The 57,671-nt window shown below is 32.9% G+C and carries 47 protein-coding genes, 1 tRNA gene and 1 rRNA gene (1 of these 49 running past the window's edge); 35 read left to right on the forward strand and 14 right to left on the reverse strand.

The features are described 5' to 3' along the window. Positions 1-91: ribosomal RNA gene (rrf, locus tag C8P67_RS15600) — 5S ribosomal RNA — on the forward strand; the annotation flags it as partial. A gap of 236 nt (positions 92-327) precedes the next feature. Continuing rightward, on the forward strand, positions 328-729 hold the full coding sequence (locus C8P67_RS15605; RefSeq protein ID WP_115814110.1) for a DUF3244 domain-containing protein: 402 nt from the start codon (positions 328-330) through the stop codon (positions 727-729). 283 nt (positions 730-1,012) lie between these two features. On the opposite strand, the gene C8P67_RS15615 is transcribed toward C8P67_RS15605, so the two are convergent. The 4 genes from C8P67_RS15615 to C8P67_RS15630 all read right to left on the reverse strand — a co-directional run bounded on the left by C8P67_RS15615 (position 1,013) and on the right by C8P67_RS15630 (position 9,927). After that, positions 1,013-3,913 carry an alpha-amylase family glycosyl hydrolase gene (locus C8P67_RS15615; protein WP_115814112.1) on the reverse strand — a complete coding sequence of 967 codons (2,901 nt, stop codon included), beginning with the start codon at positions 3,911-3,913 and terminating at the stop codon, positions 1,013-1,015. A 165-nt stretch (positions 3,914-4,078) separates the two neighbouring features. After that, positions 4,079-5,245 carry a SusE domain-containing protein gene (locus tag C8P67_RS15620; RefSeq protein WP_115814113.1) on the reverse strand — a complete coding sequence of 389 codons (1,167 nt, stop codon included), beginning with the start codon at positions 5,243-5,245 and terminating at the stop codon, positions 4,079-4,081. 54 nt (positions 5,246-5,299) lie between these two features. Next, positions 5,300-6,853, reverse strand: coding sequence for a RagB/SusD family nutrient uptake outer membrane protein (locus C8P67_RS15625; protein WP_115814114.1), 1,554 nt, complete (start codon positions 6,851-6,853; stop codon positions 5,300-5,302). Between the two features lie 11 nt (positions 6,854-6,864). Beyond that, the gene (locus tag C8P67_RS15630) at positions 6,865-9,927 is read right to left on the reverse strand and encodes a SusC/RagA family TonB-linked outer membrane protein (protein ID WP_115814115.1); all 3,063 of its coding nucleotides are present in this window, start codon (positions 9,925-9,927) and stop codon (positions 6,865-6,867) included. A gap of 245 nt (positions 9,928-10,172) precedes the next feature. On the opposite strand from C8P67_RS15630, the gene C8P67_RS15635 reads away from it, so the two are divergent. The 7 genes from C8P67_RS15635 to C8P67_RS15670 all read left to right on the forward strand — a co-directional run bounded on the left by C8P67_RS15635 (position 10,173) and on the right by C8P67_RS15670 (position 20,486). Next, the gene (locus tag C8P67_RS15635; RefSeq protein ID WP_115814116.1) at positions 10,173-11,195 is read left to right on the forward strand and encodes a LacI family DNA-binding transcriptional regulator; all 1,023 of its coding nucleotides are present in this window, start codon (positions 10,173-10,175) and stop codon (positions 11,193-11,195) included. Positions 11,196-11,884: 689 nt separating this feature from the next. Beyond that, a complete protein-coding gene (locus tag C8P67_RS15645) occupies positions 11,885-13,240 on the forward strand; it encodes an MFS transporter (protein WP_115814118.1) in 1,356 nt (451 codons plus the stop codon). Between the two features lie 17 nt (positions 13,241-13,257). Further along, positions 13,258-13,914: a beta-phosphoglucomutase gene (gene pgmB, locus C8P67_RS15650; protein ID WP_115814119.1), complete on the forward strand. Its 657-nt coding sequence runs from the start codon at positions 13,258-13,260 to the stop codon at positions 13,912-13,914. A 111-nt stretch (positions 13,915-14,025) separates the two neighbouring features. Next, positions 14,026-16,320, forward strand: coding sequence for a glycoside hydrolase family 65 protein (locus C8P67_RS15655; protein ID WP_115814120.1), 2,295 nt, complete (start codon positions 14,026-14,028; stop codon positions 16,318-16,320). Positions 16,321-16,384: 64 nt separating this feature from the next. Continuing rightward, the gene (locus C8P67_RS15660) at positions 16,385-18,223 is read left to right on the forward strand and encodes a glycoside hydrolase family 13 protein (RefSeq protein ID WP_115814121.1); all 1,839 of its coding nucleotides are present in this window, start codon (positions 16,385-16,387) and stop codon (positions 18,221-18,223) included. 96 nt (positions 18,224-18,319) lie between these two features. Next, positions 18,320-19,006: a glycerophosphodiester phosphodiesterase gene (locus C8P67_RS15665; RefSeq protein WP_115814268.1), complete on the forward strand. Its 687-nt coding sequence runs from the start codon at positions 18,320-18,322 to the stop codon at positions 19,004-19,006. 271 nt (positions 19,007-19,277) lie between these two features. Then, the gene (locus tag C8P67_RS15670; RefSeq protein WP_115814122.1) at positions 19,278-20,486 is read left to right on the forward strand and encodes a BaiN/RdsA family NAD(P)/FAD-dependent oxidoreductase; all 1,209 of its coding nucleotides are present in this window, start codon (positions 19,278-19,280) and stop codon (positions 20,484-20,486) included. 24 nt (positions 20,487-20,510) lie between these two features. Here C8P67_RS15670 and C8P67_RS15675 read toward each other — a convergent pair whose 3' ends face one another. Next, a complete protein-coding gene (locus tag C8P67_RS15675) occupies positions 20,511-21,353 on the reverse strand; it encodes a hypothetical protein (protein ID WP_115814123.1) in 843 nt (280 codons plus the stop codon). Positions 21,354-21,372: 19 nt separating this feature from the next. Further along, the gene (locus C8P67_RS15680) at positions 21,373-22,671 is read right to left on the reverse strand and encodes a TlpA family protein disulfide reductase (protein WP_115814124.1); all 1,299 of its coding nucleotides are present in this window, start codon (positions 22,669-22,671) and stop codon (positions 21,373-21,375) included. A 142-nt stretch (positions 22,672-22,813) separates the two neighbouring features. Here C8P67_RS15680 and C8P67_RS15685 point away from each other — a divergent pair, with 142 nt between their 5' ends. From C8P67_RS15685 to C8P67_RS15695, 3 genes are all read left to right on the forward strand, one after another. Next, positions 22,814-23,554 (forward strand): hypothetical protein, encoded by a 741-nt coding sequence (locus C8P67_RS15685; protein WP_115814125.1) that lies wholly within the window; start codon positions 22,814-22,816, stop codon positions 23,552-23,554. 14 nt (positions 23,555-23,568) lie between these two features. Continuing rightward, entirely contained in the window at positions 23,569-24,333 is a 765-nt protein-coding gene (locus C8P67_RS15690; RefSeq protein ID WP_115814126.1) for a hypothetical protein, read from the forward strand. A gap of 66 nt (positions 24,334-24,399) precedes the next feature. Then, on the forward strand, positions 24,400-25,110 hold the full coding sequence (locus tag C8P67_RS15695; RefSeq protein WP_115814127.1) for a hypothetical protein: 711 nt from the start codon (positions 24,400-24,402) through the stop codon (positions 25,108-25,110). 4 nt (positions 25,111-25,114) lie between these two features. On the opposite strand, the gene C8P67_RS15700 is transcribed toward C8P67_RS15695, so the two are convergent. After that, entirely contained in the window at positions 25,115-25,591 is a 477-nt protein-coding gene (locus tag C8P67_RS15700) for a TspO/MBR family protein (RefSeq protein ID WP_115814128.1), read from the reverse strand. A 110-nt stretch (positions 25,592-25,701) separates the two neighbouring features. Here C8P67_RS15700 and C8P67_RS15705 point away from each other — a divergent pair, with 110 nt between their 5' ends. The 9 genes from C8P67_RS15705 (at position 25,702) to C8P67_RS15745 (ending at position 33,021) form a co-directional block, all read left to right on the forward strand. Beyond that, complete coding sequence (locus tag C8P67_RS15705) at positions 25,702-26,784, forward strand: diphosphomevalonate/mevalonate 3,5-bisphosphate decarboxylase family protein (protein WP_115814129.1); 1,083 nt, start codon at positions 25,702-25,704, stop codon at positions 26,782-26,784. Positions 26,785-26,825: 41 nt separating this feature from the next. Beyond that, positions 26,826-27,020: a hypothetical protein gene (locus C8P67_RS15710; RefSeq protein ID WP_115814130.1), complete on the forward strand. Its 195-nt coding sequence runs from the start codon at positions 26,826-26,828 to the stop codon at positions 27,018-27,020. A 34-nt stretch (positions 27,021-27,054) separates the two neighbouring features. Next, positions 27,055-27,273, forward strand: coding sequence for a hypothetical protein (locus C8P67_RS15715; RefSeq protein ID WP_115814131.1), 219 nt, complete (start codon positions 27,055-27,057; stop codon positions 27,271-27,273). Beyond that, positions 27,274-27,576: a type II toxin-antitoxin system RelE/ParE family toxin gene (locus C8P67_RS15720; RefSeq protein WP_115814132.1), complete on the forward strand. Its 303-nt coding sequence runs from the start codon at positions 27,274-27,276 to the stop codon at positions 27,574-27,576. Positions 27,577-27,584: 8 nt separating this feature from the next. Continuing rightward, positions 27,585-28,523 carry a mevalonate kinase family protein gene (locus tag C8P67_RS15725; protein WP_115814133.1) on the forward strand — a complete coding sequence of 313 codons (939 nt, stop codon included), beginning with the start codon at positions 27,585-27,587 and terminating at the stop codon, positions 28,521-28,523. A gap of 53 nt (positions 28,524-28,576) precedes the next feature. Beyond that, positions 28,577-29,533: a geranylgeranylglycerol-phosphate geranylgeranyltransferase gene (locus tag C8P67_RS15730; RefSeq protein ID WP_115814134.1), complete on the forward strand. Its 957-nt coding sequence runs from the start codon at positions 28,577-28,579 to the stop codon at positions 29,531-29,533. 310 nt (positions 29,534-29,843) lie between these two features. Beyond that, on the forward strand, positions 29,844-30,752 hold the full coding sequence (locus C8P67_RS15735; protein ID WP_115814135.1) for a pseudouridine synthase: 909 nt from the start codon (positions 29,844-29,846) through the stop codon (positions 30,750-30,752). Positions 30,753-30,827: 75 nt separating this feature from the next. Further along, positions 30,828-31,190, forward strand: a complete 363-nt coding sequence (locus tag C8P67_RS15740; RefSeq protein WP_115814136.1) for a nuclear transport factor 2 family protein — start codon at positions 30,828-30,830, stop codon at positions 31,188-31,190. A 70-nt stretch (positions 31,191-31,260) separates the two neighbouring features. Then, positions 31,261-33,021, forward strand: a complete 1,761-nt coding sequence (locus tag C8P67_RS15745) for a DUF885 domain-containing protein (protein WP_115814137.1) — start codon at positions 31,261-31,263, stop codon at positions 33,019-33,021. A gap of 71 nt (positions 33,022-33,092) precedes the next feature. Here C8P67_RS15745 and C8P67_RS15750 read toward each other — a convergent pair whose 3' ends face one another. The 4 genes from C8P67_RS15750 to C8P67_RS15765 all read right to left on the reverse strand — a co-directional run bounded on the left by C8P67_RS15750 (position 33,093) and on the right by C8P67_RS15765 (position 37,159). Further along, the gene (locus C8P67_RS15750; protein WP_147298245.1) at positions 33,093-33,701 is read right to left on the reverse strand and encodes a hypothetical protein; all 609 of its coding nucleotides are present in this window, start codon (positions 33,699-33,701) and stop codon (positions 33,093-33,095) included. A 240-nt stretch (positions 33,702-33,941) separates the two neighbouring features. Next, the gene (locus tag C8P67_RS15755) at positions 33,942-34,361 is read right to left on the reverse strand and encodes a response regulator (RefSeq protein WP_115814139.1); all 420 of its coding nucleotides are present in this window, start codon (positions 34,359-34,361) and stop codon (positions 33,942-33,944) included. 47 nt (positions 34,362-34,408) lie between these two features. After that, complete coding sequence (locus C8P67_RS15760) at positions 34,409-36,820, reverse strand: MASE1 domain-containing protein (RefSeq protein ID WP_115814140.1); 2,412 nt, start codon at positions 36,818-36,820, stop codon at positions 34,409-34,411. Positions 36,821-37,086: 266 nt separating this feature from the next. Beyond that, a tRNA-Phe gene (locus tag C8P67_RS15765) sits at positions 37,087-37,159 on the reverse strand. 97 nt (positions 37,160-37,256) lie between these two features. Here C8P67_RS15765 and C8P67_RS15770 point away from each other — a divergent pair. The 7 genes from C8P67_RS15770 (at position 37,257) to C8P67_RS15800 (ending at position 44,280) form a co-directional block, all read left to right on the forward strand. Further along, the gene (locus tag C8P67_RS15770; protein ID WP_115814141.1) at positions 37,257-37,991 is read left to right on the forward strand and encodes a type III pantothenate kinase; all 735 of its coding nucleotides are present in this window, start codon (positions 37,257-37,259) and stop codon (positions 37,989-37,991) included. Next, entirely contained in the window at positions 37,984-39,234 is a 1,251-nt protein-coding gene (locus tag C8P67_RS15775; RefSeq protein WP_115814142.1) for a hypothetical protein, read from the forward strand. Before C8P67_RS15770 ends, C8P67_RS15775 begins: the two co-directional genes overlap by 8 nt. Before the next feature lie 47 nt (positions 39,235-39,281). Then, entirely contained in the window at positions 39,282-39,836 is a 555-nt protein-coding gene (gene lptC, locus C8P67_RS15780) for an LPS export ABC transporter periplasmic protein LptC (protein WP_115814269.1), read from the forward strand. A gap of 15 nt (positions 39,837-39,851) precedes the next feature. Then, complete coding sequence (locus tag C8P67_RS15785; RefSeq protein WP_115814143.1) at positions 39,852-40,043, forward strand: hypothetical protein; 192 nt, start codon at positions 39,852-39,854, stop codon at positions 40,041-40,043. A 5-nt stretch (positions 40,044-40,048) separates the two neighbouring features. Continuing rightward, positions 40,049-41,308, forward strand: a complete 1,260-nt coding sequence (locus C8P67_RS15790; RefSeq protein ID WP_115814270.1) for a hemolysin family protein — start codon at positions 40,049-40,051, stop codon at positions 41,306-41,308. 109 nt (positions 41,309-41,417) lie between these two features. Beyond that, positions 41,418-43,517 carry a peptidylprolyl isomerase gene (locus C8P67_RS15795; protein WP_115814144.1) on the forward strand — a complete coding sequence of 700 codons (2,100 nt, stop codon included), beginning with the start codon at positions 41,418-41,420 and terminating at the stop codon, positions 43,515-43,517. Positions 43,518-43,845: 328 nt separating this feature from the next. Further along, positions 43,846-44,280, forward strand: a complete 435-nt coding sequence (locus tag C8P67_RS15800; protein ID WP_115814145.1) for a hypothetical protein — start codon at positions 43,846-43,848, stop codon at positions 44,278-44,280. A gap of 30 nt (positions 44,281-44,310) precedes the next feature. Here the strand turns inward: C8P67_RS15800 and C8P67_RS15805 are convergent, their stop codons facing one another. Together C8P67_RS15805 and C8P67_RS15810 are read right to left on the reverse strand one after the other, a co-directional pair. Continuing rightward, the gene (locus tag C8P67_RS15805; RefSeq protein ID WP_115814146.1) at positions 44,311-45,222 is read right to left on the reverse strand and encodes a GYDIA family GHMP kinase; all 912 of its coding nucleotides are present in this window, start codon (positions 45,220-45,222) and stop codon (positions 44,311-44,313) included. 70 nt (positions 45,223-45,292) lie between these two features. After that, a complete protein-coding gene (locus C8P67_RS15810; RefSeq protein WP_115814147.1) occupies positions 45,293-46,609 on the reverse strand; it encodes a hydroxymethylglutaryl-CoA reductase, degradative in 1,317 nt (438 codons plus the stop codon). Positions 46,610-46,988: 379 nt separating this feature from the next. Here C8P67_RS15810 and C8P67_RS15815 point away from each other — a divergent pair, with 379 nt between their 5' ends. The 4 genes from C8P67_RS15815 to C8P67_RS15830 all read left to right on the forward strand — a co-directional run bounded on the left by C8P67_RS15815 (position 46,989) and on the right by C8P67_RS15830 (position 53,106). Then, positions 46,989-49,166, forward strand: a complete 2,178-nt coding sequence (locus tag C8P67_RS15815) for a S9 family peptidase (RefSeq protein WP_115814148.1) — start codon at positions 46,989-46,991, stop codon at positions 49,164-49,166. A 37-nt stretch (positions 49,167-49,203) separates the two neighbouring features. After that, positions 49,204-50,880 (forward strand): peptide MFS transporter, encoded by a 1,677-nt coding sequence (locus C8P67_RS15820; protein ID WP_115814149.1) that lies wholly within the window; start codon positions 49,204-49,206, stop codon positions 50,878-50,880. 91 nt (positions 50,881-50,971) lie between these two features. After that, positions 50,972-52,456 (forward strand): peptide MFS transporter, encoded by a 1,485-nt coding sequence (locus tag C8P67_RS15825; protein ID WP_115814150.1) that lies wholly within the window; start codon positions 50,972-50,974, stop codon positions 52,454-52,456. Between the two features lie 116 nt (positions 52,457-52,572). After that, the gene (locus tag C8P67_RS15830) at positions 52,573-53,106 is read left to right on the forward strand and encodes a thioredoxin family protein (protein WP_115814151.1); all 534 of its coding nucleotides are present in this window, start codon (positions 52,573-52,575) and stop codon (positions 53,104-53,106) included. 6 nt (positions 53,107-53,112) lie between these two features. On the opposite strand, the gene C8P67_RS15835 is transcribed toward C8P67_RS15830, so the two are convergent. Next, positions 53,113-55,371 (reverse strand): ComEC/Rec2 family competence protein, encoded by a 2,259-nt coding sequence (locus C8P67_RS15835; protein ID WP_317125460.1) that lies wholly within the window; start codon positions 55,369-55,371, stop codon positions 53,113-53,115. Positions 55,372-55,512: 141 nt separating this feature from the next. Here C8P67_RS15835 and C8P67_RS15845 point away from each other — a divergent pair, with 141 nt between their 5' ends. The 3 genes from C8P67_RS15845 to C8P67_RS15855 all read left to right on the forward strand — a co-directional run. Continuing rightward, a complete protein-coding gene (locus C8P67_RS15845; protein WP_245980477.1) occupies positions 55,513-56,283 on the forward strand; it encodes a tetratricopeptide repeat protein in 771 nt (256 codons plus the stop codon). 177 nt (positions 56,284-56,460) lie between these two features. Then, entirely contained in the window at positions 56,461-56,997 is a 537-nt protein-coding gene (locus C8P67_RS15850; RefSeq protein WP_147298246.1) for a hypothetical protein, read from the forward strand. 215 nt (positions 56,998-57,212) lie between these two features. After that, positions 57,213-57,671: the 5' portion of a hypothetical protein gene (locus tag C8P67_RS15855; RefSeq protein ID WP_115814155.1), read on the forward strand. It continues 153 nt past the right edge of the window; the window shows 459 of its 612 coding nt (coding positions 1-459); its start codon is at positions 57,213-57,215; its stop codon lies beyond the right edge, outside the window.

Raw genomic sequence — 57,671 nt, forward strand, 5'->3', positions numbered from 1 at the left:
GGGCTCACCTCTTCCCATCCCGAACAGAGTAGTTAAGCCCGCCTGCGCAGATGGTACTGCAGTTATGTGGGAGAGTATGTCGCTGCCTTTCTTTATAAAACCCTGTTTCATAACGAAACAGGGTTTTTTGTTTTCTGTTGGTTCGTTTTATTAAAAAAAAACATATTACATATTGCCCTAAAACAGGTGCTTTTTTGCCTTTATTTATAATATATCGTTTTCGAAGAGTTAAAATAGCAGTTATATCAGAAAAAGCAGTTGTGTTTTGAAAGAAATAATGATATTATTTTAGCAGTATAAATAATTACTAATTTAAAAGACAGTATTATGAAAACGATTTTAAAATTAAGCCTGGCAGCAGCAGTGGCACTGACCACTATCAATACGTATGCATCAAATGATGATTTTCTGCTTAATGTGAAAAAAGCAGAAGGAAAAGAAATCAGTTTTTCGGTAAATGATATCCAGAAAGCCAATATAACGATTTATGATAAGTCGCATGAAGTGATATACAATGAAACAGTAACCGGAAAAGCAGGGATACTGAGAACTTACAGTCTTGAGGAATTTCCTGCTGGATTTTACTTTTTGGAAGTTGAGACTAATTTAAAGAAAGTAACTCATGAGATTGTGGTTGCTGATGATGCTGTGTTATCCAGAAAATCGATCGCCGAAGTCTACAAAGGTGATATGAAGATTAAAAACCATAATGTGGCAGAAGTTAATTAATCAGATTGTGGTTAAGAATAGTTAGGATTTTGAGAAAAACAGCTTTATTCGGGCTGTTTTTTTGTTTAAATCCTTGAAATAATTGGGAATACTGTTGTGAAAATGTATCTGCATGAGGGATGGAAATGGCATCCTTTTCTTTTCCTTCTTTAGGAAAAGAAAAGATATAATGGACAGCCCGGCCCTTGGGACATGCCATTATTATTTTTGTATATTTTTTATAAAAAAAGCCACCAAAACTTAATTTGATGGCTGATTACATATTAAACTAACTCAAAAATGTTTATTGTTTGATGAACTTCATCACTTTTACCTTATTGTCTTCGTTGTAAACTTTAATAAAATACAAACCATTACTCAATTCACTTATATTATATTGGTATTCTTTAGTATGAGGTTTAATGAATGTTTTGATTAACTGCCCGGTTATTGCATATATTTGGATTTTGGCAGTATCTGTAGTTAATGAAAAGTAATTTGATGCTGGGTTTGGTGAAATGAAAATATCATTCATGGTTTGAAAATCACTAAGTGCCAAGACAGACGATTTATTGCCGTAAATTCTGAATTCACCTGGCTGCAGACTGATGGTGGCATTTACATCTGTGACGTTATATGTGGAATTATCCATTAAATTGTACCATGAACCAGTGTATTGAAATCCTGTTGCCACATTTTTTGGCGTTACATCTAAGTTCGCAATGATAAGAACATCTTTAAGAGCAGAACCTGCCAATGAACTATTGGTTATTTTAATATTTGGAGTTAAAGTTGTAGTTGCTGGAATTGTAGCTGTACCTGAAAAAACAGGTTCGGTTGTTTTTAAGGCAATCATTCTAGCCCAATCACTGTAGATTTTATTTCGATTAGCATCACTCAGCCAATTACTGACCCATTGTGGCTGTGGTTTGGTTGCCAATTTACAATCACCAGTGATTGTTGATGAATTATCATTTACAATACCGTCAGTGCAAGTGAATATTGAAGATTCCCAGCCTAGTTCACCAAAATGCCAAATCATTTTTGGACCGGGTATTAATAAGGAAACTGCACCAATAGCTGACATTCTTGATAATGCTGTGTTTAATGTTTTTACATTGTATGATCCGCTAGAATTCCCGAACTGTAAATTTTTATACATTAGACGTTCTTCATCATGACTCTCTGCATACCCCATAACTCTATTTCCTAAAAAACCGGTATGGTTTGGGCTATACATTCTGGAGATATCATTGCTTGAATTGTATCCCATTGATAATTGGTTGTAATTATTGTTTAAATTACCCCACATCATTACACCTTTGCTAGGAGTTTCTGCAAATCTGTAATTTGCCCATTCTCTTTCTTCACTATCTCCGCCTAAATGTTCGAAAATTGTATAATGAGTTGGATCTAATGACCAAGAGTAATCAGCATATTGTTTTAAGATATCTACTCTGTCTTGCTGATAACTGCCGGTACAAGCTTCTTGTCCGCCAGCGACATTTGATGGGCATTTTTGTGTAAAGCCTTTAGTTAGGTCCCAACGGAAACCGTCAATCTTGTATTCTTCTATCCACTGTTTAATTACACGTTTTACATAATTTTGAGTTCTTGGCAGCTGGTGATTAAAATCTTCTCCGACATTATAACTATGCATTGCTACTGTATTGAAATACGGATTTTCGGCAGTAGGAGAACCAAATCCATCTCCATCTGGATCGTTCATCCACATTCTTATCATTGGATTTCTTCCGAAAGCATGATTTAAAGCAATATCAAGAATTACAGCAATTCCATTTTGGTGGCATAAATCAATAAGTTCTTTAAGTTTGGCCGATGATCCATAAAACTTATCTAATGCCATGTGAAACGAAGTGTTGTAACCCCAACTTTCGTTACCTTCGAATTCCATTACGGGCATTAATTCAATCGCATTTATTTTTAAATTTTTGAAATAATCAATGCGGTCAATTATATTTTGATAATTTCTGTTGGCATCAAAATCTCTTACTAACAATTCATATACTACCAATTTATCTTTTTCTGGTTTTACAAAATTAGTTGTTGCTGTACTCCAAGCATAGGGAGTCTGGCCAGTTTTTAAAACGGTTACTTCATAATTTTGTCCAGTAGGGTAAACAGGCATATTTGGATAAGTAGCAGCTGGAATTCCTGCATCATCATATGGCGATAGTACTAACGTTGAATATGGATCGGCAGTTTTTACAAGAGCGGGCGAATTAGCAATTGGAGTAGATTCTCCTACCCAATATTGGTAAGAGTAATTTGTTCCAGATACAAGTCCCGTCAGTTCCAGCCAAAATTTTGTTGAACCTGAGGTTGCATCTTTTTTCATCGCATAGGCATTGCTTGGCTGCCAGTTATTAAAACTTCCCGCAACATATACAAAATCTTTTAATGGAGCATCCAAAACTAAAGTAGCCTTTGTTGCATCAGTTGGATTGTAATTAATTCCATCAGCTAATCCAGCAGGAATGGTTTCAGTTACAGTATTTGGATTAACGACTGCTGTAAATTTTTTAACTATTGTCGTTACGCCTTGGGTTACTTCCAGTTCATAGTTTTGATTACTTGAAATGTTGATGTGATTGTATGAATAACTTGCTGTACTTGGATTTGTATTGATGCTGATGCCATTTGACTTTAAATTATAACTTGCCACTCCATTTGTATTTGTTGCGGTAATAGATAAATTTGAGCCAGAAGACAAAATAGTGGTACTATTTTGAGCTGGAGACGTAAGGTTAACTTGAAAAGAACCTACCTCTGCACGTATATCTTGTGATTTTTTATCACCATTTCCATTTTTGGCTTTTATTAAAAAACCAATTTTTCCAATATTAGTAGTGTTATAATAAGTAGTAGGTATTAATGTTTTTGTATATGTGTCGTTACTACCATTATATGTAAATTTACTAGCTTCATTTGAAGCGTCCCATGATCCATTGAGAGGAGTTCCTTTATCAGTAATATCATCTAAACCGAAAGCCCATGTCCATAAATAAAGCGCATTTCCGGTTACTCCCCAAATTGCTTCATTGATGCTGTTTCCATCAATGGTAATTGTGATAGAAGTTGTTTCTTCAAATGGATTCGGACTTATTGAATATGTGACAGTTTGCTGTTGAGCCACACTTCCCAACGACACAAAGAGCAATAATAAAAGTATGAGTTTTTTCATATCATTTGGAATTAGATTAGAAATATGTAACAGATTTGTTTAAGATAAAAATGTAAAATTCAGTTATATATTAATTTTAACATTGAAAATTTATTATTGAATTAAAAATATAAAAGAAAAGAGGCTATCCTTTTGAGACAGCCTCTTTGTGTATTTAAAATAAAATTAGTTTGGAATAAGTCTTATATTATAGTTTGCAGCATTTCTAAGATCAAGAACGATTTTATAATTTCCTGCGGAAGGAACAGCCATGTCACCTCCATTTAATCTAATTTTATTAGCCGAAGTGGCAGCTAATGTTTCTTTACTTCCTGATATTGTACCCATTTTTACAGACCAATCATCCGCTAAGCGTACTAAGAAAGCATCAGCTTTCAAAGTCAAATCGACAGTGTACATTCTGAAATACGGAGACTCAGTATTGGTTTCATAGTTCAAATAAGTTGGTGCATCCCAACCACTTGGAGTAGCTGCGCCAATTACAGCTACTTGTCTCGGAGCTATGGAGTATGTGTTTTTTGCCCAATCTACTGTAATAAAATAAGTGCCAGCACCACTAGTTGGTTTTATATCTTTCCCATTGCTATGAACTAATGTCGTATATGTATTAGGTGCCTCAGTAATATCTCCTTTATCATTAGTCCAAGTTTGATCATCCGTAAATTTAAACGCTGGGCTAGCAACATTCATCCAAACAAAACCTTCATATTTTCCGTCATTTGAAGGAGAATATATTTTTGGTGCATTGGCAGGATTCCAATCAGCATATGTACTAGATCCGCCAAAATTACCTGGTACATATAGCTTGTCAAATTCATCAAATGTATCATATGGAGTTGCTGTAAAAGCAACTTCGGCTGATTTAGAAACCAATTTATTTGTGGCTTTTGCTTCTTGTCCAGCTGGACTTGCTACTATTCTAAATTTAAAGTTTGTTTTCTCTCCAGGGGAACCACCTGCTGGCAAAAGAATTCCATTTAATTCACGTTGAGTAAGTGTTACTTCATGAATACTTCCTTCTTGGCTTTCATTGAAACTTCCTAGATCATAGCTTTTAGCATCTTTATCAAAGTCAGTTGATGTAGATTTCACTATTTGCAACTGATAAGCTACTGCCGCAATATATCCAAAATCTGCTGATGACCATTTTACGGTAAACACGTCATCGGATGCTGTTTTGGCTTCTAAGATATAATCTGTTCCAGCAGCAGGTGAATTGACAGCTGTATTTTGAACAACAGAAGCTACTGGGTCTAGCGCAGGGTCACTGCAAGCAACTAATGATGCCAGTGTTCCTGTTAATAAAATTAGACTTATAATTATTTTTTTCATAATTTAATTTTTTAAATTTTCCCAGATACTTCTTCTAGGAAAAAATTAATATTATTAATACCCTGGATTTTGTTTCAAGTTTGGATTAGCATTAAGCGCAGTTAATGGTAATGGAAATAGTTTATAGGTGTCAGGGATAGAAGTTCCATCTTTGGCACCACCTTTCCAAGGCCATAAATAAGTTCCCCCTGTGAATTTGCCAAAACGAATTAAATCTGTTCTACGGTGTCCTTCAAGATTTAGCTCTCTTCCTCTTTCATCAAGAATGAAATTAAGATTTAGTTCTGAAGCAGTTATTGCGGATGCATGGGATCTTCCTCTAACGTCATTTACGTATTGTAAAGCAGTAGTAGCATTTGTGCTTGCAGCTCCTCTCAAATTACATTCAGCATATATTAAATAAGCATCTGCTAAACGGAATAATGGAAAATCAGTATTTGAAAACTCTGTCAAAGTAGTTGATCCTGAATAATTGTTATTTGTGAATTTAATAGCAGGATAACCATTTACCCAAGTTTTATAATCATCCATTTCATAAGTATGTCCAGCAGTCCAAAATAACTTTGCTCTATCATCTGTAGAAGAAGCTAAATCACTTCCATATAAACCATACCATGCTTTAGTTGCTCTGTGTCCGCCCCAACCATTTCCTGTTATTCCATAAGCAGAAGGTGTCATGGTAGAGGCATCAACATTTCCTTGTACTAAATATGTAGTATTTCCATAACTTTGACTTACTTGAGCATCTGCAATTAATGGAAATATAATTTCAGTAGATGTGTTGTTATCTCCCGAAAAAAGACTTTTGAAATTAGGAGACAATGTGTAGCCTCCTTCATCGATTACTTTTTTAATATATATAGCGGCATCATCATAGCGAGGGGTACCAGTATATACTTCAGCATTAAGATATAGTTTTGCTAAAAGCATTCTAACTACTGACTGATTTGCTCTGCCATATGTATTTTTAGCAGGCATTCCTGGTTCAATGGCTTTCAATTCAGCTTCTACAAAATCGAATAATTCTTTTCTGGAGGCTTCAGGCTTAGCTTCAATCGTACCCAAATCAGCTTCAGTAACTAATACTCCTTTACCAAAACAATCTATCATATAGTAATATGCTAGAGATCTTAAGAAACGTAATTCACGAACGTATTGGTCTTTATTTTCTACGTTAGTAGTACCCAATGCATTAATAATGTTATTACAATTAGGTATTGTATAATACACTCTGTCAAACAGGTATCTGAAAAATTTATTGTTTTCATCCCATTTTGAAGTTGTAGTCAATTGGTCCAATCCATTATCTCCCCAACGGTTTTTAATGTCATCTGCAGTAAAATCTTCGAGATTAATCATGTTTCTCAAAAATCCTGTTTCTCCTGGATCTGTAGTTGTTATATCAGATTCAGTTGGTCCATTAGAGCTCGTTAAGGCAAAAGTGCCATACATTTTTGATACTAATCCCAAAGCTGCATTAGGATCTTGTGCGATTAATTTATCAAAGGTAAGTTCAACTTTTGGCTCCGTATCTAGATCATTTACACAAGAGCTAAATAGTAACAGGGATAACCCTAAACCTACTATATTATTTTTAAAATTTTTCATATTCTAGTTATTTAAAAATCAAGATTAACACCTAAACTATACATTGTAGGTCTTGGATAAAAATTATTGTCGATCCCATTAAAATTCTCAGGGTCTTGACCTGAATACTTGGTGATAATAAACAAATTATTTGCAGCAGTATAAACTCTCAAGTCTAGTCCTTTTACTAATTCTTTAAATTTGTAGCCGAGTGTAATGTTTTCACAACGTACAAAACTTGCGTTCTCTAGGAAATAATCAGAGGATTCAACACCGTTTAATGTATTTTGAAATGGTAAATCCATATCTAGTACGTTGTTTAAAGTATTGGATTGAGTATCAAAAGCTCTAGCTACATTTCCAGCAACTAAATTTCTGGAATTATATGTTTTTCCACCAGATTGACCTCTAAAGTTGGCTGAAAAATCAGCATTTTTATAAGTAAGTGTAGTTCCAAAACCAAAAGTGAATTTAGGCCTCAATGGCTCATAATATTTGTCGTCATTAGTTATAGCTCCGTCTTTATTTCTGTCTACATAGGCCCCTTGGATAGGTTTTCCTGAAGCATCATATACTTGTTCTAATACCCAAGCAGAAAAGGGAGCTTGTCCTACAGCATTATAAGCAAATGCAATACCTGTTCCTGTTGGTAGTTTTGAATCGGCAACTGGATTTGCAGTAACACCTTTTAAATCAGTAATTTCACTTTCGTTATAAGCAGCGTTACCATTTATAATCCAAGTAACATCATCTGTAGCAATAGGTTTTAAGTTTAAGCTAACCTCAACACCATTGTTTCTAAGGGAGCCAACATTTGCAACAAACTCATTTGTTAGAGACTGTCCTGGTTTCCCTGGTACTTTTGCTAATAAATCGTTAGTTTTTTTAGTATAAACATCTACAGTACCTGACAGTAAACCATTTTTAAACAATTCAAAATCAATTCCAGCATTTATTGTAGTTGTTTTTTCCCAAGTCAATGAGTCATCAAATGGATTTGCTGAATAGGTATTAATTCCTGGCAAATACTGACTAGTTACTTTACCTGGAGAAAATAACGGGGAAGTAGGATAGTAACCTGCGACACTAATAATATCTTGTTGTCCTGTAATACCATAACCTAATCTTAATTTTAAGTCTCCAATAGTTTCAGCATCTTTCAGGAAAGACTCTTCTTTAATTCTCCATGCAAAGCCTACTGCAGGAAAAATACCCCATCGGTTATCTGATTTAAACAAAGAAGAACCATCAGCTCTTACTGTAAAAGTAAAAAGATATTTATTTAACAAATCAACATTTGATCTTCCAAAGAATGACTGAATATTGTAAGAGTTATAATACCTGTTATTTGTATTGTTTAAGTTCTCTGTAAATGGCTCTCTAATATGAGTTGTTGGGTTGTATCTAAAAATAGATTTATTGCCGTCTACAACAAAATTTTGATAATCATATCCCGCTTGAGCATCAAATTTGGTAACAAAACCATTAGTTGAAGGCAAAGTGTATACAAAATAAGAATTAAGAGTCTTGTTTGTAATTGTTTGGTCTTCAATGTAGTTGACACCGGGATTCAAGATATTAGTATTTGTAGTTTGATTTAAACCATAAGTCTGAATTGCATAATCTCCATATACCTCTTCAATATGTGAATTAGAAGCTTCAAGACCTAAGTTAACAACTGCTCTTACAGATGGCAAGAAATGAAGTTTGTAGTCAAATTGTGCATTACCTAAAAACTTATTAATTTCTTCTGGTCTTTTTCTTTGCTCTAAAATATTTAAAGGATTTGTTTGTCCTGCAATATTTTGAGTTGTTGGATTTAAGTTTTGATAGTATCCTCCAAAAATATTGCTTGCACTATTATCGTACACAGGTTTTGTTGGATCCATATTTAAAGCACTGCCAATTGCTCCTCCTTCGTCAACAGCATTCTTTTCTGAGCGCAACAATTTTGCATTTACATCAATTTTTAAATGATCTTCAAGTAGTGAAGGAGATAATTTTAAAGCTCCTGAATATCTCTTATAATCATTTGTTTTAACTAAACCTTCATAATCTAGATAACCAACAGAAGCTCTAAAAGGTATTTTTTTAAATAAATTTGCTTTTGCACTAAAGTTATGATCTGATGAAACGGCATTTCTATAAATTACTTTTTGCCAATCAGTATTCGATAGAATTCTTCCCTCAATTTCAGGTGTGGTAAGATTATCAACTGCAGTAGTAGTTGGATCATCTATTCCTAATAAATTAGTCTGAGCAGGAAAATTAGTCTGGATAAATTTTGCAAAAGTTGAACCATCCATCATATCAATATTTTTATTAATATATCCTATTGATGTAATATTTGTATAAGAAAACTGTGGCGTACCCGAAGTTCCTTTTTTAGTAGTAATAAGAATTACACCATTGGAAGCTCTAGATCCATAAATAGCAGTTGCCGAAGCATCTTTCAAAACCGAAAAAGTTTCAATATCATTAGGATTTACAAGTGACATAGGATTCGCTGAACCTGCAGGAGTGATGTTATCAAGAGCAACACCATCAATTATGATTAAAGGATTGTTACTTGCGCTTAAAGAAGAACCTCCTCTAATTCGAATATTAGAAGTAGAATCAGGTGATCCTCCTGCACTTGTTACAACAACTCCAGAAACCTTTCCTGCAATCAACTGATCAGCCGAAATTACTGCACCTTTATTAAAATCTTTTGAGGACAGTACGGCTACAGCTCCAGTAGCATCTTTTTTCTTGATAGCTCCATATCCAACTTGAACTACAACTTCTTTCAATTGATTGGCATCTTCTTCAAGTTTGATAGTTAACGAATTTTGAGATCCAACTGTAACGGATTTAGTCTGGTAACCCATATAAGTAACGGTCAGGACATCAGTAGGCTTTACATTTGCCAATTGAAATTTACCATCAAAATCTGTTGAAGCATTGCTAGCACCCCCTTTTACTTTTATATTTACTCCTGGGATAGGCTGGCCTGATACAATATCAAGTACCGTTCCTTCAACTTTATTTTGAGCCATTGCACAAAACGGAAGCAGGAGTAATAAAAATAACAACTTTTTGTAAATTGTTTTCATACTTTTTGTTTAAATTAATTGTTTTTTTGGTTAAGTTTTGTTTATGTTTTTATTACTTCGAATTTCAAAATTATGAATTTATTAACATGTTCGACAAGATGAAATTTATATAGGCTTACGAAAACGTGATAGTGTTGAAAACTTTGCTTTTTATATTCATTTTTATGCGAATATTTACAATAAATAAAAAATTATGTTACCTTTATTACGAATTGAATATTGTGATCCAATAATGCCCCTTTATGATGAAGAAAAAAATAACGTTAAAACAAATTGCCAAAGAATTGGATGTTTCAATTTCAACTGTTTCAAAATCACTTAGGAACAGTCCGGAAATTGGTGAGGAAACACGATTAAAGGTTCAGGCATTTGCTAAGTTTTATCATTATAAACCGAATAATATTGCGCTTAGTCTGAAAAACCGTAAAACCAAAACTATTGGAATCATTATTCCAGAAATTGTACACCATTTTTTCTCTACTGTGATTAACGGTATTGAACAAATAGCCAATGAAAACGGATACAGTGTAGTTATCTGTCTGTCTGATGATTCTTTTGATAAAGAGGTGCTTAACATGGAACTTTTGGCTAATGGAAGTATTGATGGTTTCATCATGTCTCTCTCTAAAGAAACCCAGTTTAAAGGTGATTTTCATCATATTACTGAAGTCATAAACCAAGGAATGCCAGTGGTAATGTTCGACAGGGTGACCAATGAAATATTATGCGATAAAGTTATAATAGATGATAAACAGGCTGCTTATGAAGCTGTCCAGAGTTTAATTGATAAAGGACGAAAAAAAATAGCTTTGGTGACAACTGTCGATTATGTAAGCGTGGGAAAACTGAGAACTGATGGTTATGTGAAAGCCTTGCTGGATAATGGTCTGCCTTTTGATGAGCACTTGATTATAAAAATCGAAGACATTGATACCTGTGAAATTATTATTGGGAAACTGCTGGAAGACGAAGCTATTGATGCTGTTTTTGCCGTAAATGAAATATTTGCTGTCACCTGTATTAAAACAGCTAATAAAATAGGTTTAAATGTACCAAAAGATCTTGCAGTTATAGCATTTACAGATGGAATGATTTCCAAATATTCTACGCCAACAATTACAACTGTGAGTCAAAGCGGTGTTAAAATGGGGAACCGCGCTGCCAAAATAATTATTGACCGTTTAGAATCTGAAGATGAATCTGAAGAAGAAAATTACATAACCGAAGTTATTGAAACCTATCTGGTAGAAAGAGAATCTACCAACTAATTTTAGACTTCAAAAAAAAATGAAGCAAAAGTTTTTTTAGATAAAATATAGTTTAAAAAATTAAAATCGAATGAATTTTTTCCATTCGATTTTTTTATTCCCAAATGTTAATTCTAAAAAATTTGCAATGAAAATACGTAATTTATTAATTACTACAACCTTGTAGTAAAAAAAAACGATTGTTTTTGAATTTTATTGAAAATAATCCAAAAAGAATTTTATACATTTACTCCACGTTTATAACTTTTCTTTTACTTCGAAAATAAGATGAGTTTTTTTTATAACGATAAATTTCGTGTTATAATTTTTTTCAGACACGAAATCTTTTGAAAAAAGGATTCATAAATTATTATGATGATTTAATGAATTTTTACAACAGTATAGCTAATATTTTAAATGAGTTTCCTGCAAAGGTTATTTATTTAACTGTACCGTATCACTGCGATAACAATTTTTATTTAAAACATACTGAATTTAGAAATGAATTAAAGTTCAATCATTTTTCGAAATATCATATTAGTTATTTTGGAAAGGGTGATCTAAAAAAGTTTGGTTTTGAAAATTGATTTTGGAGTAATGTTTTAGTCTCAATTTCATTTTGTAATTTTTATATAAATTGGAGTTAGGCCTAAAATGAAAAATTCATTGTATTTGTCTGTTTAGTAAGTAAATAAGTAAAATTTTTAATAATGGAAAAACGTAAATTAAGTTTTTGGGAAATTTGGAACATGAGTTTCGGTTTCTTGGGAATACAAATGGGGTTTGCTCTTCAAAATGCAAACGCCAGCAGAATTCTTCAAATTTTTGGTGCCGATGTACATGAGCTGTCATGGTTCTGGATTATTGCTCCCTTAATGGGTTTGATAGTACAGCCTATTATTGGTCATTACAGTGATAAAACTTGGGGAAAATTTGGAAGACGAAAGCCGTTTTTTCTTGTTGGTGCAATATTAGCATCAGTAGGTTTAATTTTAATGCCACAAGCAAATATTTTTATTTCTGTATTACCTGCTTTATGGGTTGGGGCCGGAATGTTAATGATAATGGACGCTTCCTTCAATATTGCCATGGAGCCTTTTCGCGCTTTAGTGGGTGATAATTTAAGGACAGATCAGCGTACAGCAGGTTTTAGTATTCAAACTGCTTTGATTGGTTTTGGGGCTGTAATCGGTTCGGCGCTGCCTTATGTTTTGGCAAAATGGTTTCACGTTTCAAATAGTACCGTGCCGGGAAGTGTACCTTTAAACCTAACATTGTCATTTATTATCGGAGCGGCTGTTTTAATTGGTTCGATTGTAGTGACTTTGGTTACAACCAAAGAATACTCTCCAGAAGAATTAGCCCGATTTGAAGATCCTCAAGGTGAAGTCGAAATCAAAACAGAAGAGCAGTCAAAACTCACAGATATTTTTGCTGATTTTGCAAAAATGCCTACGACGATGCGTCAATTAAGCTGGGTACAGTTCTTTTCCTGGTTTGGGTTATTCGGTATGTGGGTGTTTACAACTCCAGCCATTGCACACCATATTTACGGTTTGCCATTAAGCGACAGTTCAAGCCAGCAATATCAGGACGCTGGAGACTGGGTTGGAATTCTATTTGGCGTTTACAACTTAGTTTCGGCTATCGTTGCGCTGTTTTTTTTACCATACATTGCTAAAAAAATCGGACGAAAATCTACCCATGCATTGTCATTAGTTATTGGCGGGATCGGTTTGATCTCAATTTACTTTATGCCAGATGAAAATTGGGTGGTACTTCCTATGGTTTTGGTAGGAGTGGCTTGGGCAAGTATTTTGGCAATGCCTTATGCAATTTTAGCAGGATCTATAGCGCCTAAAAAAATGGGAGTTTACATGGGAATCTTCAACTTTTTTGTTGTAATTCCACAAATCATAAATGCACTTATTGGAGGTCCAATTGTAAAATATCTTTATAATGGCGATGCCATTTATGCTTTAATCACCAGCGGAGTAAGTTTTTTAATCGCCGCTGTTTTGGTCTACAAAGTAAAAGATGTAGATGATATAACACCAAAAATATAAATAAGAATCTCAAAATAATGAACACAAAAGCATTCATATTCGACCTTGATGGCGTAATCGTGGACACTGCCAAATATCATTTCTTGGCGTGGAAAAAAATCGCAAATGGATTAGGAATTGATTTCACATTAGAACATAATGAATTATTGAAAGGAGTGAGCCGAGTTCGTTCCTTAGATATCATTTTAGAACTAGGAAACGTGCAGGCTTCTCAGGAGCAAAAAGACAAATGGTTAATCCAAAAAAATGAAGATTACCTTTCGTATTTAGTAGATATGAATGAGACTGAAATTTTGCCGGGGGTAATGAAAGTTTTAAAGTTTTTGAAAGCAAATAATCAGCCAATTGCCTTAGGTTCGGCCAGTAAAAATGCAAGACCAATTCTTGAAAAAACGGGAATTCTGTCTTTTTTTGATGCTATCGTAGACGGGAATGATGTCGTTAATGCAAAACCAGACCCGGAAGTTTTTCTTCATGCCGCACGATTATTGAATGTTTCAAATGAGAATTCAATTGTTTTTGAAGATTCGGTTGCAGGAATCCAGGCAGCAAACATTGCCAAAATGCTTAGTATTGGTATTGGTCATGAAGAAACGCTGTATGAAGCACAATACAATTTTAAAGATTTCACTGAAATTAATTCTACTTTTTTAGAATTATTAATAAACAATTAAAAGAAAATTAGTCAGTTAGAAAATAAGCCAATTAGATAATTCACAAAGGGTTTAATTTTCAAATTATCTAATTGACACATTATCTAATTTTCAAATTAACACATTAAAAAAATGAATCAAGATTATATAAAACCAGATAATTGGTCTATCATAGAGGAAGGATTTGATAGGGAACAAGTAAAATCTTCGGAAAGTTTATTTAGTATCGGTAACGGTGCGATGGGGCAGAGAGCCAATTTTGAAGAAAATTATACAGGAGAAACTTTTCAGGGAAGTTATATCGCCGGAATTTATTATCCAGATAAAACTAAAGTGGGCTGGTGGAAAAATGGATACCCAAAATATTTTGCGAAAGTACTGAACGCTCCAAACTGGATTGGAATTGATATCGAAATCAACGGTGAAAACTTTGATTTAAATACCTGTACCGAAGTTTCCAATTACCGTCGGGAACTGAATATGAAAGAAGGCTGGTATCACCGTTCATTTCACGCAACTCTTAAAAACGGTACCGAAGTAGCTGTTGATGTCCGTCGTTTTTTATCGTTAGATTTAGATGAAGTTGGAGTGATTAATTATGAAATTACGCCTTTAAATAAAGATGCCAAAATCATTTACAAACCGTATATCGATGCAGGGGTAACAAACGAAGATGCAAACTGGGACGAAAAATTCTGGGAGCCTTTGGACGTAAAAAAATCAGGAAATGAAGCTTTTGTTACGGCGCAGACTTTCAAAACGCATTTTAAAGTAACAACTTTTATGCAGAATACCATTTTTGCAAAAGGAGAAAAACAAAATTTGTCACCGATTTCGGTTGATACAAAATCGGATAAAATCTTATTTTATTATGATGTTATCGTAGCAAAAGGAGAAAAATCAGGAATCCAAAAAATTGGCGGCTATACCGTTTCATTAAACCATGAAGACACGATTTTGGCTGCCGAAAATGTTATCAAGACTGCTTTAGCAAAAGGTTACAATCAGTTATTACAAGACCAGATTGATGCTTGGGCAAAAATTTGGGAAATGTCAGACATTACTATTGACGGCGATGTAAAAGCACAGCAGGGAATCCGATTTAATATTTTTCAATTGAATCAGACGTATTTAGGAAAAGATTCCCGTTTGAATATTGGACCAAAAGGATTCACTGGTGAAAAATACGGAGGATCTACTTATTGGGATACTGAGGCATATTGCATACCATTTTATATGGCTACAAAAGATCAGCAGGTGGCTCGTAATTTATTGACGTACCGTTATAATCAATTGGATAAAGCAATTGAAAATGCTAAAGATAATTTAGGATTTACTAATGGTGCAGCATTGTATCCGATGGTTACGATGAATGGTGAGGAATGCCACAATGAATGGGAAATCACGCATGAAGAAATCCATAGAAACGGTGCGATTGCTTTTGCGATTTACAACTACTACCGTTTTACGGGAGATTACAGTTACATTCCAGAGAAAGGATTGGAAGTTTTAATTGGTATTGCCCGTTTTTGGCACCAAAGAGCTTCTTTCTCCAAAAACAAAAATCAGTATATGATTTTGGGAGTAACTGGGCCTAACGAATACGAAAACAACATCAACAATAATTTTTATACCAATTATATTGCTAAATGGTGTATTGATTATGCTGCGGAACAAATTCAAAAAGTATCTTTAGAATATCCATCAGATCATAAACGAATTATAGAAAAAGTAAAACTTTCTGATGCCGAATTGCAGGAATGGAACAAAGTTGCTGGCAATATGTATTTCCCAAGATCGGAAGAAATGGGTATTTACCTGCAGCAGGATGGGTTCTTGGACAAAGATTTAGTTCGTGTAAAAGATTTAGACCGTTCGCAACGTCCAATCAACCAGAAATGGTCTTGGGACAGAGTATTGCGTTCACCATACATCAAACAAGCTGATGTATTGCAGTGTTTCTATTTCTTTGAAGATCATTTCTCTAAAGAAGAATTGGAACGTAATTTTGATTTCTACGAATCATTTACAGTGCATGAAAGTTCGCTTTCTCCTTGCGTTCACTCGATTCAGGCTGCTTTATTAGACAAAATGGATATGGCGTATGCTTTCTATTTAAGAACTTCCCGTTTAGATCTTGACGATTATAATAAAGAGGTAGAAGAAGGCTGTCATATTACATCAATGGCGGGAACCTGGATGAGTATTGTTGAAGGCTTCGGCGGAATGAGAGTTAAAAATGATGCACTTCATTTCTCTCCTAAAATCCCTAAAGAATGGGGAGGATATTCCTTTAAAATTAATTTCAGAAACCAGATTGTAAAGATTTCTGTAAATCATCAGGAAACAAAATTATCTTTAGAAGGAACTCAAGAGTTAACCGTTTTTGTGAACGGAACAGCAGTTTTGGTTCAGCCTAATAATTAAAATCAAATCAATAACAAACCCTTTTGAAGTTCTGCTTCGAAAGGGTTTTAAAATTATAAGCACAATGAAGAAAGTAATCATCTTATTATTTTTCATCTCTACATCAGTTTTTGCACAAATTGATAGAGTAGAACCTCCTTTTTGGTATGCAGGAATGCATAATCCAGAATTGCAGATTATGTTTTATGGCAAAAATATTGCTCAAAATGAAGTGTCAGTATCCAATAGTATTGTAATTAAAGACGTAAAAAAAACAGAGAATTCCAACTATCTTTTTGTTACAATCGATACTAAAAGTGTAACAGCTCAAGATTTTGTTTTTTCTTTTTCTAAAGATAAAAAGGTCAATTTCACTAGAAAGTATAGTTTAAAACAAAGAAGAGAAAACTCAGCTTCCAGAAAAGGCTACGATGCTTCGGATTTGATTTATCTTATCATGTCCGATCGTTTTGCAAATGGTAATTCAAAAAATGACAGTGACAAATCAGTTACCGAAAAAGGAAACAGAGCACTTCCAGGCGGGAGACACGGAGGTGACATTGCAGGCATGATTCAGCATTTGGATTACATTAAAGAGTTAGGTGCTACAGCACTTTGGCCAACACCGCTTTGTGAAGACAACGACAAAGCTTACTCATATCACACTTACGGACAATCGGATGTTTATAAAATAGATCCGCGCTTTGGAACTAATGAAGAATATGTGCAGCTTTCATCAGAATTGCATAAACGCGACATGAAACTCATCATGGATTATGTAACAAATCACTGGGGAGCCGAACATTGGATGGTAAAAGATCTGCCTTCTCAAGATTGGCTGCATCAATTTCCAGAATTTACACAAACAAATTACCGAATGACCACACAGTTTGACACTAATGCTTCGCAAATTGATGCCAAAAAGTGTATGGATGGCTGGTTTGTAAAATCTATGCCTGATTTAAATCAGTCTAATTCTTTGGTAAACACTTATTTGAAACAAAACGCTATTTGGTGGATTGAGTATGCTAATCTTGATGGTTTTCGTGTAGATACTTATTCGTATTGTGATAAAAAAGGGATTGCCGAATGGACTAAAGCAGTAACAGATGAATATCCTAATTTCAATATCGTTGGTGAGGTGTGGATGCACTCGCAGGCTCAAATGGCCTATTGGCAGAAAGACAGTAAAATTGCGGCAATAGAAAATTATAATTCAAATCTGCCTTCTGTTATGGATTTTACTTTGAATGATGCTTTTGCCAAAGTTTTTAATGAAGATAAGGATTCATGGAACGGAGGAATGATAAATGTTTATGAAAATTTCACCAATGACTTTTTATATCCAAATATCAATAATATCCTGACTTTTGTCGAAAATCATGACACTAATCGTTTCAATGAAATTTATCAGAAAGATTTTTCGAAATATAAAATGGCGATGACTTTGCTGGCAACTGTTCGCGGAATTCCTCAGATTTATTACGGTTCTGAGATTGCAATGGCGGGAAATAAAGACAAAGAAGGAGATGCAGCCATTCGTCAGGATTTCCCTGGAGGCTGGGAAGGAGACAAAAATAATGCTTTTACAAAAGCAGGAAGAACGCCAGAACAGCAGCAGTTTTTTGACTTTTCGGCTCAATTATTCAATTGGAGAAAATCGAATGATGCCGTTCATTTTGGAAAAACCAAGCATTACATTCCAGAGAACAATGTATACGTTTATTTCAGATATACAGATTCCAAGTCGGTAATGGTTGTGATTAATAACAGTAAAGAAGCAAAAACTTTTTCAACCAATCGTTTTCAAGAAAGTATCTTAAATTATAAAATAGGAAACGAAGTACTTACGGGAAAATCAATCGATTTGAAAAACGATATTACTATAGAAGGAAAATCGGTTCTGATTTTAGAATTGAAATAATAAACCAAATTAATCCAAATCAAAAACGTCTTTAGAAATAAAGGCGTTTTTTTATGTTTACATTTGATGAAAATAGCACATAACAGCAATTATAATATGAACAAAATTCTCAAGATCGGACACCGCGGAGCCAAAGGTTATGAACTAGAAAACACTTTGATTTCTTTTGAAAAAGCAATAGAAATGGATGCCAACGGAATCGAATTGGACGTGCATCTCAGCCTCGATGGTCATTTGATTGTGATCCACGATGAAACGATAGACCGAACCACAAACGGCAAAGGAATAGTAAATCAAATGACATTACAGGAACTAAAATCCTTTACAATTGATGAAAAACACTTGATTCCAACATTGGACGAGGTTTTGGATTTGGTTAACAAAAGATGTTTTGTGAATATCGAATTAAAAAATCAGGACACGGCCGAAAAAGTTGTTCAATTGATAGAGCATTATGTTTTAGAAAAAAAATGGAACAACGATCATTTTATAGTTTCTAGTTTTGATTGGAATGCCCTGCAGCAAGTGCGATTTTTAAACGAAGATGTTCGAATCGGAGTCTTAACCGAAACCGATATGGATTTAGCCATTTCTTTCGCTCGATTCCTCAAAGCCGAAGCCTTGCACCCCGATTTTCAATTATTAACCAATGAATATACCACTAAAATTCAGGAGAAAGGAATTCTTGTCTTTCCTTGGACCGTCAATGAAATAGATGATATTCAAAAAATGAAAGACTTCGGTGTGGATGGAATTATTACTGATTTTTTGGATAGGATCTAAAGAAGCAAGCAGTAATTGTTTCAATCTCTTAATGTCTGAAGTGTCAGTATAAACTCAATATTGTCATTCCGAGGAACGAGGAATCTCCGTTAGAAGCTCGACAAAGATTGGTGATTTTGATTGCGGAATTACTTGCGGAGATTCCTCGTTCCTCGGAATGACAAGTTTGCGGGTTGTAAGTATGTTTAAAAATCAATTGTGTCGTAATTCGTGACAATTAGTGTTTATTTTTTTAATGCTTACATTTGCACTCTAATTCTTTTACAAAATAATGAATCAAAATTTCGACATACTAATTGTTGGCGGTGGTGCTGCAGGCTTTTTTACAGCTATAAATATTGTAGAGAAAAATCCAAAAATGAAAGTTGCGATTCTCGAAAGAGGAGCTGAGGTGTTAGGAAAAGTTCGTGTTTCTGGAGGCGGGCGCTGCAATGTGACACATGCATGCTTTGAACCCAATGAATTAGTCAAATTTTATCCGCGTGGTGAAAAAGAATTGCGAGGTCCTTTTCATCAATTTTGTTCAGGCGATACAATCGAATGGTTCGAAAAGCATGGGGTTGAACTCAAAATTGAAGAAGACGGGAGAATGTTTCCGGTTTCGAATTCTTCGCAAACCATAATTGATTGTTTTGTGAAAGCAACCCAAAAACTTGGAATCAAAGTTTTCACGGGACAAAGTGTTCAGTCCATTTTCAAAAAAGATAATTTTTGGAAAGTAGAAACACAGAACGAAAATTACATTGCCGAAAAATTGGTTCTTGCCACAGGAAGCAACCCAAAAATTTGGGAAATGCTTCAACAACAGGGACACGCGATTGTGAGTCCAGTTCCATCGTTATTTACTTTCAACATAAAAGACCCGAGAATAAAAGAACTGCCGGGTGTTTCTGCATTAGCTACCGTAAAAGTAAAAGATACGAAATTAACTTCGACTGGGCCATTGTTAATCACCCATTGGGGAATGAGCGGTCCGGCAATTTTGAAGTTATCAGCTTGGGGAGCTCGGATTTTATTCGATAAAAATTATCAGTTTACTATTTACGTGAATTGGCTAAATGATCTTGACGCCGAAGATGCCGAGAAGATTTTAAAAACCACAAAACAGGAACACGCCAAAAAAGCGGTTTCCAAAAAGTCAGTTTTTGGCTTGACCAATCGTCTTTGGGAAAGTTTGGTTTTGGCATCGAATATTAACACAGAGACCAAATGGGCTGATTTGTCCAAAGTTCAATTGCAGAATTTAGTAAATCAATTGACGAATGGTACTTTTCAGGTAAATGGCAAAAGCACGTTTAAAGAAGAATTCGTAACCGCTGGCGGAATCGATTTAAAGGAAATCAATTTCAAAACGATGGAAAGCAAACTTCACGAGAACCTTTATTTTGCTGGCGAAATTGTAAATATTGATGCGATTACGGGCGGATTTAATTTCCAAAATGCTTGGACTAGCGGGTTTATTGTGGCGAATGCCGTTTAGATTATCAGGCTGGGTTTTAAGGCGTCAATTTTCAAAGGCTTCAATATAATGAGCATAATTACTTCCTTTCATATACAAATGTTCCCATTTGTTAAAATTATACATGTAAGAATCAAATTGCTTGCCATCACCTTTATTCATAACTAAAGTTTGTCCTATTGAATAATATTTTTTTCCATCGGCTTCAAAAAACCATACATCTGATTTATCTTCAGATGGTAACCATTGCATAGCGATATAATAAGTACCTGAATCAAGCATCAAATTAGTATCTGAAATAGCAACTCGATTCCAGCCTTTTTTATAATCTTTAATGTATTGACTATATATTACTTGATCTGGTACCCCATGCTTGTCATTATAGATTTGAAAATTAAAAGGCGAATTATTAGATTCACTACTTATACAAAAATTATAAGATACAACATGAGGATTATTGCCTACTATTAGTTTTGTAGCACAAACAAGATAGTTGAATTTTGCATTACAGGTTTGACTGTTTGTAAACATGGAGCGATGTAAATTAAAATTTCCATATTTGACCGCTTTTCGCTTATTCCCAATAATAACCTCATGAAGTATTTCTGGTTTTTTGATTAATTTACAAATTAAATCTGTATTTTGTGTTGGCAAAATCTGAATTTGCTCGTAACCATTAGCAACGATATAAATAAAATTATTTCGATTAGCATCTATCAAAAATACTCCTGTTTCATTAGATTTAGAAATAAATTGTCCTTCACTATTAAGGGCTATTGCCTCTTGTATTGGGGACTGATTTAGAGAATCAACAACAGTTATTTTTATTTCTTGACTGTATAAAAAAGAGTTTAATGATAAATAGAACCAAATTAAAAAGCGTTGCATATAATTGTGAATTTTATTGTTACAAATGTTTCTGGATTAACGTTTCTATTTCAGTGCTCGATGGTCTTGGCGCATCTTTGTGTATCATTAAGCCGTTTTTTCCAAATAAGACATAACGAGGGATTGGACCTAAATTTATATCTTTCAATAGTTGGTCATTATCTGATTTTGAAAGCAAAAAACTGTTGTCTTTGTTCAGAATGTCAGGATATTGAGCCATCGATTTTTCCCATGCTGAGGTACTTTTATCAACCGAGAGAAAAAGAAAAATGACATCAGGATATTTCTCCATCAGCTTTTTTTCACTTGTAAATTCTTCACGGCAAGGTTTGCACCAAGAAGCCCAAAAATCGACTAAAACTAATTGACCTCGATATTTATCAATCATATTTTGTAAAATAAATGATATTTTTTTAGGCTGCAAATCTAGATTTATGGCATTTAGATATTCTTGATCTTTACAGTTTTTTCTAAATACGTCAATCGAAGCTTGATCTGCTTTTTCTTTGGATTCCCGACTATTTAGTGTGAAATTGATAAAGGTATACAGTAAATAATCCTTGATTTTTTGATTTTCGATAGCTGTGGATGCAAAGGTAACTTGATTATGAAGATTAATTGTTTTACCTTCTTTTTTTAAAGACTTAAGAACATAATTTTGCAGTAAATCACGGTATTCATCAACAATAATTAATTCATTCGCATCTTGAAAACTTTTTTCGATTGAAGAAAAAGTTAGCGGATTAATTTCTTTATTTTCAAGCTCATTATATCTAATTAATGACCAATACATCGTTTTAAAATAATTATAAAACTCTTTTGAAATCTTATCGTTTTTGTAATAATCTTCTAATGATTTTTGCTCTTTTAAGTAAACTGGGTCAAAATATTTTATCATTTTGTTCAATAAACGAATCTGCTTTAATTCATTATAATTCGAAATATTTTCTGCTTTTCCATAATTTTCAAAACACGTATTTACAAATTGAGACTCTAGTTGGCGGTATTGGTTAGTCTTACAGGAATAATCAATTAATCCTTTTTCGTTTATTGTAAATTCAATGATTTCATTCGGCAAAGCAAAAATTGGAGTTTCTTTTTTAAAGTCAATACATTTGATTGCTATTGGAGTTTCTGTCTTTAGGGTTAAAATTCTATTTTTTTCACTTATAACTGTGGGTTCATTTAAAAATTTTAACTGCCGGCAGACAATCGGAATGTTTTCTTGTTTTTCTCCTTTGTATTTTAGAACAATTTCTTGTGAGTAAGACACTGTAGCCACCCACAAAAAAAGAAATATAGTTTTAAATTGTAACATATCAGTAGTTTATTTTTCAAATGTATAAAATCAGACATAAAATTATCGATTGTTTTAGTGTTTAATTAACAAAAAATTACATCAATAATAAGTTTTTCTTATGACCTATTAGAATAAATTTACTTTCAATATAATCTTACATATGAAAGTAAAATTACTTGTTACATTATCTTTATTAGCCTCTCAATTTAGCTTTTCTCAAAATGTAGAATTACTTCATGGAAAAGTTCTTAATCAAGATCTTCGCATTAAGAATGTTGATGTAATTAATTTTAATTCTAAAGAACAAACAAAAACAGATCAGTTTGGTGTTTTTTTTATTGTTGCAAAAACTAATGATATACTTGTTTTTGTTTCTAAAAGCTATGAATTAAAAAGATTGCTCGTGAACCAAAAGCTTTTTGAAGAAAAAGCTTTATGTGTTTTTATGGACTTGAAACCTGAAGAATTGGAAGATGTTGTGATTACGAAAATGCCTTCTATTAAATTAAGTGGAGACAAAAAATATGAGCAAAGCAAGTTGGATGATTATGCTTTAGAAAAAACGCCTTTAAAAATACCTCATGTTAATGATGGAACTATTCAATATGGAATGGATTTTATGCGAATTGGCGGAATGCTTTTTGGATTATTTGCAAAAGAAAAAGAACCAAAAAAAGAAGCTCCACCCAAAATTGAATTTGCTACATTGGCCAAAAACACTTGTGAACAAAATTTCTTTACAGAAAATCTAAAATTGAAAGAGGAAGAAATTGAACTTTTTCTTCAATTTTGTGATGCAGATCCTAACTCGAAAAGACTGAAGGAGAATACAAACAAACTCAGTATGATGGATTTTTTAATTATCAAAAAAAGCGAATTTCAGAACTTAAAAAAGTTATAAAATTAAAGATAAATATGAGAGTAAAATTACTTTTGGCATTATGCTTATTTGTATGTCAGGTCAGTTTTTCACAAACGGAACAACTTCTCAAGGGAGTCGTATCATCTGAAAATTTTTTACTTTATAATGTAGATGTTATAAATAAAACTTCTCAAAAAAGTAGCGTGACAAATGAAAAAGGAGAATTTGTAATTGCTGTCAAAGCAAATGATAGTCTTCTTTTCTACTTAAAAGATTTTAATTTAAAAAGGCTGAAAGTATCTCAAGAACAGATTAAATTAAATAATTTACAAATTGTAATGTTTAAGAAGGCTGAAGAATTAGAAGAGGTGCTAATTACAAAAATAGAAGGTGCCAAAATAGAAGGTGCCAAATTTAATAAAAAGGTTTTTGATGCTTGGGAAAAAGGAAAAAGAGAAGAAATAAAAGTAAAAAAAGCAGATGATCTTGCAAATAATCGTACCGTGTATGATGGTACAATTGATAACGGAATGGATTTTTTTGCAATTGGTAAAAAGATTTTAGGACTATTTGTAAAAAATAAAGAACCCGAAAAAGAAACTTCCCCAGAAATTGATTTTACAATATTGGCAATTCAAACCTGTGATTTAAAATTCTTTACTGATAATCTAAAATTAAAACCTGAAGAAATTAGACTTTTTCTTCAATTTTGCGATTTAGATCCTAAATCAAAAAAAATAATGGAACATAATAACGTGCTAAGCATGATGGATTTTCTTTCGGCTAAAAACACTGAATTTCAGGAGTTAAAAAAATAAATAATTCACGTGTTTTAAATCATACTGGTAAGCTGCAAATATTTTAATTCCGATAAATTTTTTAATTTGAAAATAAAATTACCATTAGTATTCTTTTTTTTTACTTGTCACGGTGTTTTTTCACAAACAGCGGGAATTCTTAAAGGGAACATTTCTTCGGAGAATACCTTAATCCAAAATGTGTATGTTATTAATAAAACATCCAAAAAAAGCGTTTTAGCAAATGAAAAAGGAGATTTTACAATTGAAGCTAAAGCTAATGACAGTCTTGTGTTTTTTGCAAAAGATTATTATTTAAAAGAAATAAAACTGACTTCCTATCAGATTGAGCAGAATAATCTATTAATTTTCATCTACAAGAAACCGGAAGAGTTAGATGAAGTAGTGGTTAATCAGATGAAATCTATTAAACTAAGTGCAAATAAAAGTTATGAGCAAGCTAAATTGGATGAATTAGATGTTGATAAAAGAGGTGCGAAAATAAGAACCAATATGTATGATGGAACAATAGAAAATGGTATGACAAAGATTAAAAGATTATTTGGTCCTAAAAATAAAGCTCTACCAGAAATTGAGTTTGAAACATTGGCAAAAAATACCTGCGATCAAAAATTTTATCTAGAAACTTTAAAATTAAAACCAGAAGAGATTGATCTTTTTCTTCAATTTTGCGATTTAGATCCTAAATCAAAAAAAATAATGGAACATAATAACGTGCTAAGCATGATGGATTTTTTAATTGCCAAGAACATTGAATTTCAGAAGTTAAAAAACTAAATATTTATCTATTCAGCCACCAAATACTTCCATTCAAAACAGTTGCAAAACTCACCCAAAGTAAATATGGAATAAACAAATAACCTGATATTTTATTGATTTTGGCAAACTGAATATAAGTTTCGTAAATCATCAGCCATAAAATAACTATTTCAAGACCAGCAAGCATTGGGTTTTTTAGACCAAAAAATAAATACGACCACAATGCGTTTAATGCCAATTGAATGGCGAAGAACTGTAATGCTTTTTTAACAGCTTCTTTTTCGAAATCAATTCTGTCCCAAACTAACCCTGCCGCAATTCCCATCATAATGTAAAGCATACTCCACACAGGGGCAAACACCCAATTAGGAGGATTGAAACTCGGTTTGATTAAAGTTGGATACCAAGCCATTATTGCTGACTTAGTTACAATTCCAGAAAAATAGCCCACTACAAGACAGGTTACAACGACAGATAATATTCGGGTGAGTTTATTCATTTCTTGTGATTTTAGAGAAGTCAAAAATACTTAAAACTTTCCAGCATTACTCAAATAAAGCAATAAACGGTTTCTGCAAAAAAAAGTATCTTTGCCGAAAATTACTATTTATGTTTGAAGCTGACGATTTTATTCCATCAAAATATACAAATTCTATTGATAAGGGAAATTTTTCTTGGAGCGCTCCCAGCAATATTGCTCTGGTAAAATATTGGGGAAAGAAAGAGAATCAGATTCCTGCAAATCCATCCGTTAGTTTTACGCTGAATAACTGTAAAACAATTACGGCTTTGGCTTTCACCAAAAAACAGAACGACGGCAATTTCTCTTTCGATTTATTATTTGAAGGAAAACCAAAAGAAGACTTCAAACCGAAAATTCAAAAATTTTTGGAAAGAGTTGAGGTGTATTTACCGTTTCTGAAAGATTATCATTTCACAATTGACACCCAAAATACTTTTCCGCACAGTTCCGGAATTGCTTCATCGGCATCGGGAATGGCGGCTTTGGCGATCAATTTTATGAGTTTGGAGAAAGCTTTAAATCCAGAAATGACCGAAGATTATTTTATTAGTAAAGCTTCATTTTTGGCACGATTAGGATCAGGAAGCGCCTGCCGAAGCGTAAAAGGACAAGTAGTAGTTTGGGGAAATCAAGCAAGTATAAAGGGAAGCACCGATTTGTACGGAGTGGAATATCCGTATGAAATTCATCCGGTTTTCAAGAATTTTCAAGATACGATTCTGCTTGTTGATAAAGGCGAAAAACAAGTTTCGAGTACAGTGGGCCACGATTTGATGCACAATCACCCATTTGCCGAAAGGCGTTTTGCACAGGCACATGAAAATTTAGATAAACTGATCCCTGTTTTTAAAAATGGCGATTTAGATGAATTTATCAAAATTGTTGAAAGTGAAGCCTTGACTTTGCATGCTATGATGATGACTTCCCAGCCGTATTTTATTTTGATGAAACCAAATACACTGCAGATAATTAATGCAATCTGGAAATTTAGAAATGATACTAAAATCCCAGTTTGTTTTACTCTTGATGCCGGCGCCAATGTGCATGTTTTGTATCCAAATAGCGTTAAAGAAAAAGTACTGCAGTTTATTCAGGCAGAATTAGTTGGCTATTGCCAAAATGGTCAGTACCTTTGCGACGAAATTGGAAATGGTGCTTTGTTAGGCTAAAACCTTTTTTTTGTATCTTTAGTTCTTAATTAATTGTAATTATGGACTTGAATGCCGAAAAATTAGAATTGATCAGGAAAGTTTTAGAAACTGATGATAATGCTATTCTGAAAAAGATAAGAGCAGTTTTTGAAGACAAAGAAAAAAAAGTTTGGGAAGAGTTAACTCCCGAACAGCAGGAAGAAATAAACATCGGAATACAAAATGAAAATCGTGGAGATGTAGTCGATTTTTGAAAAAATGATTTCCAAATTATAAAATTTTAGAATCATGGACATACAATTTGAAAAATCAGAATTGATGAAAAAGTTGGAAGCTACCAATGATATTTCAATAATTGAAGCTATAAAGAAAATTTTCAAATCGGAAAAGAAAGACTTTTGGGACGAGTTGACTCAGGAACAAAAGGACGAAATCGAAGAAGGAGAAAGACAGATTGAAAGAGGTGAGTTTGTACTTTATGAAGATTTGATGAAAAAGTACAGGTAGATGAAAAGAGAAATTATCTTTTCAAAAAATGCCGAAAAAAGTTTAATTGATTTATTGGAATATTTAGAATTTAAATGGTCAGTAAAAGTTAAGGAGAAATTTATTTTAAAATTAGATAAGTTAATTTACTTAATTCAAAAAGATCCTGAAATTTTTCCAAAGTCTCAAATAAATAAATTCCAGCATAGATGTGTGATATCTAAGCAAACAACAATTTATTACAGATATAATGCTAAGGCAATAAGAGTTTTGTCGTTGTTTGACACCCGACAAAACCCAGCAAAAATTAAGAAAATACAATAAATATCCATATGAAAGGACCTTTATTTTACTCAAAAATATTACTCTTTGGAGAATACGGAATTATTCGTGACTCAAAGGGATTGTCAATCCCTTATAATTTTTACAACGGAGCCCTTAAGAAAGATGCTAATCCTTCTGCTGAAGCGATAGATTCAAATGGACATTTGAAACGTTACGTTGTCTATTTAGAGCAATTGCAAAAAGAACAGCCAGATTTGGTTACATTCGATTTAGAGACTTTAAATAATGACGTTCAAACCGGAATGTATTTTGATTCCAGTATTCCACAGGGATATGGAGTAGGCAGCAGCGGAGCATTGGTTGCGGCTATTTATGACAAATATGCACAAAATAAAATCACCGTTTTAGAGAATTTAACTCGTGAAAAGTTATTGACTCTAAAAACAATTTTTTCGCAAATGGAGAGTTTTTTCCACGGAAAAAGTTCAGGACTTGATCCGTTGAACAGTTATTTGAGTATTCCAATTTTGATTAATTCGAAAGATAATATCGAAGCAACAGGAATTCCAACTCAAAGCCTTGACGGAAAAAGAGCTGTATTTTTATTAGACTCAGGAATTGTGGGCGAAACCGCTCCGATGGTGAATATTTTCATGGAAAACCTCAAGGATCAAGGTTTCCGTACAATGCTGAAAAACCAATTTGTAAAATATACAGACGCTTGTGTAGAAAATTTTCTTGGTGGCGATATGAAGTCATTATTCGAAAATACCAAACAACTATCGAAGGTGGTTCTTAATAATTTTAAACCAATGATTCCAGAACAGTTTCATGGAATCTGGCAGGAAGGAATCGATTCAAATGATTATTACTTAAAATTATGCGGTTCTGGCGGAGGCGGTTATATTCTGGGATTTACCGAAGATTTAGAGAAAGCAAAAGCATCATTGAAAGATTTTAAATTGGAAGTTGTTTATCAGTTTTAATATTTTAGAGTAAGAAAAACCAATAAGCACCGTTATAATTTTAAACAAACTTCATGTTAAGCAGAAAGCATAAACTATTTATTTGGAAAATTATCAGTTTATTCTCTGTCGTAAGAGGTTATAATATTCCCATTATAGCCTTAGCCCAGTATCTATCAGCTATTTTTATATTGGCACCAGAGCAGAGAGCTTTGTCCATATTGTTGGATTTTCGGCTTTTTATTATTGTGCTTTGTTCCAGTTTAGCGATTGCTTCCGGCTATATAATCAATAGTTTTTATGACAGCAAAAAGGATTTAATTAACCGCCCGAATAAATCGCAATTAGATCGTCTGGTAAGCCAAAAAACAAAACTGCAGGTCTATTTCAGTCTTAATCTTTTTGTCGCTTTAATCGCTTTTTTCGTTTCTTTTAGAGCCGTTTTGTTTTACTCGGTTTATATTTTTTTGATATGGTTTTATTCTCATAAAATCAAGAGGTACGCCCTAATTGGCAATTTAATGGCCGCGTTTCTAGCCGTTCTGCCTTTTTTCGGAATCCTATTGTACTACTATTTACAAATGCCTTTGTATGAAATCGAAAGCAATACAAGCAAACTTGCTGTTATTCTTTCCCACGGCACATTCCTTTTTTTATTAATCTTGATCAGAGAAATGATAAAAGATTTAGAAAATTTACAAGGTGATTTTGCCAATAACTATAAAACTATTCCAATAATTTACGGAGAAGAAACTGCAAAAAAAGCCATTACCATATTGACATTATTAACAGTAGTTCCTGTTTATTTTTTAATCAATATCTACGATGTCGGTTACATGGATATCTACTTTTATTTCGGCTTTATCGTTTTAATTTTCTTCCTGTTATACCTGTGGAAATGGCGGACAAAAGCCCAATATATAATGCTTCACAACGTTTTGAAGTTCCTTATTGTAGCTGGAGTTTTTTGCATTGTACTCATAAATCCGAGCGTTCTTTGGCACGGAAAAAAAGTATTGATGACAATTTAGGCGATAATAATTTTTTGGAGCATAAAAAATAGGCATTTTCAGGAAACATGGGTTCCCGCTATCCGTTACAATTCCCGATTAAGTAAAACTACGGCAAAAAAGCCTTGTTTTTCTAAATCGGGAGATTTTCACTTCTATCGGGGCTAAAGACAGAGATAAGGCATTTTTGTTAGCATTAAATCGATGACGCATGAAGTACTAGTCGAAATTTTTTTAAAAATCATTAAATTAAGCAGTTAACGTTTTCTAATTATCAAAAATCGTTTCCCAATGATATAAATGCTATCTTTGCACCAAATTATAGAATATTATGAATAATAAGGGAGGCAATAGTAGAGGCGGTAGTGCAAGATCAAGCAGTTCCAGACCAAGTTCCAATAAGCCAAAACCTGCAATGCCAAAAAGGGCTCAGGGGCCAAAAAAAGTAAAAGTAAATACCAAAGTAGCCGAAGCTGAGGCTAAAAAAGTAGAAAAAAAACCTAATCAAGCGCCAAAGAGACCTAAGGTAAAAGATGAAATTCGTTTGAATAAATACATCTCAAACTCAGGAACCTGCTCAAGACGCGATGCCGATATTTATATACAATCAGGAAATGTAAAGGTAAACGGAGTTCCGGTTACCGAAATGGGGTATATGGTAAAACCAGGAGATGTAGTGAATTTTGATGGAGTAGTTTTAACTCCAGAGAAAAAAGTATATATCTTATTGAACAAGCCTAAAAATTTCACCACAGCACTGGATGAAGGTCAGGAATACCGAAATGTTTTAGAATTGATAAAAGGTTCTACAACGGCAAAAGTCGGTGCTATTGGCAGAATGGACAAGAATACAACAGGTTTGTTAGTTTTTACTAATGATACCGATATGATTCGAAAATTTACTTTACCAAGTCAAAAATCGACTAAAATTTATCAAGTTTCTTTAGATAAAAATTTAAAATTTGAAGATTTAGAAAAAATAAATAAAGGTCTTGTATTAGATGGTCACCGCGTTGCTGTGGATGAAATAAGTTATATTGAAGGAGAATCCAAAAGTGAAATAGGTATTCAGTTAAAATCTTCAAACATAAAAGTGGTTCGTGCCATATTTGAGCATTTTGAATATAATGTTCTTAGAGTTGACCGTGTAGCTTTTGCAGGTTTAACCAAGAAAAATTTACCAAGAGGAAACTGGAGACTGCTTACAGATCAAGAAGTCATCAATTTAAAAAACGTATAATTTTTTTTAAAACTATTCTTAAATCCCTTTCAAATTTAATTTGTGAAGGGATTTTTTAATTTAACATAAAACCAAATGACATCAGAAAAATTACAATCCATAGCTTTTAAATGGTTTGAAGCCTTTAATAATCATAATCTAGAACAATTGTTGTCTCTTTATGATGATGAAGCGGAGCATTTTAGTCCGAAATTGAAAAAGCTCAGACCCGAAACTCAAGGTTTGGTAACAGGGAAAGAGGCTTTACGCAACTGGTGGCAAGATGCTTTTGATCGATTGCCAAGTTTACATTATAAAGTGACTTCTCTAACTGCAAATACAGACCGTATTTTTATGGAATATGTACGGACAGTCGACGCTGATGAGGATATGCTTGTGGCCGAAGTTCTTGTTGTAAAAGAAAATAAGATAGTCGCTTCCAGAGTATACCATGGTTAGGATTTAAGAAAAAATTAACAATAATATTTACAATAAGAATTAGCTTTACATTCCTAAAAGTATAACAAATATGAAGAAAATTACATTTTTTATAACCCTATTAGCTGTTTCAATAGTATTAGTGAACTGTAAATCTAATGATAAAAAGCAAGATTTTGCATTATTTACTAAACAGTATTTTGATGACAAGAATGCATTAGATCCTTTGTCAGCAACTCAAAACGGTCAAAACCAATACAATGACCAGCTGCAGTTTGAGATGACTGATAGCTATAGAAAAAAACAGCTTGAATTCTTTAATAAATATGATACTGGTTTAGCCGCATTTGATGAAAAGCAGTTTTCAGAAGAAGAGAAAAACAGCTATGAAATCATAAAATGGGAAGTTGAAGTTGGGAAAAAACTATTGGAACAGCCTACAAACCTAATGCCGATTCATCAGTTTTGGGGTACGCATTTAACGATGGGGCAATTTGCTGGTGGTACAAGCGCACAGCCTTTCAAAACAGAAAAAGATTATACTGATTTCTTGAAAAGAATGGACAAATACAGCGTTTGGATCGATTCGGCTTTGGTATATATGAAGAAAGGAGTTGAAAAAGGAATCGTTTTGCCTAAAGCATTAACAGAAAAAGTAATTCCGCAGTTTGCTGATATGCCAACTCCAAAGATTGAAGACAATTTATTTTATTCTTCAATTAAGCTGATGCCTGCCACATTTTCTGATGAGGTAAAAAAAGATTTAACAGCTAAATACGCTTCTGTAATCAATGATAAATTGATACCTCGATATAAAAAAATGGCAGATTTTCTTAAAAACGAATATTTGCCAGCATCAAGAGCTACCAGCGGAATTGGAAGTCTGCCTTTTGGAAAAGATTTATATGTGATTTATGTAAAACAGTGGACGACTACTGAAATGACTCCAGAGGAAATCCATGAATTAGGATTAAAAGAAGTAGCCCGTTTAAATGCAGAAATGGAGAAAGTGAAAAACCAAGTTGGATTTAAAGGAACTCTTCTTGAATTTTTTGAATACGTAAGAAACAAACCGGAATTAAAACTATTTAAAAAACCGGAGGAAGTAATTGTAAATTTTGAAAGAATTTATAGTGTCATAAAACCAAATGTTGACAAGTTATTTTCATTACAGCCTAAGACAAAATTTGAAATAAGAAGAACTGAAGCTTTCCGCGAAAAAACGGCTAGTGCTGAATACATGCAGGGAACAGCAGATGGTTCTCGTCCTGGTATTTTTTATGTTCCCATTCCAGATGTAAAAGAATATAATGTGTATGGAGATGAAGATTTGTTTTTGCATGAAGCCATTCCAGGACATCATTTCCAAATTTCATTACAGCAGGAAAATAATGCTTTACCAGATTTTAGAAAATTCAATTGGTTTGGAGCTTATGGCGAAGGCTGGGCATTATATACTGAAAGCTTGGGCAAGGAATTAGGTTTATATCAAGATCCGTATCAATATTTTGGTATGTTAGGAAATGAAATGCACAGGGCAGTCCGTTTAGTGGTTGATACAGGATTGCACAGCAAAGGCTGGACAAGAGAGCAGGCAATTAAATATTCCATGCAGAATGAAGCCGAAAGTGAAGTGGGAATTACTGTTGAAATTGAACGTTATATGGCCATTCCCGGACAGGCTTTGTCATACAAAATTGGTCAGCTTAAAATCTTGGAACTCCGTAAAAGAGCGCAAGACAAAATGGGAGCTAAATTTGATATTAAGAAGTTTCATGAAAAAACATTGGAATCTGGTGTAATGCCTTTAGCTTTATTGGAAAAGAAAATTGATTCTTGGATTAATGAATAACAGTAAATAGTAGTTTCAAAAAAAGGGCAGCAATTTTAGAATTGCTGCCCTTTTTTGAGTAAGATTTTGAATTATAATTTAAAAATTTTACTGAAAAAATAAGGTTTTAAATTTGTTTTAACAGAAGTATCAGAGTTAGAGGTGTCTTCGTATTCGAAATCAGGATAACCAAGTATGATTCTAATTCCTTCTGGAATAGTGCTTAATATTGCTTTTTTTTCAGAATGTAAATTGTTTTGAAGAATACTTTTTGTTTTTTGTTTTTCATTTTCAAAATGTGATAAAATCAGCATTACTGCAAAATTTAAAACTGCCCCCGCAGTTGCACTTTTGATGCCTACTTCATTTGATATCATTTCGGATATACGGCCTTTCTTAGTAGAAAAAATTAAGTTTAAAGGAATAAAACCTTCGCGTTCGAAGGAATAATTTATCGAAGATAGTTTTCCGTTATCATATTCTATTGTTTTATAGAATTCGGTAAAAGTTATACACTCAATAATTTTTTCATATAATGAAGGATTTTCTATTATATTATCAAGACCAATAAGTACAGTGCAAATGCTTGTGTCTATTGATTTTTTTAATAACATCTCATTTTCTTCATATTTTTTACAAAACATTGAAATTAATGGCGAAGTTATTATGCTTCGTAGTTGATTAAGTAATATGGGGGTCATACTTTTATTTTGTTATCAAGCTAATTTTCTATTTGCATTAATTTTAAATAATCGATTAAGTGTATTTTTTCGTCGATTATGTGATAAATGTATACAAAAAAATATAACAAATAACAAAAAGAATATTTTTTTTTAAAAAACGTAATGATTTAACAAAATGTTTCTAGTTTTTCTTACTGGCTGATTTCAAATTAATAAGCCAATGTGACGTTGGAAAGAGTAAATGATAATTGTTTATGGTTACGAGAAATATTGGTCTAAAATACTTGTTAGACCTTCCATAGTAAGTATTTTGCTTTGAAAGCCTGCAATTGCAGGAAGTTTTGAAGCTCTTTCTTTGTCATCGGGATTTAGTGAGCTTGTTAACATTATAATTTTGGCACCTCCTTTTTGATCTGGTTGCAATTTAGAAAAAGCATCTGCAAATTCCCATCCATCCATGACAGGCATATTGATGTCTAGAAAAATTAACATTGGCTGCGGATAAGAACTATCTGGTTTTTCATATTTTCCCGAATTTGTTAAATAGTCTAAGGCTTCCTGCCCATTTAATGTAATTTCTATATGATCAGTTATATCAGCTTTTTTAATCAGCATTCTGGTGATAAAATTGGTTGCTTTATCGTCGTCGATTAGTAATACAGTATTTATTTTTTTCATTACTTATTATATATTCTCTTGTGATATTATTAATTGTTAGAGTTGTGTCAGATTTTTGGTATCGTGAAAAATATAGATGTCCCATTACCGAATGAAGATTCTGCCCAAATAGTTCCGCCATGTAAGGAGACAATTTTTTTGCAGATTGAGAGACTTATTCCTATTCCAGAATATTCCTCACGATTATTTAAACGCTTGAAAATTATAAATATTTTTTCATGGTTGTGCTCTTCAATTCCAATTCCGTTATCTTCTATTTTAAAAAGCCAATTATTATCAGCATCTTCTGCACTTATATTAATTTCTAAAGGAACGTCTTTTTTTCTAAACTCGATGGAGTTGTTTATTAAATGTTTAAATAATTCGATTAATTCTACGGAATATCCATCAATACTAGGCAGTTTGCTAATGTGAATTTTTGCTTCTGATTTTTCGATACTATCAGACAGTAATGATATGGACTCGTTTATTATTTTGTTGCAATCTTCTTTTGAGATTTCTACTTGTTTTCCTATCCGTGAATAGTCTAATAGTCCTTTGACGAGTTTTTGCATTCTATCAGAAGATTCAAAAATAAAATTTAGATACTGTATTGTGTCTTCACTTAGCTCTTTAATGGAATCATTTTTGAGCTGTTCAGTGAAATATTTCAAGGTTAGCAATGGTTCATGTAAGTCATGCGAAGCTATATGGACAAATTGTTCTAATTCTTGATTTTGAATTTGTAATTTTTGATTTTGCAAGGCGATTTCTTTTTCATTCTCCTTTATTTGGGTAATATCCCGTGCTATGGCATCGACGTGATCTGGAATTCCGTTTTTGTCAAAAATTATTTTCGCATTTAAAGAAATCGTTTTTATCGCCCCCAATTTCGTTTTAATTGTTTGTGTATAATTATGCAGCATTAATTGCTCCTTTATGAGGGTAATGACAGTGTCATTTTTCTCTTCCTCGGGTTGCAATACATAAGTTTTCTGACCAATCAACTCTTCGGCTGTGTAACCGCAAAAATCTTTTACAGAAGGGCTCAGATTCAAAAAAGTACCGTTAAGATCGGTTTGGAATATGATATCCTGAATGTTTTCAAAAATATTACGATATTTTTCCTCACTCTTTTTTAAGGCTTCGTCCGCCTTTATCTGTTCAGTGATATTGGTCGAAATAATAGTTGCACCAATAATTTCATGCTGCTGGTTTACAATCGGGCTAGTTTTAAATTCCCAATAACTTCCGTCAAAATCAAATTTTCTTATAGTAGTTATGCTTTCGCCTTCAAAAACCTTATCTAAAACAGCTATGGCATCATTAAGCTCAGCTAAGTTGCTAAGGCTTTCCTGCAGAGTCATTCCTATAGTGATGTCCACATTATTCATCGCTTTAATATTCTTTTTATGGATATTGTTGAAATTCAAATATTCATAATTTCGGTCTACAGAATATATACTCACATCTTTTGGGCTTTCTATAATTGCCTCAAGTATAGTTTCATTGTTCTGAAGTTTACTTTTGCTTAATTTATTTAGATTTTTTGCTCTTTGACGTTCTGTTAAAATGGTTGAAAAAAAGAAACTGCAGATTGAAATTACACACAGGAATATATCTAAAAACAAAATAGAGTTATTTACATTTTCTTTGATGAATGGACCAATTCCTTTTGCAGTTGTTATAATTTCAAATGTGGCTATGATAATAATGATAAGTGAGGTTATTTTTGTTCCAAAACGGTATACAGACCAGAATAATAATGGTAAGATGAGATATTTTAAATCATACTCTTGGAAAAATACATAGCTGCATAAAATGACGGTAATTGTTCCAAAGAAGAAAATTTCTGAAAAATTAATTTTTTTCGGGACTGAAGAATCTTCGTAAAGCCAAGATAATAGAAAAGGTGTAATCAGGATAATTCCAATGATATCGCCTTGCCACGAAGTTTGAAAAGTCAGCCAGATTTCATTTATAGTAATAATATTTGAAATTGCTAAGCTGGCCGTTGCGATCGTGCAGGAAATGGTAGCATAGCAAACGGAGCCTAAAATCAGTAAAATTAATACAGTTTCTCCGCTGTACAAAGGATGACGTCCTTTACTCATTTGGGTTACTATGAACTTACTGAATAACGCGGCGCTTATATTTCCTGAAGCAATTACAGATCCAACTATAAAATGAGTTAATAAATCAGGACTGTGCAAATTTGCAATATTTAAATCCGGAAATGTATTGACGATAAGAGTTCCTATTCCAATTCCGAATATCGCTCTCTTTTCTGTGATTAAAATTGACGCCAAAGCAAGTCCAGCAGGTAAAAATATTGGACTGACACGCATGGGTTCAATAGGTAACAAAAAACTGATTTTATAAAGCAGAATATATAATACAGCTATGACAGGACCAGTGGTTTTTGATCTTAAAAAGGATAGTTCAGAATAGAATGAAGTTAATGAATTTTTAGATTTCATTATGTTTTAATTTCTATTTGTATAAATATTCCAAATCAAAAAGGCGATAGAATTTTTAAATAAAATAATGTATGAGATTCAAAATTGTGCTAATTGAGTATGAAATTATAAAAATTATACTAAAGTTTTTAAAGTCAGTAGGAATATTTTGCCGAAGAGAAACAGGTTTGTTTGATTTCTTATAAGTAAATAAATTTTTTTGTATGTTTTAAACATTAAAAAAAGCTATAAAAACAAAAAACCCACTAATTTCTTAGTGGGTTTTGTGGTACCTCCAGGGATCGAACCAGGGACACATGGATTTTCAGTCCATTGCTCTACCATCTGAGCTAAGGTACCGTGCTAATGCGGGTGCAAATATAGAACCATTTTTAATTTATCCAAAATAAATTTTAAAAAAAATCAATTTGTATCTTCGCATTGTTAAATATAAATTATGATTCTAGCCATTGATGTTGGGAATACCAGAATTAAAGCTTCTGTATTTGAGGTTGATACCGTTTTGGATAGTTTTGTTTTTTTGAAAACGGAGCTTGCAGAAAATATTCAAAATATTTTAAAATCGTATAAAAAAATTGCTCATTTGGTCGTTTCTTCGGTTTCAGATGTAGAAAAAAACTCTTTTTCTGAGTTTGAAAGTTTTGTAAAGATTCATTTTGTTTCTCATAATGATTCCTTTCCTTTTACTAATCAATATAAAACACCACATACTTTAGGAGTAGACAGAATGGTGCTTGCTGCGGGTGCCGTACTTCAGTTTCCTAATCAGAACCGTCTTGTTATTGATGCAGGGACTTGTGTTACCTATGATTTTATCGACGAATCTGATGGTTATCAAGGTGGCGCGATTTCGGCAGGACTTCAGTTAAGGTACAATGCGCTGCATAACTTTACAGCAAAACTTCCGTTACTGGAAGTCGAGAATCCAGAACATTTTATAGGAAAATCTACTTCAGAATCGATGCATTCTGGTGTTGTAAACGGATTGGTCTATGAAATCGATGGTTTTATAGATGAATATAAGGCATTGTATCCAAACTTTATAATAATTTTAACGGGTGGAGATGCAGTTTTTTTGGCTAAACGATTAAAAAATACCATATTTGCCAATTCAAATTTTCTATTAGAGAGTTTGAACCAAATTTTTCAATATAAAGTAAAAAATGATTAAAAAAATTATTGTTATTGCATGTTTCTTTTTTTCGCTGATGGCGAATGCTCAAAGTGGATCTGCATCTCCTTATTCTTTTTTTGGAATTGGTGAATCTAGATTTAAAGGGAATCTTGAAAATCGTTCCATGGGAGGACTTAATATCGAGCAAGACAGTCTTCATATAAATATTTTGAATCCTGCTAGTTTTGCAGCCATTAGATTCACGGCTTTTACAATAGGAGGTAACTACACATCAACCAAATTGAAAACGGATTCTAAAAGCGATAATGCCAAAAGGACATCCGTTGATTATTTAGCAGTTGCTCTGCCTTTGGGAAAAATGGGGGTTGGATTTGGATTGATGCCTTATACATCAGTAGGGTATAATATTGAATCAAGAAATTATGCGCCTGAAGGGGTCAATAATGTATTGAAAGGTACAGGAGGTTTGAATAAAGCCTTTTTTTCCTTGGGATATACAATTATTCCAGATTTAATAGTGGGTGGTGATATACAGTATAATTTTGGAAGAATTAATAATTCAAATTTAGAATTTTTAACGGATGTGCTTATTGGAACTGAAGAAAAAAATAAAGCAGATTTAAATGGTTTTGCAGCCAATTTTGGCGCAATGTATAAACGTAAAATTTATAAAAAAACCAATTTGTATACGAGTTTTACATACACGCCGCAGGCTACATTATCATCAACAAACACGAAAACTATTTCGACGGTAACTTATAATTCTGATTATGAGGTTGCTGTTTATGATGCTTTAGCAGAAAAACAAATTAGAACCGATTTGAAAATTCCTGAAAAAATGTCTTTAGGTTTTGGAGTAGGTGAAACCAGAAAATGGTTGTTAGGTGCTCAAATGGTTTTTCAAAATGTTGGAAAATTAGCAGATGATTATAATACAGTGAGCAATGTAACTTACGGTAGATCTTCAAGTTATAGTTTGGGAGGGTTTTATGTTCCTAGAAACAATGTGTTTTCAAAGTACTATCAAAAAATAGTTTATAGAGGAGGGTTGAAATATGCTAAAACTGGAACAATTATCGATTCAGAAGAAATTGATGAGAAAGCAGTTACGTTTGGTATGGCTCTGCCAGTGATTGGAAGTTATTCCAATATTAATGTTGGTTTAGAGTATGGGCAGAGAGGTACAACTTCTCATGGATTGATTCAGGAGAATTATTTTACTCTTGCAATTAGCTTTTCTCTTAATGACAAATGGTTTAGACGCAGAGGAATTGACTAATCAATTCATGCTGGTCTAGTTCTTCTTCTTTGTTTAAAATGAATGCTATGAGTTTTTTTTATAAAAATATTTCGGCTCTTCTGTCACTGTTTATTGTTGTAAGTGTTCTTTTTGGTTGTGAAAGTAATTTTAAAGAGGTTCATAAAAATGACTATTCAGAATTTGTTCCAAGTGGCGATGCAGACCATGTAAATTTAAAATACACTGATTCCGGGAAAGTAAAATCTATATTGGTAAGTACAAAAATGCTTGATTACGCCAATGTCGATTTTGCTTTTACAGAATTTCCCAAAGGCGTAGATGTAACAATCTATGATAATAATGGAAAAAAAACATTTATCAGGTCTAATTATGCAGTGTCTTACAAGCAGACTAGTATTATAGATTTGCAGGGAAAAGTAAAAATCACTTCTGAAGCTGGACAGATACTAGAAACTGAACAATTGTTTTTTGATCAAAAAAATCAATGGTTTTATACAGAGAAAAAATTTAAACTGACCGATGCTGCAAACAGTTCTACTGGTCAGGGAATTGATTTCAGCAAAGACTTTAAAACGATTAATTCGCAGAGAATACAGGGAGAAATTGAATCCAAAGAATAAACAAAACACATACACATGAATTTTTTAAAATACACATCTTATTTATATTTAGCTTTTGGTCTTTATTTTTTATACGAAGGGTATACAAAATGGAGTGCTAACGAGAATCCTTTGTTAAGTTTTATTATTGGCGGCCTTGCAGTTTTTATGTTTTTCTTTAGACGAAAGTTTGCAAAAAAGTTTGAAGACAGGAACAAACAATCTTAAATATGATGGAAATAAGTATCATAATATTGTGCTTAATACTATGTGCTTTTTTTTCAGGAATGGAGATAGCTTTTATCTCTTCGAATAAAATTTATCTGGAGATCGAGAAAAAACAAGACAGTTTTCTTTCCAGAATACTTACCAAACTAACAGAAAAGCCTTCAAAATTTATTGCTGCGATGCTTATTGGCAATAATATAGCGTTAGTGGTTTACGGTTTTTTTATGGGTGAATTGTTGATGAGATGGCTGCTGCTTTTTGATCTGCATTTTTCGGATGCTGTAAGTCTCTTAATTCAAACAGCAATTTCAACAGTAATTGTTTTAATAACAGCTGAATTTCTTCCAAAGGTTTTCTTTCAGATTTATGCCAATTCACTTATAAAATTTTTTGCGATACCTTCTTATGTCTTTTATCAATTATTCTATTTTGTTTCTACTTTTCTGATTTGGATTTCAGATTTTATTTTGAAAAAATTCTTCAAAACCGAGGGCGATCAGGTACAGCTTTATTTTAGTAAAATAGAATTAGGAAATTATATTACCGAACAAATGAGTACGGTGGAGAATGATGAAGAAGTAGATTCGGAAATACAGATTTTTAGGAATGCTTTGGATTTTTCGGGAGTAAAAGCAAGAGATGTAATGACACCCCGTACTGAGATCGCTGCAATTGATGTAATTGAGCCCATAGAAAATCTAAGGCAGTTGTTTATAGAAACAGGTTATTCCAAAATAGTTATTTATCAGAATTCATTAGACGATATTATTGGGTATGTGCATTCATTTGATTTGTTTAAAAAACCAGCAAGTATAAAAGAAATAGTAATTCCGGTAGAATTTATTCCGCAGGCGATTTATATAAAAGACGCTATGAACCTTTTGACTAAAAAAAGGAAAAGCGTTGCAGTTGTTTTGGATGAATATGGGGGGACATCAGGAATCCTTACTATTGAAGATATTGTCGAAGAACTTTTTGGAGAAATAGAAGATGAGCATGATTTGGATGAAGAATTGATCGAAAAAGAAATAGAGGATAATTCATTTTTGTTTTCAGCTCGTTTTGATGTGGAGTATTTAAATCAGACTTATAAAATGGCAATTCCTGAAAGCGATTCTTATGGAACCCTTGGCGGATTTATTGTAAATTTTACTAAGGAAATTCCTCAAAAAGGAGATGAAATTACGATAGATAATTATCATTTTGTAATCGAAGAAGCAACAAATAAGAAGATTGAATTGGTTAAAATGACTATCAAAGACTAGGATTGCTTTTATAATATAAAAAAAAACAAAAAAAAAACACTAGTTCTATAATTATTAATCAGATAATTGTATTTTCGCAAACAAAATTTTAAAATAAACATAATACACAATGGCAGTTTTATCAAAAATTAGACAACATTCCGCTATAATGATTGGAGTTATTGCTCTAGCATTATTTTCATTTATCATACAGGATCTTTTTACGAAAGGAAGTTTTGGTTCAAGTACAAAGGATGTTGGAAGCATCAATGGAAAAGATATTGCATTCGAAGACTTTAGACTTAAAGTCAGCAATGTAGAAAAAAGCGGACAGGGAATTTCTGCAACAGAAGCTTCTAGAAGAGTATGGGATCAAGAAGTGACTATTGCTCTGCTTGCTGCTGAATTTGATAAATTAGGATTAAGAGTGGGGGAAAAACATATTATGGATATCCTTACAGCTGATCAAAATATTGGAAAAAATCCAATGTTTTTGAATGCTGCAGGTATGTTTGATGTTGCAAAATTCAAAGAATACTTTAAATCAAATCCTGAGCAGGCTCAATATTTGAAAGACAGAGAAAAAGATGCAGAATTGAATGCAAAATTTCAAATCTATAATACTTTAATTAAATCAGGTATTTATACAACTGAAAGTGAAGGAAAATTCAATTACGAATTGGCATCTAATAAAGTGAGTTTTGATTATGTTGCTGGTTTGTTTTCGACAATTAAAGATAGTGAAGTTAAAGTTACTGATGCTGATGTATTGGAATACATGAAAGCAAGCCCAAAGAAATTCAAATCAGAAGAAACTCGTAATGTAGAGTATGTTTTGGTTGAAGATAAAGCTTCTGCTGCTGATATTAATGAAGTTAAATCTAAGCTTACCTCTTTGTTGTCTGGAAGAGTAGAATACAATCAGGCAACTGGTAAAAATGATACTTTGGCTGGATTTAAAACAGCTAAAAATGTTGCTGAGTTTGTAAATTCAAATTCAGACGTTCCTTATGATTCTTCATATGTAGCCAAAAAAGATCTGCCTGCTGTTGATGCTGATAAATTATACAACTTAGCGGCTGGTGAAGTTTATGGTCCTTATGTTTTTGGAAAATACTACTGTATTTCTAAATCATTAGGAAGAAAATCTGGAGTAAATGCTAAAGCAAGCCATATCCTTATCAGTTATGAAGGAACTCAAGTTCCTAACAAAAAAGAAAAAAGAACTAAAGAAGAAGCTAAAGCTAAAGCTGAAGAAATTTTAGCTCAGGTTACTGCAAATCCAGATAGTTTCATGATGCTGGCTTTTACAGCTTCTGATGATTCTTCTTCTCAGCAAGGTGGTGATTTAGGTTATTTTGGACAAGGTCAAATGGTAAAACCTTTTAATGATTTTGTTTTCAATAACGGTATTGGTAAAGTTGGATTGGTTGAAACGCCTTTTGGTTTTCATATCATTAAAGTTACAGACAAACAAGATGGTGTTCGTTTAGCAACAGTAGCTCAAAAAATTGAAGCTTCAGAAACTACTTCGGATAAAGTATTTGAAAAAGCGACTAAATTTGAAATGGAAGTTGCAGACAAAGATTTTAATAAAACTGCAAAAGAAATGGCTCTTACTGTATCTCCTGCTGTTTCAGTAAAAGCAATGGATGAAAGTTTTGGTCCTCTTGGTGCTCAAAGAACTATTGTAAGATGGGCTTTTGAAAAAGATACTAAAGAAGGAGCTGTTAAAAGATTTGAAGTTGCTAATTTAGGACACGTAATTGCTAAACTTAAGTCTATTGATAATTCAGGATTGGTTCCAGTTGATCAAGCAAGACCTTATGTAGAATCAATTCTTAAGAACAAGAAAAAAGCAGAATTGTTAAAAGCTAAAATGAACGGAAGTTCATTGGAAGCAATTGCTAAAGCTACAGGTTCTACTGTTCAAAAAGCTGCTGATATTACTTTAGAAAATCCAGTTTTGCCTGGAGGTGTTGGTCAAGAAGCTAAAGTAGTTGGAAACGCATTTGCTTTGGGCGCTAATAAAGTATCTGCTCCAATTGAAGGAGTTACTGGAGTTTATGTAGTAAAAAATATTAGTACGATAAAAGCACCAGCTTTAAAAAGTTATGCTGATAATGTGGCTAAATTAAAAAGTCAGAGTGCTTCAGAGGCAAATAGAGTATTGCCAGCTTTGAAAGAAGGTGCTGATATTAAGGACAACAGAAAAGATTTTAATTACTAAAAGTAATTTTTTAAAAACAAAAAAGCCCGATACTTTTAAACTGCGAGTATCGGGTTTTTTTGTGTATGAATTTTCGAATAATTTGGCGCCCATTTATAGCTGAGATATAAAATGTAACTGTTTGCGGCGCTGTATTGATTTTCCTTTTTTTATTAAATTTTTGCTGTTGAAAGGTTATTTTGGTATATAATCTGAAGAATTTGTGTTATAAAAAAAAATGCCATTAATTTGCCGTTTAAATTTGGGTTGATTATGTCCATTATAAATAATTTTTATTTTTATACAATGAAAATAGATTACTTAAATATTTTAATAAAAAATAATGTATATGTTTAGTTTTTTTAGAAAAAAGCCGAAAGAGTATTCTAAAATTGAAAATCATATTTTTGGAATAATTACGGAATTACTGAAACTTGGCGCTACAGACATAAATTGTGACGAATTAGGAGGAAAATATTATCTAAGCAATGAGGAACAGCATTTTAGAGTTACAATATTTAGTAATGATGCTGTTATTCGGCTTACTAACACTCGCGATTCTGTAGCTGAGAAATATGATAAAGTTTTTGTAGATGATGTTTTAAGAGCTGTAAAAGAAGAAAAACATCGAAGAATGGAGTTGGTCTGCGATTCGATTACAACCAGCATAGAAAAGATGGCCGAGCGTTTGCACAATACCCTTATTGAATCAAATGAACATGGAGGCCATACAATACGTCTTATTGAATCTGAAAAATATAATAAAAATATAAAAGCTAATTAGCCTCATGTTTTTTATTTTATATACTTCCCCTTACAAAATTATATCATTATACTTGATAACTGTGTTATAACCTTTGTTTAAAAAGTAGGGCGTCGGATCTTCTTCAGCAACTGCTAGTACAAAATCACCTCCCCAGGCACCAAGACTTTTTATGGTACCGTTAAAATCTGGAAATAACGATTCTTTGACTGTTTTTATTTCAAGAATTGTACTGAGTATTTTTTCGTGACTTTCTATTGCTAACGCAAAATCAGTTTGATTTTCGGTATTTAAAACCTTTTGAGTTATATGATTTATCGCTTCTTTTTGGGTCTCTAAATTGTTTTTTTTTGCTTTGTAAGAAGTTATCGCACTTCTGCTGTTTTGTTTTTGATTAAGATAAACAAAATATAGATTTTCTGAAAAAGAAGGATTAAATTTTACTATTTCAACAATGGACTTTTCCTGTTCCAGATGATAGAGAATAGGGCAGTCGTTTTGCGCGCAGGCAATATCATAGCCACTGCCTCCAAAACTTTTTTTTAGCAAAGTAAAGGCATCAATTTGAAACCATTGTGCAATATTATTTATTAATGTTGAAGAGGTGCCAAGACCCCATTTTCTTGGAAAGCTTAATTGGGTAGTAATGTTATAACCTTCGGAAATTGATACTAAATTTGGATTAAGCTGATAGGCCACTCTTAAAATGGTAATTAAGGTGTTTTTTATGGATTCTTTTTCAAAAGATGCTGTGGATGTAATATCACTAAACAAAATTGTATCATCAAACCAAATACTTCCATCAGAATCAAAACTTGTCCATTTTATTTCTTGCGCGGTACCTTTTTCAATTATAAGATTTTGACCAAACTTTGTTGGCAGTGCTAATGCTATTGCCCCGTCAAGAACTAAATATTCTCCAGTTATTAAAAGTTTTCCGTTGCTGTAAAAGGTAGTTTTCATTTTGAAAATATATTGGAAACAATGTCTTATTGATTAAGACTTCTAAAGTTTGATTTTTGAAATTGCAATATTATTTCCTTAAATTTTCTAGAAAATCGACTACAGCGCTGTGTGAAACTGTATTGTGTTTGAAATGCTTTCTTGTCAGATTACGTTCTTCTTCATTGGCTTCAAACTGGTTCAGAATATTATTTAGATGCATTTTCATGTGTCCATCCTGAATTCCAGTGGTGGTTAATGAACGTAACGCGGCAAAGTTTTGAGCCAATCCGGCAACGGCTGCTATTTGCATTAGCTCTTTGGCAGAAGGTTTCTCCAGCATTTCTAATGACAGTTTTACCAATGGATGCAATGAAGTTAAACCGCCGACAGTTCCCAGGGCCAATGGGATTTCCATCCAAAAACTGAAGTTTCCGTTTTCTATTTTGGCATGTGACAAGCTGGAATATTGACCATTTTTTGAAGCATAGGCATGAATACCTGCTTCTATAGCTCGGAAATCGTTTCCTGTAGCAAGAACAACAGCGTCCACTCCGTTCATAATTCCTTTATTATGGGTTACTGCTCGGAAAGGTTCTACTTCAGCAATTTGAACAGCTTGTATAAATTTGGCAGCAAACTCTTGTGGATTTTCTATGTGTTTTTCGGCTAGATCAGCTATTGGGCAGGATACTTCAGCGCGGACGATACAATTTGGAACATAATTGGACAGAATACTCATAACCACTTCTATGTTTTTTTCTTCCTCTGAGAATGACTCGAATGCCAAAGCTTCTTCTTTTAATGTTTTTGCAAATACTTCCAAACAGGAGTTTATGAAATTAGCTCCCATACTGTCCTTTGTTTCGAAAGCAGCATGAAGCTGGTAGTAATTAGGCAGTAAATTAGTTTTATTTTTTAGGACAATATCCAAAATTCCACCACCGCGTTTTTGCATGTTCCTAGTGATATTTTCGGTGGAATCAAATAATTTAGATTTTAATTGGGCAAAGAATAATTCTAGTTTTGAAACGTCTCCTTTGTATATAAAGTGTACCTGTCCAATTTTTTCGGTATTAATAACGGTCGCTTTAAAACCGCCGCGGGCGGACCAAAATTTAGCTGCTTTTGAAGCGGCAGCAACTACAGAGCTTTCTTCTATAGCCATTGGAATGGTATGGTATTTTCCGTTAATTAAAAAATTTGGAGCAACTCCCAATGGAATATAAAAATTGGAGACCGTATTTTCTATGAATTCGTCGTGTAATTTTTGGATTTTTTCATCAGCGTTCCAATAGTTTTTCAGCAATGCCACAGCCTCGCTTGGAGTCGAAAAATATTGATTCGCAATCCAGTTTATTTTATCTTCTTTGGATAGTTTAGAAAATCCGGCAACTGAGTTATTCATAGGAGTAAATTAGGTCTTTATTACAGCAAAGATACACATTCATTTATTTTATTTTTGGAATTGATTTTTAGAAAATTGAATTAGATTGTAATCTAAAAACAAGAAAATTTGAGCACATTTTAAAAATGAATTCTAATCGCAAATAGTTTTTAATTTTATATTCTTAGAATAAAAGATAAAAATTTGTTTTCTGCAGGTATATATCATAAAATATTAAATATTGCCTATTTTATAGGAAGAATGTTTGGTCTTTATTTAATTGTTGAAAAACATTCACTAGGACTGTTAAAAACATTTTTTTATAACATTTAACAGCATTATAGTGTTTTATATGTAAAATTTTCACTAAAATTGTCGTTTTTATAACTTAATCTACAAAATGAATTTAAATAAGATTACGGCAGTGCTTTTCTTTTTATCTATAACTGTTTTTGGTCAGCAAAAAATTACAGTTGATGAAATTTTCAGAGGAGCTTTTACTGCCAAAGCAATGGATAAATTACAGTCATTGCATAATACCAGCCAATACACTGTTTTGAATTTTGACAAAACAACAAAAACCAAACAAATTGATCTTTATGATTTTGCAACCTTAACAAAAACAGCTACTCTAATTGATACTAAAAACTTCAAAGAGCTTGCAGGAGGAATAGATAATTATACATTTGATGCTTCTGAAAAAAAGATTTTGATCGCTTGTAATATGATTAAAATCTTCCGTTATTCTTTTATAGCTGATTATTTTTTATATGATCTTACTAATAAGACTTTGACTAAGCTATTTGATTTTAAGGTGCAGGAACCCACTTTTTCTCCTGATGGAACTAAAATTGCTTATGCCAAAGAAAACAATTTATACGTATACGACATAGCTTCGAAAACGAATACAGCTGTTACAGCTGATGGTAAAAAGAATGCTGTTATTAATGGAATTACGGATTGGGTTTATGAAGAAGAATTTGCGTTTGTCCGGGCATTTGACTGGAGCAAAGACAGTAAAAAACTAGCTTATATCCGTTTTGACGAAAGCCAGGTTCCAGAATTTTCAATGTCGATTTTTCAAAAAAGTCTATATCCGACAATTGAGACTTTTAAATACCCTAAGGCAGGAGAGAAAAACTCGTTAGTATCATTACATTTATTTAATGTAGACTCAAAGGCTCTAATAAATGTGGATTTAGGGAAATATAATGATTTTTATATTCCTAGGATAGAATGGACAAATGATGCGAATGTTTTATCTGCGAAAATAGTGAACCGTCATCAGGATAATTTGGATTTACTATTCGTTGACGGTACTACCGGAGCTGCCAAAGTAGTTTTTAACGAAACTGAAAAAGAATATATTGATTTTATTGATACAGATAACTTAACTTTTCTAAAAGATAACAGCTTTATCTGGACAAGTGAAAAAGACGGTTTCAATCACATTTATCATTATGATAAAACCGGAAAGCTGAAAAATCAAATTACTAAAGGAAACTGGGAGGTTGCTTCATACTACGGTTTCGACGAAAAAACAAAAACCATTTTTTATCAGTCTACAGAAAATGGTTCTATCAACAGAGATATTTTTAGAATAGGATTAGACGGAAAAAACAAAGTACGTTTGTCTAAAAATATTGGGACTAATACAGCTGCATTTAGCCCTGATTTCCAATTCTTTATTAATACTTTTTCGAGTGCTTCTCAGCCTCCTGTTTATACTTTAAATGAATCAGGAGCGGGAAAAGAAATTAAAGTTATCGAAACTAATCAGGCACTTGTTTCCAAATTATCTGCTTATAATCTGCCTTCGCGGGAGTTTTTTGTTTTAAAAACTGCTAAGGGGATTGAGCTAAATACTTGGATTATGAAACCAAAAGATTTTGATGCTTCTAAAAAGTATCCTGTTTTTATGTTTCAGTATTCGGGACCAGGATCACAAAAAGTTGCGAATTCATGGGGTACTTCTAATGAGTATTGGTTTATGATGCTTGCCCAGCAGGGATATATTGTTGTTTGTGTAGATGGAAGAGGAACTGGTTTTAAAGGTGCTGATTTTAAAAAAGTAACGCAGCTGCAGTTAGGGAAATATGAAGTGGAAGACCAGATTGATGCTGCTAAGGTTTTGGGGTCGTATCCTTACGTAGACGCTTCTAGAATTGGTATTTTTGGATGGTCATATGGAGGATTTATGGCAGCTAACTGTATTTTTCAGGGAGCTGATGTTTTCAAAATGGCAATTGCAGTAGCGCCCGTAACGAACTGGCGTTTTTATGACAGCATTTATACCGAAAGATATATGCATTCGCCACAGGAAAATGCTGATGGATACGATCAGAATTCTCCGATAAATCATGTGAGTAAACTTAAGGGGAAATTTTTATTAATTCATGGTTCGGCTGATGATAATGTGCATGTACAAAATACTATGCAGATGATGGAAGCCTTGATTCAGGCTGATAAACAATTTGATTCTCAGATTTATCCGGATAAAGACCACTCGATTTTAGGAGGTAAAACAAGAATTCAATTGTATAATAAAATGACTAACTTTATAAAAGAAAATTTATAATCAAAACCCTAAATACAAATCACAAATACCAAAAAAAATGACTGAAAACAAAACGAATACGGCACATCCGAAAGGACTTTGGGTGCTGTTTGGAACCGAAATGTGGGAGCGTTTCAATTTCTATGGAATGCGGGCTTTACTGACTTTATTCCTTGTAAATTCATTATTGATGAAGGAAGAAGAAGCATCGTTAATTTACGGCGGGTTTCTAGGGCTTTGTTATTTGACTCCAATGCTGGGTGGTTTTATCGCTGATCGTTTTTTCGGAAATAGAAATTGTATTTTATTAGGCGGTATCATGATGGCTATCGGACAATTGCTGTTGTTTACCAGTGGAAGTGTTTTTGAGGCAAACTTAGGTTTGGCAAAAACAATAATGTACTGCGGATTAGGAGTTATCGTTTTTGGTAACGGTTTTTTTAAGCCAAATATTTCCAGTATGGTAGGCAGTTTGTATCCAAAACAGGAGAAAACGAAATTAGATACGGCTTTTACTATTTTCTACATGGGGATTAATATTGGAGCTTTTTTAGGCCAGTCAATATGCCCAATTTTAGGAGACGTTAAGGATGCTGGGGGTGTTAGAGATATTCATGCTTTCAGATGGGGATTTCTTGCAGCATCTACGGCTATGTTATTAGGAACTCTATTGTTTTATTTTTTAAAAAATAAATATGTAGTAACTCCGGAAGGAAGACCATTAGGAGGCCTGCCTTCTAAAAATACAGCTTCAGATTTTGAAGAAGGAGAAGCTCAAAAAGCTAATTTTTCAAGTAAAGCTTTATCTATTGCAGTTGCTGCTTTCTTTTTATTAGGTTTGTTTTTTCACTATGTTGTTGGGCAGAACTTAATTTATACATTAATCTATTCAAGCGGTCTGTCATTGGCAGGATTAATCATTTCGGACTCTTCACTGACAAAAATAGAAAGAGACCGGATTATTGTAATTTACATCGTTTCATTTTTTATTATTTTCTTTTGGGCGGCGTTTGAGCAGGCTGGTTCTTCTTTGACTTTTATTGCAGATAATCAAACAGACAGAAACTTTTTTGGCTACCAGATGCCAGCGTCAATGGTGCAGATTTTCAATGGATTATTTGTCGTAATACTTGCAGTTCCTTTCAGTGTATTATGGGATACTTTGAGAGCAAAAGGAAAAGAACCTATTTCTCCTGTAAAATTAGCTGTTGGATTAGTAGTTATTTCCATTAGCTTTTTTATGATTGCGACTCAGGTTTCTTATATCGGGACTTCAGGTTTATTGTTAGTTAAATGGCTGATTTTATTATATTTCTTAAATACTTGTGCCGAGTTATGTTTGTCACCAATTGGTTTATCATTGGTTGGTAAATTATCACCAAAACGTTTTGCTTCTTTATTATACGGAGTGTTTTTCTTATCGAATGCATCTGGTTATGCCTTAGGAGGAACTTTGGGTTCTATTTTGCCGGCAACCGGTGATAAATTTGCAAAAGCAAAGGAATTAGGTATCGATCTTCAGGCAGTTTTAGATAAAACAGTAACACCTACGGCAGAGCAGTTAGTACTTTTAGAAAAACATCAAATAAGCGCAGCAAATCACTTTTTTGCAGGATTTGAAATTCACAACTTATATGAATTTTTTATGGTATTTGTGGTTCTTACTGGATTAGCGGCGTTGTTATTGTTTGCATTAACTCCATTTTTGAAAAAAATGATGCATGGTGTCAGATAACATAATGAAATAAAAAAATACTAAAAGCATCATCTTTTTGATTAATTCAAAGAGATGATGCTTTTTATTTACCTCACCTAAAACAATAATAATGGAACAAAATTTAAGTTTAGAACAAATACAAAATTTTAAAGGAAAATATCCTAAACAGCTGTGGTACTTATTTACAGTAGAAATGTGGGAGCGGTTTTGCTTCTACGGAATGCGCGGTGTTTTAACTTTTTTCATGGTAGATCAGCTTTTGCTTAAGGAAGTAGCAGCTAGTTTACAGTATGGAGCCATTCAGGCTTTTGTATATGCGTTTACTTTTATAGGAGGAATATTTGCAGATAAAGTTTTAGGGTTTAAAAAATCTTTATTTTTTGGTGGAATCGTTATGATTCTGGGGAATCTGCTTATTGCTTTTGCTCCGCAGGATATGTTTTATTACGGTTTGGCATTTTCTATTATTGGGACGGGTTTTTTCAAACCTAATATTTCCTCCATGGTTGGAGAACTTTATCATGAAGGAGATCATAGAAGGGATGCCGGTTATGGGATGTTTTATGCCGGAATTAATATTGGCGGTTTTTTTGGCGGTATTCTGTGTATTTATTTAGGTAAATACTATTCTTGGCAGTTATGTTTTCTTTCTGCGGCTATTGTTATGGCGTTTGGACTGCTTACGTTTTTATTTACTAAAAAGCATCTAGGGCCAATTGGAAATTCTCCATTGCTCCATTTAGAACCGGGTAAAAGAAAGCTTAAAGAATTTGCAGTTTATTTCGGGTCATTATTGAGTATTCCTTTTATTTTTATAATGGTAAAAAATACTGATTATACTGATTATTTCATGTACACCATTGGTATAATCGCAATTATTTATTTTGTATATGAAGTAATTAAACTGGGAGATATCAAACTGCAGAAAAAGATGATTGCTGCCTTTGCATTCATTTTCTTTTATTTAGTTTTTAATGCAATATTTGAGCAGAGCGGCGGTTCATTATCGCTGTTTGCAAAAGACAATTTAAGTTATGATTTACTTGGATTCACCGTAGATCCAAATGCGGTAAATAACAGTTCTAATACTTTGTTCGTTGTTGCTTTTAGCCCTCTAGTTGGATTGCTTTGGCTTTGGTTAGCCAAAAAGAAAATAGAGCCTAATACTCTGATAAAATTTGGTATTGGATTTTTGTTTTTAGCGGCTTCTTTTTATATTTTTTATTACACTAAATTTTTTGCAGACGTAAACGGAGTTACTTCATTAAATTTATTCACATTTGCTTATTTGGTAACTACTCTTGGAGAACTTTGTTTAGGCCCTATAGGAATGTCAATTATTACTAAGCTTTCGCCAAAAAGACTCTTCGGAATGATGATGGGATTATGGTTTTTGGCAACTGCATTTGGCCAGTTATTTGCCGGTAAGCTGGGTGCCGAAATTTCTAAATCCAATACAGGAACTACTTTAATGTCTAAGCTGCAGTCGTACACTGACGGATACTATCAATTGGCTGTTTACTCGTTAATCGCCGGTGTGATTTTGATTGCAATTTCTCCTTTAATTAGAAAATTAATGCAGGAAGTAAAATAGAAGATCATTTTGGTGTTATTTTTGTATAAATTTGCACACTAGCAAATATTTTTGGAGTAAATAAGTTTAGTTTTTATAGATTTGATGTTCCTTAAAAAAATTAATAAATACAGTAGATGAAAAAAATAATTTTAGTAGCATTCTTTTTTATTGGGATTAGTGTTTCTCAAGCGCAGGACTCGGGTAATAGCGCAAATCAATTAAAATGGTACACAGATGTAAAAGAAGCTATCAAAGTTTCGGATAAGGAGAAAAAGCCGCTAATGCTGTTTTTTACTGGAAGTGATTGGTGCGGATGGTGTATCCGTTTGCAGAAAGAAGTGCTTACAACACCTGAATTTAGCAAATGGGCTAATGAAAGCGTGATTCTTGTTGAACTGGATTTCCCTAGAAGAACAGCGCAGCCTGAAAATATTAAAGTACAGAATAACGAATTGCAGCAAGTGTTCGGAATACAAGGATTCCCAACTATTTATTTTGCAAATGCTAAGGTTAAAGACGGGAAAACTAATTTTGAAGGTTTAGGGAGTACTGGTTATGTAGCAGGAGGTCCTGCTGCATGGATTGCTACAGCTGAAACTTTCGTTAAGAAACCTGTTGTTTTAGGCCCGGAACCTAAAAAATCTAAATCAAAAACTAAAAAAGCATAAAGACTACTAGTTAATTTGAAAGAATCCCTTTTCGTTCGTTGAATGGAAAGGGATTTTTTGCTGTTTACAGCTTACCGCCCATCTCTTTTGAACCGATTTGTAATTCGATGCATCGGCAACAATAATTTTTGGGTTTAGTACTGTTATAAGCCTGTCAAGATTAAGTTTTGGTGATTGTGTTAACACGACAACATCTGGATGAATAGTTCGGGGATATACCATCGAGCTGTCTATCAAAAGTATTTTGTTTCCTTTGAAAAAAAATACATTTTTCAATTTTGACTGCTGGTTTAACGAGCTGAAATTTGCCGTTAGATAGGACGACAGCACCGCATTGTTTCTTATATTTCCAGAGATGCTATCATTGGCATACACATTTGCAATACTTCCGTTTCGCTCTATGAGCTGTGTTTTTTTCGATGTATTTAAAACTATAAATTCGGCTTGATTCTGGATCTCCCATTTGGTAGTAATACAGGACAATTGAAGCAGTACAACTGCAGTCAAAACCCCGAATATACTTTTTGTATTTTTATGTTCGAATGCAATAATAAGTGTAATAATTGCCAAATAACCGCTGATTAAAATAGAAGTGTTCAAAGGAATATCTCTTACAATAAATTGTTCCAATGAAGCAATAAAAGAAATTATTCTGTCCAGATAATAAATGCTTAACTCTAGTGTTTTTGCCGGATAATAAGGAACCCAGCTGCAGGCCGCCAAAAGCATTACGACAACTCCCAAGCTCATAATAAAACCTAGAAACGGAATTACAATTAAATTCGTAACGAAGAATAATCCGGGAAATTGATGAAAGTAATAAATACTAAGCGGTAAAGTACCAATTTGTGCTGCAAACGAAACGGTCAATATATCCCAAAAGTAGCTGACGATTTTGTTTTTGGGTTTCCAAAGATTAGCAAATAAAGGCTGGAGCCAAATTATAAAAAACAATGCGGTGTAGCTTAATTGAAAACCTACATCAAATAAAAACGAAGGCTGAAACAATAAAATAAGTAAAACAGAAACCAGCAGGGTGTGATAAATATTGGTGCTTCGCTTTAAATGCTGGCCAATGGCAACAAACGAGAACATAGTTACAGACCGCACAACCGAGGGAGCTAATCCTGCTAAAACACCAAAGAGCCATAAAGACAGTAATATGATCAGCAGTTTGATGAATAAACCTTTTTTGGTATTTGGGAAAGGTTTTAGCAGTAAAGTAACAAAGAGCAGTATAAAACCAATATGTAATCCTGAAACCGATAAAATATGTACAGCTCCGGCATATTGATAATCCTTTGTGATTTCTGGATCAATGTCCTGCTGCTGTCCCATAATTAATGCGATGGCAACATTGAGTTCTTTAGTTTGAAAATGGCTTTTTTCTAAATTTTGAATAATTCTGCTTCGAAATGCAGCGGTGTAATACCAAATATCTTTCTCAATTATAGAACCAATCTGGATTTCATTTGCGTCAGCATAGAGCTGGGCATAGATTTGTTTGTTTTCAAGATATTTTGAGTAATCAAATTGATTTGGATTTTTTTGAGCAGTATTTCTGTTTAATAACGCATTTATTTTTAATTGATTTCCAATGATAAAATGATGCGACAAGCTGTCTTTGCGAATGTTCAGCAGTATGCTGCCAGAAGTTTTTTCGTTATCAATTGAATTTAGCTGTGCGGTATAACGTTCATTAAAAGCCGTATTTTTCAATTTCTCTCTTAACGTTAATGTGAAAGTGTGGTTTTTGTCAAAAATGTTTTTGTAATGGATATAATTGCTTTGCTGATTAGAATTGGTGTGGACGCTTTGTGTGGTTGCGCCAATTGAAAAAGCTAACAGATAGACTGCAAGGCCAAAATACAGCTGAAATTTTTTATCTCTTCTGCTGGAATAATATGTTCCAGTGAAAATTAAAATGGTAATACAAATAAAAATAAATACAATTGATAGGCTTGGCTTTAATGAATAGGCAGATAATATACCGGTGATAAAGGCTATTGTGATTCGGGCGAGGGGGAATTGCAGTACTTTCATATTGCAAAGTACAAATATTTTGTAAGAAATAAAGTCTTTTTTATAATTATGGTTGTAACCCTCAGAAGTACTTGTCATGTTGTCCGAAGAGTGCGATTGGGAGTCCGAAGCATCTAACACGTGTTCAGAAGCATTAATCAGGGAGTCCGAAGCTCGTATCAGGCTATTGGAAGACCATTTCAAGGAGATGGAAGCTCGCAACAGGGACACGGAAGCATTCATCAGGGAGACGGAAGCTCGTATCAGGGCATTATTTTTTCTTCGAATGCCTTATTTTACTGGTCGGAGTGTAAAAATGAGTTGATTAAACAAAATTTGCACTTTGTAAGTTTGTGACTATTATTTTCTATATTTGAGAAAAGAATGAAACAATACAAACTTTCGCCAATCTGCCTGATTTTCGGTGTATATATGAATGTTTTCAGCGTATATAGTTGGCATACATTTAAAAAAACAGAAGGAGAAACCAATATGCAAATTATAATGAAGAAAATATTTTTTTTAATTATCTTAAGTCAACTAAGTTGCAAATCACAAACAGATTGTCCTGAAGGAATAAATTTACTACCAATGTATGGAGAAGTAAAGAAATGCGAGCAACAAATTGAATTGGATAATGAATTTATTTTAGAATCTGAAAAACAATTCAAAGACAGGAAAGAAGCTTCTGAATACTATGTGTCTAAAGGTTGGGAATATTTCTATAAAGATGATAATGATACATCTATGAAACGATTTAATCAGGCTTGGCTTTTAGACAAAACAAATCCACAAGTCTATTGGGGTTTTGGAAATTTATTAGGCAGAAAAAATGAATTCGAAAAATCTGTCAAATACTTACAGAAATCAATCGAATTAGAACCAAACAATGTAAAAGTTTACGAATGTATATCAACTAGTTACGGACAAATATTTTTTAAAACAAAAGATATTAAATACTTAAATCTAACAATTGAAAACTTAAAAAAAGCAATAAAAATTGAACCGAAAAATGGACGAGCATTAGGACAATTAGCCAGTTCATATGCTTATATAATGCAAAAGGATAGCTTAGCAAAATACATAAAAAAAACTGATGAAATTGATCCTAATTTTGTTAATCCAAAAGTAAGGGAAATCGCGAAAAAGAAATAAAACGCCTGCCAAAAGCCACTACAACGCATTTTGGCAATTAGCTTAATGGAAAGATAGTTTTGTATTTGAATGATTTGGCTAATCCGAAGAATGGGTTTAATTTAGTCCCAAACCCGCTGTAGAAACAGAACGTTGTGTGATATATAACCAAAGAGACACTAAAAAAACATCTAGAAAATGAAGATTACAAAACATCTCTTTTTTATAATAACATTGATACATCTATTAAGTTGTAACAATAATAAAAATATTGAAGTGACTAAAAATGAATCCAAACAAATAAAACAGACTCCTAAAAGTCTAGTCAAAAAAGAAGTTCTTAAACTTAGCGAAACAAACGAAAAATTATCAGGGCGATATTATGTGGAAAAATTTACATTTTTTGCAAAACAAGGATTTGATTTGACTAAAGTAAAGCCAATAAATGATTTCATTTTATATGAACTCAATTTTAAAAAAAATGGAAAAATTGAGTTTAAAGACTTAACTGAACGTTATGACTGTGGAAATGGAGTTATAAATTTAAAGAATTCAAAATTTTCTTCAAAAAACAATAATGAATATCTCATCGAATTTAATGGTGAATATGCATCAGAACAAAGATTCAAAGTTAAAGCTATATATCAATTGACCAAAATTGAAAAAGGTGGATATTTCTTGTATTTAAAAAAAGTAATCGAAGATAAGAGAGAACCGATATACGGTGATCAATAAACATTTCGCATTAAATATACATAACACAACAGCCACTACAACGGATTGGGCAATTGGCTTAATGGAAAAATGGTTTTGTATTTGAATGATTTGCTTCTCCTGTTCGCTATCGCTCGGGTGGCAAATCCGAAGAATAGGCTTAATTTAGTAAAACTCAATGATTTTAAGAAAGTTATGCGATATTTAAAGAAGTGCAAAAACATAAAAATGTAATAATGAAAGAAGTAATTCCAAAAACCATTATCTGTTTCGTTGCTTTTTTATTTTGCTCTTGTGAAAATCTAAACACACAAATTGAACAATATCCAAAAAAAAATGTGTTTGAAAGAGTTGCTACTTTTTCGATAGATTGGTCGGCAAACTTAAAAACTAAAAACTTATATTATACCAACGCAAGTATAATGCTAAATGACACTTTTTCGACTAAGCAATCAATCTGCTTGCGAAAAAATAAGTTTATAGCTAAATCCGTTAGTCCAAAATCAGAAGATTTTGTTTTATTTGATTTGGATTCTAAGATAAATGAAAATAAAAATATTGAAATTAATTATTTGAATTCAAAAAAGAATTTTAATTGTATTCTTCAGGACAAAATTATCACTAAGGAAAAACTCGAAGTATATATTTTTAGAATTAAAGATTGGGGAAGATATCCCGAAAGTTTAATTTTAGAT

It is taken from the genome of Flavobacterium aquicola (assembly GCF_003385115.1).
Taxonomy (GTDB): domain Bacteria; phylum Bacteroidota; class Bacteroidia; order Flavobacteriales; family Flavobacteriaceae; genus Flavobacterium; species Flavobacterium aquicola.

Coding starts and splice junctions, on each gene's coding strand:
- C8P67_RS15605 (WP_115814110.1), top strand. CDS start 328: ATGAAAACGATTTTAAAATTAAGCCTGGCAGCAGCAGTGGCACTGACC.
- C8P67_RS15615 (WP_115814112.1), bottom strand. CDS start 3,913: ATGAAAAAACTCATACTTTTATTATTGCTCTTTGTGTCGTTGGGAAGT.
- C8P67_RS15620 (WP_115814113.1), bottom strand. CDS start 5,245: ATGAAAAAAATAATTATAAGTCTAATTTTATTAACAGGAACACTGGCA.
- C8P67_RS15625 (WP_115814114.1), bottom strand. CDS start 6,853: ATGAAAAATTTTAAAAATAATATAGTAGGTTTAGGGTTATCCCTGTTA.
- C8P67_RS15630 (WP_115814115.1), bottom strand. CDS start 9,927: ATGAAAACAATTTACAAAAAGTTGTTATTTTTATTACTCCTGCTTCCG.
- C8P67_RS15635 (WP_115814116.1), top strand. CDS start 10,173: ATGAAGAAAAAAATAACGTTAAAACAAATTGCCAAAGAATTGGATGTT.
- C8P67_RS15645 (WP_115814118.1), top strand. CDS start 11,885: ATGGAAAAACGTAAATTAAGTTTTTGGGAAATTTGGAACATGAGTTTC.
- pgmB (WP_115814119.1), top strand. CDS start 13,258: ATGAACACAAAAGCATTCATATTCGACCTTGATGGCGTAATCGTGGAC.
- C8P67_RS15655 (WP_115814120.1), top strand. CDS start 14,026: ATGAATCAAGATTATATAAAACCAGATAATTGGTCTATCATAGAGGAA.
- C8P67_RS15660 (WP_115814121.1), top strand. CDS start 16,385: ATGAAGAAAGTAATCATCTTATTATTTTTCATCTCTACATCAGTTTTT.
- C8P67_RS15665 (WP_115814268.1), top strand. CDS start 18,320: ATGAACAAAATTCTCAAGATCGGACACCGCGGAGCCAAAGGTTATGAA.
- C8P67_RS15670 (WP_115814122.1), top strand. CDS start 19,278: ATGAATCAAAATTTCGACATACTAATTGTTGGCGGTGGTGCTGCAGGC.
- C8P67_RS15675 (WP_115814123.1), bottom strand. CDS start 21,353: ATGCAACGCTTTTTAATTTGGTTCTATTTATCATTAAACTCTTTTTTA.
- C8P67_RS15680 (WP_115814124.1), bottom strand. CDS start 22,671: ATGTTACAATTTAAAACTATATTTCTTTTTTTGTGGGTGGCTACAGTG.
- C8P67_RS15685 (WP_115814125.1), top strand. CDS start 22,814: ATGAAAGTAAAATTACTTGTTACATTATCTTTATTAGCCTCTCAATTT.
- C8P67_RS15690 (WP_115814126.1), top strand. CDS start 23,569: ATGAGAGTAAAATTACTTTTGGCATTATGCTTATTTGTATGTCAGGTC.
- C8P67_RS15700 (WP_115814128.1), bottom strand. CDS start 25,591: ATGAATAAACTCACCCGAATATTATCTGTCGTTGTAACCTGTCTTGTA.
- C8P67_RS15705 (WP_115814129.1), top strand. CDS start 25,702: ATGTTTGAAGCTGACGATTTTATTCCATCAAAATATACAAATTCTATT.
- C8P67_RS15710 (WP_115814130.1), top strand. CDS start 26,826: ATGGACTTGAATGCCGAAAAATTAGAATTGATCAGGAAAGTTTTAGAA.
- C8P67_RS15715 (WP_115814131.1), top strand. CDS start 27,055: ATGGACATACAATTTGAAAAATCAGAATTGATGAAAAAGTTGGAAGCT.
- C8P67_RS15720 (WP_115814132.1), top strand. CDS start 27,274: ATGAAAAGAGAAATTATCTTTTCAAAAAATGCCGAAAAAAGTTTAATT.
- C8P67_RS15725 (WP_115814133.1), top strand. CDS start 27,585: ATGAAAGGACCTTTATTTTACTCAAAAATATTACTCTTTGGAGAATAC.
- C8P67_RS15730 (WP_115814134.1), top strand. CDS start 28,577: ATGTTAAGCAGAAAGCATAAACTATTTATTTGGAAAATTATCAGTTTA.
- C8P67_RS15735 (WP_115814135.1), top strand. CDS start 29,844: ATGAATAATAAGGGAGGCAATAGTAGAGGCGGTAGTGCAAGATCAAGC.
- C8P67_RS15740 (WP_115814136.1), top strand. CDS start 30,828: ATGACATCAGAAAAATTACAATCCATAGCTTTTAAATGGTTTGAAGCC.
- C8P67_RS15745 (WP_115814137.1), top strand. CDS start 31,261: ATGAAGAAAATTACATTTTTTATAACCCTATTAGCTGTTTCAATAGTA.
- C8P67_RS15750 (WP_147298245.1), bottom strand. CDS start 33,701: ATGACCCCCATATTACTTAATCAACTACGAAGCATAATAACTTCGCCA.
- C8P67_RS15755 (WP_115814139.1), bottom strand. CDS start 34,361: ATGAAAAAAATAAATACTGTATTACTAATCGACGACGATAAAGCAACC.
- C8P67_RS15760 (WP_115814140.1), bottom strand. CDS start 36,820: ATGAAATCTAAAAATTCATTAACTTCATTCTATTCTGAACTATCCTTT.
- C8P67_RS15770 (WP_115814141.1), top strand. CDS start 37,257: ATGATTCTAGCCATTGATGTTGGGAATACCAGAATTAAAGCTTCTGTA.
- C8P67_RS15775 (WP_115814142.1), top strand. CDS start 37,984: ATGATTAAAAAAATTATTGTTATTGCATGTTTCTTTTTTTCGCTGATG.
- lptC (WP_115814269.1), top strand. CDS start 39,282: ATGAGTTTTTTTTATAAAAATATTTCGGCTCTTCTGTCACTGTTTATT.
- C8P67_RS15785 (WP_115814143.1), top strand. CDS start 39,852: ATGAATTTTTTAAAATACACATCTTATTTATATTTAGCTTTTGGTCTT.
- C8P67_RS15790 (WP_115814270.1), top strand. CDS start 40,049: ATGGAAATAAGTATCATAATATTGTGCTTAATACTATGTGCTTTTTTT.
- C8P67_RS15795 (WP_115814144.1), top strand. CDS start 41,418: ATGGCAGTTTTATCAAAAATTAGACAACATTCCGCTATAATGATTGGA.
- C8P67_RS15800 (WP_115814145.1), top strand. CDS start 43,846: ATGTTTAGTTTTTTTAGAAAAAAGCCGAAAGAGTATTCTAAAATTGAA.
- C8P67_RS15805 (WP_115814146.1), bottom strand. CDS start 45,222: ATGAAAACTACCTTTTACAGCAACGGAAAACTTTTAATAACTGGAGAA.
- C8P67_RS15810 (WP_115814147.1), bottom strand. CDS start 46,609: ATGAATAACTCAGTTGCCGGATTTTCTAAACTATCCAAAGAAGATAAA.
- C8P67_RS15815 (WP_115814148.1), top strand. CDS start 46,989: ATGAATTTAAATAAGATTACGGCAGTGCTTTTCTTTTTATCTATAACT.
- C8P67_RS15820 (WP_115814149.1), top strand. CDS start 49,204: ATGACTGAAAACAAAACGAATACGGCACATCCGAAAGGACTTTGGGTG.
- C8P67_RS15825 (WP_115814150.1), top strand. CDS start 50,972: ATGGAACAAAATTTAAGTTTAGAACAAATACAAAATTTTAAAGGAAAA.
- C8P67_RS15830 (WP_115814151.1), top strand. CDS start 52,573: ATGAAAAAAATAATTTTAGTAGCATTCTTTTTTATTGGGATTAGTGTT.
- C8P67_RS15835 (WP_317125460.1), bottom strand. CDS start 55,371: ATGAATGCTTCCGTGTCCCTGTTGCGAGCTTCCATCTCCTTGAAATGG.
- C8P67_RS15845 (WP_245980477.1), top strand. CDS start 55,513: ATGAAACAATACAAACTTTCGCCAATCTGCCTGATTTTCGGTGTATAT.
- C8P67_RS15850 (WP_147298246.1), top strand. CDS start 56,461: ATGAAGATTACAAAACATCTCTTTTTTATAATAACATTGATACATCTA.